Raw genomic sequence first — 57,671 nt, forward strand, 5'->3', positions numbered from 1 at the left:
ATGAGCGACGAACAGCAGTCTCACGCTGACAAGTCCTCCACCACCCGCCGGCGTGTGCGCCAGGCCGTGGCGGAGCTCAGCGCCGAGGAGAAGGCCGAGATCGAGCTCGGCGAGCAGGCGCGCATCGCCGCCGACGACTGGAGCGGCGCCGTCGCCCCGGGCAAGGCCGCGCACTTCTGGCCGTCCTTCCGGCGGCTGATCGGGCTGCTGCGCCCGAACGCGTGGGCGTTCGTGTTCGTGTCGATCCTCGGATCCCTCGGCGTCGTGCTCGCCGTGCTGTCGCCGAAGGTGCTCGGCGAGGCGACCAACATCCTGTTCGAGGGCGTGGTGTCTTCGATGGCGCCCGCGGGGATGACCAAGGAGCAGGTCGTCCAGGGACTCGAGGCGTCGGGTCAGCAGGACCTCGCGAACATCGTCTCGGCCATGGAGAACTTCGTGCCCGGGGCCGGCGTCGACTTCATGGCGCTCAGCCGCGTGCTGCTCATCGTGCTCGGGCTGTACTTCGCGTCGTCGCTGCTGATGTGGCTGCAGGGCTACGTCATCAACGTCATCATGGTGCGCGTCATGTGGCGCCTCCGCGAAGAGGTCGAGGCGAAGATCAACCGCCTGCCACTGCGCTACTTCGACCGTGTGCAGCGCGGAGAGCTGATCTCGCGGGTCACGAACGACATCGACAACATCACGCAGATGATGCAGCAGTCGCTGTCGCAGGCGCTTACGAGCGTGCTCACCGTGATCGGCGTGCTGATCATGATGCTCACGATCTCGTGGCAGCTGACGCTCGTGGTGCTGATCAGCTTCCCGCTGATGGCCGTCCTGTTCGGCGTCATCGGGCCGCGGTCGCAGAAGGCGTTCGGCATCCAGTGGCGCAAGGTGGGCCGCCTGAACGCGCGCGTCGAGGAGTCGTTCTCCGGCCACGCGCTGGTCAAGGTGTTCGGTCGCGAGCAGGCCTCGCGCGAGGCGTTCCGCGCCGAGAACGAGGAGCTGTATCAGGCCTCGTTCAAGGCCCAGTTCCTGTCCAACATCATGATGCCCGCGATGATGTTCATCGGGAACCTGACCTACGTCGGGATCGCGGTCTTCGGCGCACTGATGGTCGCCGGCGGCCAGCTGCGACTCGGCGACGTGCAGGCGTTCATCCAGTACTCGCAGCAGTTCACCCAGCCCCTGGCCGAGCTCGGCGGCATGGCGGCGGTCGTGCAGTCGGGCACCGCCTCGGCCGAGCGCGTGTTCGAGCTGCTCGACGAGCCCGAGCAGGAGCCCGACGCCGCCGATGCCCCGGCCCCCGTCGAGGGCGATGGCACGATCGAGTTCCAGGACGTCGCGTTCTCGTACTCGCCGGACCGGCCGCTCATCCACGACCTGTCGTTCCGCGTCGAACCCGGCCAGACGGTCGCGATCGTGGGCCCGACCGGCGCCGGCAAGACCACGCTCGTGAACCTGCTGATGCGCTTCTACGAGCTGGACGGCGGCCGCATCCTGCTCAACGGCCAGAACATCGCCGAGCTCACCCGCCGCGACATCCGAGCCGAGACCGGAATGGTGCTGCAGGATCCGTGGCTGTTCGCCGGCACGATCCGCGAGAACATCCGGTACGGCCGTGCCGACGCGACCGACGACGAGATCCTGGCCGCTGCGCGCGCCACGTACGTCGACCGGTTCGTGCACTCCCTGCCGGACGGCTATGACACGCTCCTCGACGAGGACGCGTCGAACATCTCCGCCGGCGAGAAGCAGCTCATCACGATCGCCCGCGCGTTCGTGGCGCAGCCGTCGGTGCTCATCCTCGACGAGGCGACCAGCTCGGTCGACACCCGCACCGAGCTGCTCCTGCAGCACGCCATGGCGGCGCTGCGCGAGGGTCGCACGTCGTTCGTGATCGCGCACCGGCTGTCGACCATCCGCGACGCCGACCTCATCCTCGTGATGGAGAACGGCGGCATCGTCGAGAAGGGCACGCACGATCACCTCATCGCGGCCAAGGGAGCGTACTTCCGCCTCTACAACTCGCAGTTCGAGCAGGCCGCGGCCGATCTCGACGAAGAGGCACGCGGCCTGGCAGAGGCGCAGCGCGGCCCGTCGCTCGAGCCGGACGACGCGATCGAGGACGAGACCGCGCCCGTGCGGTGACACGCAGCGGATGACGGATGCCGCGACCCGGCCGGCGCGGCCGGGTCGCGGCATCCGTCGTCGCACTGCGATCGGAGCGGGTCGCGGCATCCGTCCATCCGTTTCGCGATGCGACGAGCGCGGGCCGAGAGGTGCCCTCAGACGGGTAGCGTTTTCTCATGGTCAATTACCGGTACCTCGGAAACAGCGGTCTCAAGGTCAGTGAGATCACCTACGGCAACTGGGTCACGCACGGCTCGCAGGTCGACGACTCCGCCGCGATCGCGACGGTCCACGCGGCGCTCGACGCCGGCATCACCACGTTCGACACCGCCGACGTCTACGCGAACACCGCCGCCGAGACCGTGCTCGGCAAGGCGCTCGACGGCCAGCGCCGCGAGTCGCTCGAGATCTTCACGAAGGTCTACTGGCCCACCGGTCCCGGCGGCGCCAACGACACCGGCCTCAGCCGCAAGCACATCCTCGAGTCCATCAACGGTTCGCTCAAGCGCCTCGGCACCGACTACGTCGACCTCTACCAGGCGCACCGCTACGACTACGACACGCCCCTCGAGGAGACGTTCCAGGCTTTCGCCGACATCGTCCGACAGGGCAAGGCGCTCTACATCGGCGTCTCGGAGTGGACGGCCGAGCAGCTGCGTGAGGGCCACGCGCTCGCCAAGAGCTACGGCATCCAGCTCATCTCGAACCAGCCGCAGTACTCCGCGCTGTGGCGCGTCATCGAGGAGCGCGTCGTGCCGGCCTCGGAGGAGCTCGGCATCTCGCAGATCGTGTGGTCGCCGATGGCGCAGGGCGTGCTGTCGGGCAAGTACCTCCCCGGCCAGCCGCTGCCCGAGGGCTCGCGCGCGACCGACGAGAAGAGCGGCGCGCGCTTCATCCAGCGGTTCCTGCGCGACGAGGTGCTCGAGGCCGTGCAGCGCCTGAAGCCCGTCGCCGAGCAGGCGGGCATCTCACTGCCGCAGCTGGCGATCGCCTGGGTGCTGCAGAACAAGAACGTCGCGTCGGCACTGGTCGGGGCCTCGCGTCCGGAGCAGCTCGCCGAGACGGTCAAGGCCTCGGGCGTCGTGCTCGACGCCGACACGCTCGCGGCCATCGACGAGGCCCTCGGCGACGCGGTCTACCGCGACCCCGAGGACACCTACACGGTGTCGCCCAAGACCCGCGTGGCGTGACGCGGCTGACGGCCTGAGGCTGACATGCCGAAGACGACCAGCGCCGGCATCCTGCTCTACCGGCTCGAGCCCGCCCTCGAGGTGCTCATCGCGCACATGGGCGGTCCGTTCTGGGCGAGCAAGGATGCCGGCGCCTGGTCGGTCCCCAAGGGCGAGTTCGCCGAGGGGGAGGAGGGCGCGCTGGATGCCGCCCGCCGCGAGTTCCGCGAGGAGCTCGGCATCGACCCGCCCGAGCCGCCCTACGCCGAGCTCGGCACGTTCGCGTACTCGTCGGGCAAGCGCGTGACGGTGTTCGTCGCCGACGGCACCGGGTTCTCCCTCGAGGGGGTCGAGTTCGGCGAGTTCGAGCTGGAGTGGCCGCCGCGCTCGGGGAAGACCGCGCGGTTCCCCGAGGTCGACCGCCTGGAATGGACGACGACGGATGCCGCGCGCGAGCGCCTCGTGAAGGGCCAGCGTCCCGCGATCGACGCGCTCGAGAAGCACCTCGCCGAGGCCGCGGAGGCCTGACCCCCGGCTCGACCCCGCGCCGCGGCGCCCGCGCCGCGCGACCCCGCGCCGCGGCGCCCGGGCCCGGCCCGGCCCGGGTGCCGGGTGCCGGCCGCGAGAGTACAGCTGGTCGCCGAGCGAGTGGTTGGTTCCCACCTCTCGTCCACCAGCTGTACTCTCGCGGGCTCTTGTGGGGCGGCGGTGGGCGGCGGAGACTGACGGAGGCCGATCAGACGAGAGGAACCGCCATGGCTCACGGCGACATCACGCACATCGACATCCCGGTCAGCGACTTCGAGAGGGCGACCGCGTTCTACTCCGGCCTCTTCGGCTGGCAGATCGCCGAGGTGCCCGGCTTCGAGGGCTATCCCATGTGGCAGGCGCCCAACAAGATCTCGGGCGGCGGTCTCGCTCCGCGCAGCGACGGCTTCAGCCAGCCGCGGTCCTACGTCGAGGTCGACTCCATCGACGAGACCGTCGCCGCGGCGAAGGACGCCGGCGCCACCGTCGTGATGGAGAAGAGCGAGATCAGCCCCACCAGCTGGTGGGCGGTCATCACCGACCCGGACGGCAACAGCATCGGGCTCTACGAGGGCACGACCGAGGGCTGAGTCCGGTCCGCCTGACGGCGACCGCTGCACTTTCCTGCGACCGTGCCGCGAATCGACGCAGCGCTCGCAGGTTCAGGCAGCGGTCGTGGTCGCGCCGCCGGTTCGCCGAGGTGTGGTCAGCGGCCGTTCTTCGGCCGGCTGGACACGTCGATGCGATCCTGCGCGCCGAGCGACGACCACGCGCTCGCCGTGCCCTTCGCCGCGTGCTCCGAGGCGCGCACGGCGCGCTCGTCGGCCCACGCGTTGAGCACGTGGCCGGAGTGGCCGCGCACGTGCTCGAGCACCACGTCGGGAAGCCCCGCCGCGCGCCGCGCGTCGCGGGCGACGATGAGCTGCTCGAGGATGTCGACGTTCTTGGTCGGCGCGCCGGTCGACGTCTTCCAGCCGCGGCGGCGGTGGCCGTCCATCCACTTCGTGTAGGTGTCGATGGCGTACTTCGAGTCGGCCTGCACCACGAGGTGCGCGACGTCGGCGTGGTCCTCGATCGCCTTGAGCAGACCCGTGAGCTCGCCGACGTTGTTCGTGCCGGAAGGGATCGAGCCGGCCGCCCAGTGGCCGTCCTCGCCGACCCATGCCCAGCCCGTCGGTCCGGGGTTGCCCTTGCAGGCTCCGTCGGTGGCAACGATGTAGCGGGGCGCGTCTGTCACTCGGGCAAGGCTACCCGGCCGATGGCTCTTCTCCGCCCGCGGCTCCGCCTTCGGCTCCGCCTTCGGCCCCGCCGCGCTGAGCGCGCCACTCGACCGTGAGCTGCGGCATCCGCTCCGCCAGGTAGCGCAGGAAGTCCGCGATCTCGTGTGCGCGCGCCGCCGACACGGGGGCGTCGGCGTTGTCGTCCGCGATGCGGTCGAGGTAGGCGGCGAGGCTGTCGTACAGCGGTGCGTTCGACGAGATCATGCCCGACCACGCGTCGTCGGCGAGGTCGTACCGGTCGCGCCGGTCACCGGGCCGTGAGAGCCGGTGGATCAGCCGCATCGAGACGAGGTAGCGGACGGCGCCCGACACGGCGGCGGCCGAGACGCCGAGCCGCTCGCCCAGCTCGGCGGCCGTGTACCCGTCGTCGGGCGAGCCGGCGAGCGCCATCATCACCCGCGCCGGCATGCGCGGCATGCCGACAGCGGTCAGCATGGCGGCCGCCTGCTCGGCGGCCTCGGCTCCCGGATGCTCGCTCGGCACGACCCGGCCTATCCCGCGGCCGCCAGTTCGCGCCGTCGCATGAGCGAGAGCGATGCGGCGGCTCCGACACCGGTCGCGAGCACGAGCCACCACAGTCCGCGCAGATCGACGTCGTCGCCGTCGACGAACGGCGTCACCGCGATCGGCGAGAGGTGAACGAGCCAATCGGGAAACTGGAACAGCGGCCCGAAGAGCCCGAGCATCATGCCGAGCAGCACCAGCGACCACCCGAGGGGAATGGTCGCGCGCGGCACCAGCACGAAGGCGAGCGCCGTCACGACCAGGAAGACGGATGCCGCGGCCACCTGTCCGGCGCCGGTCACGAACACCGTCCGCATGAGGTCCCACTCGCCGTCCTGGCTCGCCAGCCCCAGAGCCGCGCCGCCGATGGCCGCAGCCACGACGAGGACGATGCCGGCCAGCGCGACGACGAGGTAGTCCGCCAGCCATCGGACGCGTCCGACCGGCGCCGCCAGCAGCGGCTCGGCGGTGCCGTGGGCCTCCTCCTGGCGCGCACGGCACACGATCTGCACCGCGCAGCACGCCGCGAGCACGCCGAGCATGGTGAAGAACGTCGTGATCGTGCCCTGCTCGACGCTGCCCTCGCCCGAGATCTGCCGCAGGATCTCTTCGACCGCGGGGTTGGACGCGCCGACCTCCTTCACGATCGAGGCGAGCGACGTCGACAGCATCCCGGTGAGAAGACCGCCGACCGCCCAGCCGAGCACCGCGCCGCGCGTGAGGCGCCAGACGAGGCCGGCCGGGGTGGAGAGCGCGGGCGAGGCGGAGGCCCGCCCGAGGCGCTCGGCGACGAAGCTGCCGCCGAGGTCGCGGGCCGAGACGAGCGCAGCCGACACCGCGGTGAGCAGCACGCCGACGCCGACGCACAGCAGCGCCGGCCACCACAGGTTCTCGTCGAACGCGCGCGTGTTCTCGCCCCAGCCGAACGGGGAGAGCCACGTGAGCCACGAGCTCTCCATGCGCGTGAGGTCGTCGCTCGGGGTGCCGATCGCGTTGCCCAGGCCCGAGATCACGAAGGTCGCGACGAGCGTCCAAACGGCGAGCGAGTTGGCTCCGCGCGAGGTGCGCATCAGCTGAGCGGCGAAGAGTCCCACCCCGAGGAAGGTCAGCCCGACGGCGCCCACCGCCGTCCCCGCGAGCAGTGAGCCCTCGACGTCGAGCCCGACGGCCAGGAACGCGGCGGCGGTGAGCGCCGCCAGCAGCGCGTTCGCCAGCAATCCGTGCAGCGCGGTCGCGAAGAACGGCAGCGTGCGGGCTGCCGGCGTCGCCGCGACCAGCTCGGCACGACCGGCCTCCTCGTCGCCGCGGGTGTGGCGCACCGCGAGGAACGTGCTCATGAAGGCGGCGAGCATCGCCAGCCACGGGAAGATGAGGAACACCATGAACGCGCCCTCGCCGGTGCCCGATGGCAGGCCGCGGAACAACAGGATCACGGGGTTGGCGAGCGCCGCCCCGAGCAGCGAAGTGCGGTCCTGCTCGGTGCCGTAGGCGTCGCTCACGCCGACGAACGACGCGTACGCGAGCAGGGCGGTGCCCACCGCCCACAGCAGCACCTGCAGCCAGTCGCGCCGTGCGCGCTGGCCCATCAGGGCGAGGAGGCGGCTCATCGTCCGCGACCGTTGCCCTCGAGCGCGGCGAGGTCGTCGCCGTAGTGCCGCAGGAACAGCTCCTCCAGCGACGGCGGCGCGACCCGCAGTCCCGCGACGTTCCGAGCTGCCAGCTCGGGCAGCATCCCGGCGACCGCATCGCTGTCGACCGTGAAGCGCACCCGCCCGTCATCGGCCACGACGTCATGCGCTGCGGCGATGCCGGCGGCGGCCGCGGCATCCGTCCCCTCGAACGAGATCTCGGTCCGTGTGAGGTGCCGGAGATCCGCGAGGGTGCCGGACTCGACGACCTTGCCCGCGCGGATGATCGAGACGCGGTCGCACAGCTGCTCGACCTCGGAGAGGATGTGACTCGACAGCAGCACGGTCGCACCGGCGGCGCGCACGCGCGCGATCTCGGACCGGAACATGACCTCCATGAGCGGGTCGAGACCGCTGGTGGGCTCATCGAGGATGTACAGGTCGGCGGGCACGGCGAACGCGGCGATGAGCGCGACCTTCTGCCGGTTGCCCTTCGAGTAGGCACGGCCCTTCTTGCGCGGGTCGAACTGGAACGCCTCGGCGAGGCGCTCCTTCTCGGCGGCGTACGCACGGTCGTGTCGGGATGCGCCGCGCAGGCGTGACATCAGGTCGATCGCCTCGCCGCCCGACAGGTTCGGCCAGACGCTGACGTCGCCCGGCACGTACGCGATGCGCCGGTGGAGCGCGACGGCGTCGCGCCACGGATCCTTGTCGAAGACGGATGCCTCGCCCCCGGTCTTGCGCGCGAGGCCCAGCAGAACGCGGATCGTGGTGGACTTGCCGGCGCCGTTCGGCCCGAGGAATCCGTGGATCTGCCCCTCCTCGACGGCGAGGTCGAGCCCGTCGAGGGCGTGGACGCGGCCGTAGTGCTTGGTGAGGCCGCTGGTGCGGATGACGCTGGACATGGCGCTGACGGTACGCCTGTTTCACAAATCCGTGAATACTCTCCTCACGCTTTCCTCACGGTCCGGCGGCGCCCGCTTTCCTCCCGGCGGGGCGGCGCGATACCGTCACGCCATGGCCGCCGGCATCCTCACGACCGACTCGACCCCATTCCGGGAGACGCTCGAGGGGCGCTCCGACGAGGTGCGCGAGATCGCCCTCGGCGCCCGGCGGCTGATCTTCGAACTGCTGCCGCAGACGGTCGAGGTGGTGTGGCCCGCGCAGCGCAGCTCGGGCTACGGCACCGGACCGAAGAAGACCACCGAGCAGTTCGCGTGGATCCTCGCGCACGCCGCTCACGTGACCCTCGCGTTCCCCTACGGCGCCGAGCTCGACGACCCTGCCGGGCTTCTCGGCGGCACGGGGGCGAAGGTGCGGAACGTGCGGCTGGGGTCTGTGGGTGATGTCAGCCGGCCAGAGCTGCGCGTCCTGCTCGAACAGGCGATGCGGCACCGCGTTCCCGCGCCGCCGGAGACGGTGACCGTGCGGTCCTGACGGCCGCCGCTGCGCGCCGCTCACCCGCGGGTGCGTCAGCCTCCCGGGCAGTCGCCCGTCGTCCCGTAGCACACCGGGAAGTCGCGCCCGTCGTCGACGGGCGCGGGCTGAGGTCCGAACCTGCCCTGGGGAACCTGGAAGACCAGTGCGGCGAGGAGTGCGAGCGCGAAGGCGATCGCCGTCAGCCACAGCAGCGCGCGCCGACGCGCCCAGATCGCAGCCACGACGGCGACCAGCAGGCTGCCGAGGGCGATGACCGCGATGATCACGTAGTGGTCGCCCTGCTCCGCTGTGGCGACGACAGGATCGCTCCAGATGCGGAGGTAGACGCCGGCCCAGTGCGCGGGCAGGGCGAAGGCTGCCACGCCGCCCACCACGAGGAGCACGATCGCCGCGCCGCTCGCGATCGCACGGGCGGAGTGCTGCTCGGTGGACCGCAGTCGGAGCGCGAGCCCGGCCACGACGCCCACGACCGCAGCGCCGAAGAGTCCCGCGGCCTGCCACACGAAGGGGATGAGGAATATCGGCGAGACCAAGGCCTGAGGCTGGTCGAGGGTGCGAGGGTAAGCGATCATGATGCCCGCGAACGTCGCCGCGGGAGCGAGCGCGAGCGCCCACACGACGACCGCGCGGGGACTGAGGCGACGCCCGATCAGGCCCACGACCGCCACCGCGGGCGTCCAGAGCAGCAGCTGCGGGCTCGTGATGAGGGCCACCAGCTCCTCGGCACCGAGGATTCCGGGGCCGCCGACGAGCGCGAAATAGAGGAACGAGCCGACCAGGAACGTCGCAGCGCCCGTCGCGGCGGTGAGGAGCGCCTGACTCGGGGCGCCTCTGCCTCGGCGGGATGCGCCGGGCGGGATGTCGGGAAGTGCGTCCACGTCGGAGGCGAGCGCATCGGGGGAGGCGGGAGGCGTCGGCAGGGGCTCGGAGTCCGGCATCGGTCCGATGCTAGGCGAGACCATCCGTCTGCGACAGCCGCACGCCCGCAGGAGCGCTCTGTGTATACGAAAGTCCGCTTCACTGGGCCGGAGATGCACTCCAAACGGATTTATGTATACACTGGCGAGGGTGTCGGACGAGGAGGTGGGGCGGATGCGAGCGAGTGACCGCGCGTACGCGACCCTCCTCGACGAGATCCAGTCCGGCGTGCTGCGCCCGGGCGCCGTTCTCGGCGAGGTCGAGCAGGCGGCTCGTCTCGGCGTCAGCCGCACCCCGCTCCGCGAGGCATTGGGCCGGCTGGGAGCCGACGGTCTGGTCGCGCAGCAATCGCCCCGGGTCACCGTCGTCACCGCCATCGAGGCCGACGACATCCGCGAGATCTTCGAGGTGCGCCGCGCGCTGGAGGAATCAGCCGCGCGGCTGGCCGCCGAGCGGGGCGACGCCGGCTCCTTCGCCGATCTGGCCCGGGACTTCGCCCGAGTCGACCTCGCCGGCGGCGACAGCGGCGACGCCGATGCGCGTGACGAGTACTACGCCCTCATCGCCCGCTTCGACGAGGCGCTCGACTCCGCCGTCGCCAACGACTACCTCACCGCCGCACTGCGGACCGTGCGCACGCACCTCGTGCGGGTGCGTCGACTCGCACGCGACAATCCGGGCCGGCTCGCGGCATCCGTCGCCGAGCACCGGCTGATCGCCGCCGCGATCGCCGCACGCGACGCCGACCTCGCCGCGCACGCGACGCACGTGCACCTGCACAACGCCCTCACGAACATCCTCGAGTCCCTCGACGCCTCGACGGGCCCAGCGACCGGTGCGGTTCCCGCCGCGCATCCGGTCGCCTGAGCCGTCGACGGGCGCAACACCGAAAGGCCGACATGACCGTCATCCACCACCTCCGTGTCCACCGCAGCGACGAGAACCTCGTGCGCGAGGGGCAGCTCGCGTGGCACATCGCCGAGGTCGCCGCAGACCCGGTGGAGGTCGACGCCGACGTCGTCGACATGATCATCAACCGCGTGATCGACAACGCGGCCGTGGCCGCGGCATCCCTCACCCGCGCTCCGGTGAGCGCCGCCCGCCAGCAGGCGCTCGACCACGCCGTGTCGGTCGGCGGCTCGGGGGCCACCGTGTTCGGCTGCGCGCTCGACCGTCGCACCTCGCCCGAGTGGGCGGCGTGGGCGAACGGCGTGGCGGTGCGCGAGCTCGACTACCACGACACGTTCCTCGCCGCGGACTACTCGCACCCGGGCGACAACATCCCGCCGATCCTCGCCGTCGCGCAGCACGTCGGCGCCGACGGCGCCGCGCTCGTGCGGGGCCTCGCGACCGGGTACGAGATCCAGATCGACCTGGTGCGCGCCATCTGCCTGCACAAGCACAAGATCGACCACGTCGCCCACCTCGGCCCGTCGGCGGCCGCGGGCATCGGCACGCTCCTCGGCCTCGACGTCGAGACGATCTACCAGGCCGTCGGCCAGGCGCTCCACACGACCACCGCCACGCGCCAGTCGCGCAAGGGCGAGATCTCGACCTGGAAGGCGCACGCCCCCGCGTTCGCGGGCAAGATGGCGGTCGAGGCCGTCGACCGCGCGATGCGCGGCGAGACGTCGCCGAGCCCCATCTACGAGGGCGAGGACGGCGTGATCGCGTGGATGCTGGACGGACCGGATGCCTCATACGAGGTGCCGCTGCCGGGTGAGGGCGAGCCGAAGCGCGGCATCCTCGATTCGTACACCAAGGAGCACTCGGCCGAGTATCAGGCGCAGGCCTGGATCGACCTCGCGCGCAAGCTGCACGGAGAGCACCCGGAGCTTCTCGACCCCGCGAACGTCGAGTCGATCGTTCTGCACACGTCGCACCACACGCACTACGTCATCGGGTCCGGCGCGAACGACCCCCAGAAGTACGACCCGAAGGCCTCGCGCGAGACGCTCGACCACTCGATCCCGTACATCTTCGCCGTCGCGCTGCAGGACGGCGGCTGGCACCACGTGGATTCCTACACCCCCGAGCGTGCGGGTCGTGAAGACACCGTCGCGCTGTGGAACAAGATCACCACCGCCGAGGACGAGGAGTGGACGCGCCGCTACCACTCCGAGAACCCCGACGAGAAGGCGTTCGGCGGCCGCGTGGAGATCCGCCTGACGAACGGCGAGACCATCGTCGACGAGATCGCCGTCGCTGACGCTCACCCGCTGGGTGCGCGTCCGTTCGCCCGCGAGGACTACGTGCGCAAGTTCCGCCTGCTGGCCGAACCCGTGCTCGCGGCCGACGAGATCGAGCGCTTCCTCGACCTCGCCGAGCGCCTGCCGGAGCTGACCCCCGAAGAGGTGCAGCAGCTCACGATCGTCGCGGACTTCGGCGTGCTGGCGGCCGCTCCTGCGCCGAAGGGGCTGTTCTGATGCGCGTTTCGTCTCGCTCCGCTCGCTCAACGACCGAGCAACACCGGTCGTTGAGCGGGGGAGCGCCAGCGACCGACCAATACCGGTCGTTGAGCGGGGGAGCGCCAGCGACCGAGACGAAACGCCCCGACCATGCGAGGACCATCTGATGCTGCGCTTCGTCTCGCTTCGCTCGCTCAACGACCGTGAGGAGCTTCGCCAGTGCTGTACTCGATAGTGCCCGCGCACGAGAAGCGGCGGCTGTTCCGCGAGCGGCTCGCATCCGGCGAGCTGCTGCGGTTCCCGGGTGCGTTCAACCCGCTGTCGGCCCGGCTCATCGAGCGCAAGGGGTTCGAGGGCGTCTACATCTCGGGGGCGGTGCTGAGCGCCGACCTCGGCCTGCCCGACATCGGACTGACCACGCTCACCGAGGTCGCCGCGCGGGGGCAGCAGATCGCCCGCATGACCGACCTCCCGGCGATCATCGACGCCGACACCGGCTTCGGTGAGCCGATGAACGTCGCCCGCACGATCCAGACCCTCGAGGACGCCGGCATCGCCGGCACGCACATCGAGGACCAGATCAACCCCAAGCGGTGCGGCCACCTCGACGGCAAGGCCGTCGTCGACGAAGACACTGCGGTCAAGCGCATCCGCGCGGCGGCCGACGCCCGTCGCGACCCGAACTTCCTGATCATGGCACGCACCGACATCCGCGCGGTGGAGGGGCTGGATGCCGCGACCGACCGCGCGAAGGCGCTCGTCGACGCGGGGGCCGATGCGATCTTCCCCGAGGCGATGCGGTCGCTCGACGAGTTCGCCGCGATGCGCGCCGCCGTGGACGTGCCGATCCTCGCCAACATGACCGAGTTCGGCAAGTCCGAGCTCTTCACCGTCGACCAGCTGCAGGGCGTCGGCGTCAACATCGTGATCTGGCCGGTCTCACTGCTGCGGATCGCGATGGGCGCGGCATCCCGCGCACTCGATACGCTCATCGACGACGGGCATCTGACCTCGAAGCTCGGCGAGATGCAGCACCGCGCCGACCTCTACGACCTCATCGACTACGAGCAGTACAACCACTTCGACCAGGACGTCTTCAACTTCCAGGTCCAGCGCTGACCATGTCCCCATTTCCGCTCTGCATGTCCCAGAAACCCTCGCTCCGGCGCCTCGGAACGACCGAAAGTGGGACATGCATCACCTCGAAGGAGAGCCGCAGCCATGAGTGAACCCGACATCAAGAAGGGGCTCGCCGGCGTCGTCGTGGACTACACGGCGGTCTCGAAGGTCAACCCCGAGACGAACTCGCTGCTGTATCGCGGCTACCCGGTGCAGGAGCTCGCGGCGACGCAGCCGTTCGAGTCCGTCGCGTACCTGCTGTGGCACGGCGAGCTGCCGACCGACGTGCAGCTCGCGCAGCTGCGCGCCACCGAGCGCCAGTACCGTCACCTGCCCGCCGACGTGCGCGCGGCGATCGACCTCGTTCCCGTCGACGCGCACCCGATGGACGAGGTGCGCACGGCGGTGAGCCTCATCGGCGCCCGCGACCTCGCCGGGACCGGCTCGGTGCTCGACGCGAGCGGCAGCGCCGACGAGAACCTCGCGCGCAGCATCCGTCTCTTCGCCGTCCTTCCCGCGATCGTCGCCTACGGCCAGCGCCGCCGGCGCGGCCAGCAGCCCGTCGCGCCCCGCGACGACCTGGACTACGCCGCGAACTTCCTCTGGATGACCTTCGGCGAGGAGTCGGACGACGTCGTCGTCGACGCGTTCAACCGCTCGATGATCCTCTACGCGGAGCACTCGTTCAACGCGTCGACCTTCACGGGCCGCGTGATCGCGTCGACGCTGAGCGACCTCTACTCGGCGGTCGTCGGCGCCATCGGCGCCCTCAAGGGACCGCTGCACGGCGGCGCGAACGAGGCCGTGCTGCACATCTTCGACGAGATCGGCACGGCCGAGAACGTCGGGCCGTGGCTGGACGAGGCGCTCGCCGAGAAGCGCAAGATCATGGGCTTCGGCCACCGCGTGTACAAGCGCGGCGACTCACGCGTGCCCACCATGAAGGCGGCGCTCGACACGCTCGTCGAGCACTACGACCGCCCCGAGGTGGCCGCGCTCTACGACACGCTCGAGTCGGAGTTCGTCAGCCGCAAGGGCATCTACCCCAACCTCGACTACCCGTCGGGGCCCGCGTACAACCTCATGGGCTTCGACACGCTCACCTTCACGCCGCTGTTCGTCGCCGCGCGGGTCACGGGCTGGACCGCCCACATCATGGAGCAGCTCGCCTCGAATGCGCTCATCCGCCCGCTGTCGGAGTACAACGGCCCTGACGAGCGCCATATCGAGGGCTACGTGGCGGATGCCGCCAGCCTCGCCGCCGCCGAACGCGAAGAGGAAGCCGCGGGGTGAAGCCGTGAGCCTCTGGTTCGGCGACGTCGCCGGCATCGATCTGACGGCGATGGCCCCGGGGACGCTCATCGAGAACCTCGGGATCGAGATCGTCGAGATCCGCGACGACGCGCTGGTGGGACGGATGCCGGTGGACCGGCGCACCGTGCAGCCCGCCGGCGTGCTCCACGGTGGGGCCTCCGTAGCGCTCGCCGAGACGCTCGCGTCGTGGGCCGGCTACCTCGCGGTCGACCGCGAGCGCTTCCACGTCGTCGGCCAGGAGATCAACGCCAACCACATTCGTCCGATCGCGTCGGGCTGGGTCACGGCGACCGTCACGCCGGCGAACCTCGGCCGCCGCGCGCACGTGTGGGAGATCCGCATCGTCGACGAGGCGGGCCGCCTCGTCTGCATCTCGCGCTGCACGCTCGCGGTGATCGAGCAGCGCAGCACCTACGCGACGCCCGACGCGCGCGGTTGATTCCGGATGCCTCGCCCCGGCGTCGCGCGCCGGGGCGAGGCATCCGTCATCCCGCGTGCGTTGCCTCGTTCGCTTCGTTCGTCGCGACACGCGGGTTCGCCGCCGCGCGGGGACGGGGTCGGGTCAGCGACGGCCCGGGATCCGGCGGACGACGGGCGCGAGCCCGGCGCGCAGCAGGCCCACGAGGCCGTAGGGCAGGAAGAACGCGAACACGATCAGCACCGCGCCGTAGACCGCGCCCGTCGCGGCCGGGCTCATCGTCGACGTGAATGTCGGGACGTACTGCACGAACAGCGCGCCGAGCACCGCACCGGGCACGGTGGCGAGGCCGCCGACGACGATCAGCGTCACGAACGAGATCGAGAGCGTCAGGCCGAAGTTCTCGGGCCCGATGAACTCCAGCAGCAGCGCGTACAGCCCGCCGGCGACGCCCGCGTAGATCGCGGAGGCGGCGAACAGGCGGGTCTTCGTCTGCCAGACGTCGACGCCGAGTGTCTCGGCGACCAGCTCGGCGTCGCGCACCGCGACGAACGAGCGGCCGAGGCGTCCGCGGGCGAGGCGGCGCGTCACCAGGTACGCGAGCCCGGCCACGACGAGAGCCAGGTAGTACACCCACTGGTCGTGCGCGAGCGGGATCCAGGCGGGCGGATCGCCGTCGATCGCGATGCCGCGGCTGCCGTGGGTCCACGGCTCCAGCGCGCGGATGACCGCCGGTGTCGCCATCGCCATGGCGAGCGTCACGAGGCCCAGCTGCAGCCCGCGCAGACGCAGCGCGGGCAGGCCGATGAGGTAGCCGACCACGAACGGCAGCGCGCCGGCGACGATGAGGGTGAGCGGATGCGGAAGCCCGGCCTCACCGGCGACGGCCACGGTGTACGCGCCGATGGCGAAGAAGGCCGAGTGGCCGAGCGAGACCTGCCCGCCGAATCCGACGAGGAGATTCAACCCGAGGCCGACGATCGCCCAGATCATCACGAGCGTGACGGTCAGGTTGATGTAGCTGGGGTTGACGAGGGGGACGGCGATCAGCCCCGCGGCCGCGGCGATCCCGAGGACCATCGTCAGCCAGCGCGGTGGCGCCAGCGGCGGCCGGGGGCGGCGCAGCCACTCGGCGGCGGAGGTCGCGGGACGCCGCGAGGCCAGCAGAGTGCGGACGGGGGAGGTCGTGGTCATGGTCATGCGCGCACCAGCTCTCGGCGTCCGAAGATCCCCTGGGGTCGCAGCAGCAGCACCGCGACGATGATCAGCAGCGCGACGACCTGCTTGAGTTCGGAACCCACGGCGGGGAGATAGCTGCCGGCGAGGTTCTCGATCACCCCGACCGCCACCCCGCCGACGAGTGCGCCGACCGGCGATTCCAGTCCGCCGAGAGTCGCGGCGGCGAAGGCGTAGATCAGGACGGGACCCATCATGCCCGGGTGGAGGAACAGCTCCGGCGCGATCATGGTGCCGGCGAGCGCGCCGACGGCGCCGGCGATCGCCCAGCCGATCGACATCGTGCGGCCCGTCGAGATTCCCGACAGCTCCGCCGACTCGGGGGCGGACACCGCTGCGCGCATGCGCAGTCCGACGCGCGTGAAGCCGAACAGCGCCGCCAGGCCCGCCGCGACCACGAGCACCGAGAAGACGATGCCGACGTCCTGGCGTGAGACCGACACCCCGCCGATGACGAATGACCCGGCGCCGAAGAGGGCGGGCATCTCCTTGGTCTGGTAGGTCCAGACCCAGCCGATGAGTGCGTTGAGGGCGATCATCAGGCCGAGGCTCACGATGATCAGCGGCAGGTGCTGATGGCGGCGCACGAGCGGCCGCACCAGCACCCGCTCGATGCCCGCCGACAGCAGCGCGAGCACCGCCATCGACACGACGAGAGCGCCCCAGATCGGCAGCCCCCAGGCGGTGAGCTGCCACGACACATAGGCGCCCAGCAGGGCGAGTTCACCCTGCGCGAAGTTCAGCGTGCGCGACGCACGGTAGACGAGCACGATGGCGAGCGCCAGCGCGCCGTACACCGCGCCCGTCGCGATGCCGTCGACGACCTGCTGCAGGAACATGGGTGTCTCCTCACATCCCGAGGTACGCGCGGCGCACCTCGTCCTGGTCGCGCAGCTCGGCGGCGGGCCCGCGCACGGTGAGGGAGCCGCTCTCGATGACGATGGCCTCCTCGGCGATGCCGAGCGCGAGCTCGGCATTCTGCTCGACGAGCAGCATCGCGGTGCCGGTCTCACGCCCGATCTCGTCGAGAGTCGCGAAGAGCTCCTGGGTGATCTTGGGCGCGAGTCCGAGCGAGGGTTCGTCGAGGAGCACCAGTCGAGGCGCGGCCATGTACGCGCGGGCGATCGCGAGCAGCTGCTGCTCGCCGCCGCTGAGCCCCGACGCCGGCCGGCCGCTGCGCTCACCGAGCCGCGGGAAGCGGTCGAGCCAGCGCGCCGCGTCGCGCGCGGCCTCGCGCCCGGGGCGACTCGAGCCGCCCACGAGGAGGTTCTCGCGCACGGTGAGGTCGCCGAACGTTCCGCGGCCCTGGGGCACGTGCGCGATGCCGGTCGCGGCGACCCGGTGCGGCGGCATCCCGCCGATCTCCGTTCCTCCGAAGCGGATGAACCCCTCGACACGGCACATGCCCGAGATGCTGCGGAGCGTCGTCGTCTTGCCGGCGCCGTTGGCGCCCAGCACGACGAGCCTGCCGCCCTCGGGGATGTCGAACACGATGTCGCGCAGCACGGTCACCGCGCCGTAGCCGGCGGCGGCGATCTCGACCGACAGCAGCGTCATGCGGCGGCGCTCCCGAGGTAGGCGGCGACGACCTGCGGATCCCGGGCGACCTCGGCCGGCGTGCCGGTCGCGATGACCCGCCCGAAGTTGAGGACGACGACCCGGTCGCAGACGGCGCCGACGAGTCCCATGTGGTGCTCGACCAGGAGGATCGCCGTGCCGCGGTCGGCGGCGAGGCGCCGCAGCGTCGTGCCGAGCTCGAGCACCTCGCCGTGGATGAGCCCGTTCGCCGGCTCGTCGACCAGCAGCAGCCGGGGCTCGGCGATGAGGGCGCGCGCCAGCTCGACGCGCTTGAGCGTGCCGAACGGCAGGGTGCCGACGACTCGCGGTGCAGCCTCGGCGAGTCCGAGGTCGTCGAGCAGCGCGACCGCCCGGTCGCGCATCGCCTCCTCGGTGCGGGCGAGCTCGGGCAGCGCGAGCGCGCTCGCCCAGTAGCCGCCGCGCGTGGCGTGATACGCGCCGGCCAGCACGTTCTCGAGCACGGTCTGCGAGGGGAGCAGGCCGAGGTTCTGGAACGTGCGGCCGACGCCCAGCGCGGCGATCCGGTGCCGGGGGAGCCGAGTGACCTCGGCACCCCCGACCCGGATGCTGCCCTGCTGCGGGCGGTAGAGCCCGCTGACGCAGTTGAACAGGCTCGTCTTCCCGGCGCCGTTGGGGCCGATCAGCCCGACGACCTCGCCGTCCCCGACGGTCAGGCTCGGCCCGTCGAGGGCCTGCAGTCCACCGAAAGACAACTGGACGTCCGAGATCTCGAGCAGAGCGGCCATGGTGTCAGTCGCCGACGGTGTAAGTGCCCTCGGCGAGGTCCCAGTTCTCGCCGTTGAAGACCTGCACCTTGATCTCGCGGAACACGTACGGGTAGTCCGGCGTGGTCGTGACGGTGACCGGTGCCAGATCGAGCTCGAGCTCGTCGAACGACGTCGCGGCCTTCAGGAGCGCCGCGCGGGAGCATCCGTCCATCTGGGTCAGCGCCGCCTCGAGCAGCTGGGCCGTCTGGTAGCCGGCAGCCGCAGGGGCCGAGAGCGCGTTCACCTCGTCCGGGTGCGCCGCGGCGAACTCGGTCCACGCGTCGAAGCCCGGGTCGCCCGCCTGCGACGGGTCGGTGATGTCCTTGGTGTACGCGATCGACACGACGCCGTCGGCCGCGCCCGGCCCCGCGGGCTTGAGGAAGAAGGTCGCGTCCGCGGCGGGCGCGTTGATCACCGTGGTGGCGTCCCACCCGAGCTCGAGCTTCTTCTTGAGCGACTGCGTGGCGAATGCCCCGACGGCCCAGTTGAGGAAGACGTCCGCGCCCGACGACGCGAGCGTGGTCACCTGGCTGTCGACGGACGCCGAGGCGACCTCGTACGACTCCGCGGCGACGAGCTCGACGCCGGTGCCCTCGAACGCCTCCTCGAAGCCCGCGCGGATGCTCTCGCCGAAGTCGTCGTTCTGGTACAGGATCGCCGCCTTCGCGTCGGGGTGGTTCTCGACGATGTACTCGCTGAGCGCCTGCACCTCGAAGCTGTACTGCGGCATGAACGCCGTCGTCCAGGGGTCGGTCTCGTGGAGATCGAGGATCGCGTCGCTGCCGGTCCCGGTGAAGAGGTTCGGCACGCCCGCCTCCTCCACGTAGGGGGCGACGCTGATGGCGGCGCCGGTGCCCAGCACGCCGGCGAGGGCGAAGACCTCCTCCTGCTCGACGAGCGTGCGCACGTTCGCGGCGGTCTTGGCGGGGTCGTAGCCGTCGTCGAGCACCGAGACCGTGACCTCGCGGCTCACGCCGTCGGCGAACTCGAGGCCGCCATCGGCGTTGATGTCGTCGAAGTAGGCCTTGAGCGTCTGGCCGATGGCGCCGTATGCGGCGGCGGGACCCGACAGGGCGATGCTGTTGCCGATCCGCACTTCGGTGTCGGTAAAGCCGGGATCGCACTGCGCCGCCTCCTCCGGCCCGGCGGCCTCGGGTTCGGCCTCGCGGCCGGCGCAGCCGGCGAGGACGAGGGCAGTGGCGGTGGCGCCGGCCGCGAAGAGCGGCAGCAGGCGGCGGGAGGGGCGGGTGGTGCGAAGGGTCGACATCATTCCTCCTCGAATGCGTCAGGTGCTGTGTGCTGTGGGAAGGGTGTCGCCGGTGGCGACGGGGCGGTCCTCGACTCGCTCGAGGACGAAGTGGAAGGGGCGGCCGCGGTCGTCGGTGCCGGGGCCCGTCATGACGCCGAGCACGGCATCGGGGCCCAGCCGCACGAAGTGGTCGATGATCGGCTGCCCGTCGTAGACCATCGACCCGGTCACGACGCCGTCGTGCTCGATCTGGCGCAGCGTCGCGCCGCCGCGGGCGAGTCGCGCATCGGCGACGAGCCCGCCGTCGTCGGTGGTGCACACGATGGGCGCCACGTCGTCGTCGGCGCGGAAGAGTTTGCCGTACCACCGGCTGCGCTCGAGCATGCGGCCGGCGCGGTGCCCGCGCGTGGCGGCCCAGCCGTGCCACAGACCGCGCAGGTCGGCCGTCGCGATGGGCGGCAGCGAGCGCCACAGGGCGCGCAGGTCGCCGTCGTCGAGGCCCGCCCGCAGGCGGTCGACGAGCGGGAGAGCGGATGCCGCAACCGGCGTCGCTGGATCAACAGCCTCCGCCCGGGCCGGCGTGGCGCCGGACGCGCCGCCCTGTGCCGTGGCCGGCGCGGCGCCGGACGCGCCGCCCTGCGCCGCGGCCGGCGCGGCGATCGCGGCGGCGTGGGGCGCGGCATCCGTCTCGTCCATCACCAGCACCGGCTTCACCACGCGGCCCGCGCGCACGTCGGCGATGGCCCTCGCGGCGTCGGCGAAGGGGTAGGTGGCGACGAGGCACTCGACGGGGAGCCGCCCCGCGCGCCACAGCGCCGCGAGCAGGGGCACGTCGCGGGTGACGTCGGAGTCGCCCTCGATCACGCCGCTCAGCGTGCGGCCCCACAGCACGCGAGTCTGCGACACGGTCACCGGATTGGCGCCGGGCTTCAGGGCCACGGTGGCGGCGACGCCGCGCGGCGCGAGAGCCGCGATCGCCGTGTCGATGGACGCCTGCGAGCCGACCGTGTCGACGACATGGGTGAACACGGCGGACCGGCCGAGGTCCTCGGGAGCAAGCGCCTGCGATGCGCCCAGCTCGAGCCCGAGCGACCGGCGGGCGGCGACGGGGTCGGTGACCACGATGCGCCCGACCCCGCGGTGAGCCGCGGCCATGACCGCGGCGAGTCCCGTCGTCCCCGCGCCGATCACCAGGAGGGCGTCGGCGGGGGCCGGGCGCAGCACGTTCAGCACGGTTCCGGCACCGGTCAGGATGCCGCAGCCCAGCGTCGCCGCGACCTCCCAGGGCACGTCGGCGCCGACGGGGATCGCGGCCGACTCGTGCACGACGACGCGGGTCGCCCACGACGACTGCGACATCCAGCCGGTCGTCACCCGCTCGCCGTCCGCGGTGGCCGCGTCGGAGCGGGGTGCGTAATTGAGCTCGGCGAACCGGTCGCAGTAGGCGGGGTGGCCGTCGGCACACGCCGGGCACGCGCCGCACGAGCCGAAGCCGAGCACGACGCGGTCGCCGGGCCGGGCCCGGGTCACGCCGGTGCCGACCGCCTCGACGATGCCGGCGCCCTCGTGGCCGAACACTGCCGGGTAGCGGTCGCCGGCACCGCCGTCGATGCCGAACAGGTCGGTGGGGCACACGCCCGACGCCATGACGCGCACGACGAGCTCCAGCTCGCCGGGCTCGCGCAGGGCGACGTCGGTGAGCGCGACGGATCCGCCGCGCTCTCGGACGAGCGCGGCCACAGCATCTGTCATCGGTTAGGCCGGCGTCAGTTCGCGATCGGCCGCGCGCAGCGCGACCTTGTTGACCTTGCCCGCGGCGTTGCGAGGAAGTGCCGGCACGACGACGAGCGCCTTCGGCTGCTTGAAGCGGGCGAGCTTGTCGGCGAGCCACCCCTGCAGCTCCTCGATCGAGAGCTCCTCACCCGGCGCGAGTGCCACCGCCGCGACCGGCACCTCGCCCCAGCGCTCGTCGGCGCGACCGTAGATGGCGGCCTCGACGATCTTGGGGTGGGCGAAGAGCACGTTCTCGACCTCGGCGCAGTAGATGTTCTCGCCGCCCGAGATGATCATGTCCTTCTTGCGGTCGACCACCCACACGAAGCCCTCCTCGTCCTGGCGGACGAGGTCGCCGGAGTGGAACCACCCGCCCTCGAACGCCTCGGCGGTCTCGGCCGGCTTGCGCCAGTAGCCCTTCATCAGGGTGGGTCCGCGGTAGACGATCTCGCCGACGTCGCCGGGTGCGACATCCTTCATCTCGTCATCCACGACGCGGTACTGGATCGTCGGGATCGGCTTGCCGACCGAGCCGAGCTTGCGCAGCGAGTCCTCGCCGCGCAGCACGCACGTGATCGGCGAGAGCTCGGTCTGACCGAACACGGCGACGTTGGTCGCGTGGGGGAAGGTGTCGGCCATCGCGTGCAGCAGGGTGTCGGACGCGGGAGCGGCGCCCCAGCTGATGATGCGCAGGTGCAGGTCCCGCTCCGGGATCGAGGGGTCGGCGCAGATCACCTGCCACTGCTGCGGCACGTTGAAGACGATCGTCGCCTTCTCGCGCTCCCACGCGTCGAGGAGCTCGGTGGCGTTGAACGCGCCGAGCGGGTGGATCACCGTCGGGATGCCGATGATGAAGTTCGGCGCGATCGACCCGAGTCCGGCGATGTGGAAGAGCGGCGCCGTCATGAACGAGATGTCGCTCTCGTCGACCACGTTGTTCGCACGGATGCAGGTGATGGACTGCGCGTACAGGTTGACGTGGTCGAGCATCGCGCCCTTCGGGCGTCCGGTCGTTCCCGACGTGTACATGATGAGCGCGGTGGTGTCTTCGGGCACGTCGGGTGCTTCGAAGTTCCCGGCGTCCTCCGCGACGAGGTCGGTCCACGACTCGTGGCCCTCGGCGCTCCCGGTCGCTGAGCCCGTCGAAGCGTCGCCGATCACGATGACGCGCTTCACGCGATCGGTGAGCTGCGCCACGGCGCCGACGAGCGGCGCGAGCGGCGCTTCGACGATGAGCACCTCGGCGTCGGCGTCGTCGACGATGTAGGCGATCTCGGGCGGGGTGAGGCGCACGTTGATCGGCACCGCGATCGCCCCGATCCGGTTGATGCCGAAGACCGAGATGACGACCTCGGGCCGGTTGAGGGTGAGCAGCAGCACCCGGTCGCCGGCGGCGACGCCGCGCCGCGCGAGCGCGGCGGCGAACGCGTCCATCTGGTCGCGCGTCTGGGCCCACGTGGTCGTGGCTCCGAGGAAGCGGAAGGCCGCGGCATCCGGCTTCATCACCGCATGCGTGGCGACCTGGTTCATCCAGTGGTTGCGCCGCGCGGCGGCGGGGATCGCAGTGGGGGCGGAGTCGGTCATCGGGTTGCCTCTCGTCAACGTCTTCGTCGCGATGCCGCGTCCCTGCGGCATCGGTGGCTGGTGTCGAGTATGGCAGGAGACGAGCCGGATGTCACGAGTTTTGTTAATCGCAATTCACATCCGCCGTCCGGTCGCAAGTGAACCGGTGGTCGCGTCGCGGGCCGCCGACGGCTGAGCGCGAGTAGGCTGTCGCGCATGCCCGTCGCCGTGCCGTCCGCCGCCGCCCGCACGCGGCCGCGGGATCGCAAGCGGCACATCGAGGAGGCCGCCGCGCTCGCCTTCGCACAGCACGGCTACCACGCCGTCGGCATGCAGGACATCGCCGCCGCGGTGGGCATCTCGGCGCCCGCCCTCTACCGGCACTTCCCGAACAAGTACGCCCTGTTCGTGCAGACGGCGTTCGGGATCGCGCACCGCCTCATCGAGGACACGGACGAGGCGGCGGCCCTGCCCCTCGGGACCGTGGCGGAAGCCAGGCACGCACTCGATGCGCTCGTCGACGCCGTGATCGCGACGACCGTCGAACTGCGGGCGACCGGAGGGATCTACCGCTGGGAGGGCCGGTATCTCGAACCCGCCGACCGCGAGCTGCTGACGGCCGAGTTCCGGACCCTGCGCGGGCGGTTCGAGACCGCCCACGCCGTGTACCGGCCCGACGTCGACGACACCGACCGCCGCCTGCTGGTGCTCGGTGCGCTGAGCGTCGTCGCGAGCATCACTGCGCACCGTACGGTCGTCGGCGCCAAGGCGCTGCGCACGCTGCTCGCCGACGCCGCATGGCGCGCGCTCGACGGCACGCTTCCTGCCGCCACCGAGACGATCCAGGCGGATGCCGCACCCGCCGTCGTCGCCGACGACGAGCCGGCGTCCGATCGGGGCCGCCGGGCCCGGCTGATCGACGCCGCGATCCGGCAGTTCGCCGCGCGCGGCTACAACGAGGTGACGATCGAGGACATCGCGGCCGAGGTGGACCTGACGCCCTCCGGCGTCTACCGCCACTTCGACGGCAAGTCGGCGCTGCTGCTGGCGGCATGCGATCGGGCTGCCGTCGAACTCGAGCGTGCGGCGCTGCACGCCCGCGAGTCGGCCGATTCGCCGGAGGATGCGCTCCGGCGCCTCGGCCGCGCCTACGTCGACCACACGTTCTCGCACCTGGCGCTGATGCGCATCTACTTCTCGGAGATCGGCAACCTCGCGTCCGAAGAGCAGCGGCGCCTCCGTGCCGTGCAGCGTGCACACATCGCGGACTGGACCGCACTGCTGCAGGCCGTGCGTCCCGAGCTCAGCGGGCGCGAGGCCGCGGTGCTGGTGCACGCGGGGCTCGGCGTCGTCGCCGACCAGACGCCGCTGCTGCCGGTGCGCGACACCGCTGCGGCCGAGCGGCTCGCACGGCTCGTCGAGATCGTGCTCGGCCTCGCGGACTGACCCTCGCGTCGCTCGCGTTCGGGCTCGGGCTCGGGCCGGGGCGTGCGGAGCCCAGTTTCTTGGTGAGAGAACAGGTGGTCGCCGAGATGCGGGGTGGTTCCCTACCTCTCGGCGACCAGGTGTACTCTCGCGGATCGGCGGTCGGCTCGGGCGAGCGGACCGGCGCCGCCAGTGGAGCTACTTGGCCTTGCCGTGGAGCATCGGGATCATGCGCTCCACCATGTGCATGTCGCGCGCGGAGCGCTCGAGCGTCAGCAGGTTGAGCGCGGCCTTGCGGGTCTGACGCGCGATGGACTTCGGAACGCTGAACTCGCGAAGTCCGTCGGCGCCGTGGATCCGGCCGAAGCCCGAACCCTTCACGCCGCCGAAGGGCAGCGCACCGATGGCGGCGAAGCCCAGCACGGAGTTGATCGTGACCACTCCGGCTCGCAGCTGCGCGGCGATGCGCTCGCCCTTCTTCGAGTCCTTGGTGAACACGGCCGCGCCGAGACCGTAGTCGGTGGCGTTGGCGCGGGCGACCGCCTCGTCGAGATCGGCGACCGCGTTGATCACCACGGTCGGGCCGAACGTCTCGCGCTGCACAGCCTCGGAATCCTCCGGCACATCCACCAGCACGATGGGCGACACGGTCCGGTCGGCGATCGACTCCGGTCCGCCGAAGACGGCCTTGCCGCCGCGAGCGAGGGCGTCGTCGACATGGGCCGCGACGACGTCGGTCTGGGTCGCGAGCGTCATAGGGCCGTAGGTCGGCTTGTCGCCGGTCACGACGATGCGCTTGGCGCGGTCCACCACTTTGTCGACGAGCGCATCGCGCACGCGCCGCTCGACGTAGACGCGCTCGACGCCGACGCATGTCTGACCGGCATTGCCGAGAGCGCCGAAAGCGATGAAGTCGGCGGCCGCCTCGAGGTCGGCATCCGCCGCGACGATCAGCGCGTCCTTGCCGCCGCACTCCGCCACGAGCGGTGTGAGCGTCTCGGCGCAGGCCGCCATGACCTTCTTCGCGCTCGCCGTCGAGCCGGTGAAGGCGATCTTGTCCACCCCGGCGCGCACGAGGTCGGCACCGGTGCCGCGGTCGCCCGTGATGACCTGCAGCACCGGGCGGTCGCAGGCCTCGCGCCATTTCTCGGCGACCCACACCGCGGTGCCGGGCGTGAGTTCGCTCGGCTTGAAGACGATGGCGTTGCCGGCCGCCAGGGCGTACGAGATCGAGCCCATCGGCGTGTAGAACGGGTAGTTCCACGGCCCGATGACGCCGACCACGCCGTACGGCACGTACCCGAGCGTCGCGTGCTGGTTGTAGTTCACGAGCCCGGCCTTGACCTTGCGACGCTTGAGCACGTGCTCGGCGTTCTTCGCGGCCCAGTCCAGGTGGCCGACCGTGAGCATCACCTCGAGCAGGGCGTCGCCCTCGGGCTTGCCGGTCTCGCGGGCGATGGTCGTGGCGAGCGCCTTCGCGTCGCGCGCGATGGCCGCCTTGAAGGCCGTCAGCACCCGACGCCGGCCGGCGAAGCCGATGCCCGCCCACCATTCGGCCGCCTCGCGGGCGACCTCGACGGTGCGCCGCACCTCGTCGGACGAGGCGACCGGGTAGGAGGCGATGGTCGAGCCGTCGCGCGGGTCGGTGGTGGTCAGGACGGACGTGCTGCTGTCGTCTTGGCGCAGGGTCATGGCAGGCCTTTTCCATCTCGTCGCCGAGATCTCGTCGTTGAGGGGCCGAAGTGAATGGTGATTCACAGTAACCCGGCGTGCGGGCGCTGACAAGAGTTCGGGCGGATATTTTCGAATCCCAGTTAGAATGTGAGGAATCGAAAGGGGCACGGGTGTCGCAGAGCGGCGAGGACGGCGCGACGCTGAAGTCGCAGCGCACGCGGCAGCGCATCCTCGATGCCGCCGCGCAGGTGCTCAGCCGCAAAGGCTACGCCGGCACACGCCTGACGGACGTCGCCGACGTCGCCGGCGTGCAGGCCCCGGCGATCTACTACTACTTCGGCTCGCGCGACGACCTCGTCGAGGAGGTGATGTGGGCGGGCGCCCACCGCGTGCGCGTGCACGTCGAGGAGGTGATCGCCGCGATGCCCGACCAGGCGTCCGCGCTCGACCGCATCCTCGCCGCAGTCGACGCGCACCTGCGCTACGAGCTGCAGATCTCCGACTACACGACGGCCTCGGTGCGCAACGCGGGCCAGGTGCCCGAGCATCTGCGCGTCCGCCCGGCGGCGGAAGAGGCGGCGTACAGCCGCATCTGGCGCGACCTCTTCCACGCGGCGCAGGACGCCGGCCAGCTGCGCGCCGATCTCGACATCAACATCTTCCGGCTGCTGCTGCTGGGCTCGATGAACTGGGCGGTGGAGTGGTGGAACCCCCGCACCCGCAGCCTCGACGAGCTCGTCCGCCAGACCCAGGACCTCGTCCGCCACGGCGCCGGCGCCTGACCCGCGCCCGCGGCATCCGCTCGCCTGCCGACGTCAGCCCGCCGGAATCGGAGATCCGGCGAGAATCGGCCGGTTCAGAGACAAGTCTCCGATTTTCGCCGGATGTCCGTTTCTCACCGCGCCCGATGGAGCCCCTGCGCGACCGCCCGCATGATCAGGTCCTGCACCTCGTGCCAGCGTTGCGTGATCTGGCCGTTGCCGACCCGGATCACGTGGTAGCCCAGAAGGGTGAGCTCGGCGTCGTGTCGGATGTCCTCCTCGCGCTGCGGGCCGACGTGCGTGCCGCCGTCCACCTGCAAGACGAGGCGGTCGCCGATGAGGAAATCCACGCGGTGGCGGGCGATCCAGATCTGCTGCCGGATCGGCAGCCGCAACCAGCGCAACCGCGGGATGACGGGCGATTCGAGCCCGGAATCCGACCAGACGCTCGCTTCGGCACAGAGCCTCCTGGCCGCAGGTGGCAGCTTCAGTCTCTCTAAGGCCTCCTTCCTCACCGCTTCGCGCCGCAGCGCCGATTCCCAGATCGCAAGGGCGGCGTCATGCGACTGGCACTGTGCGACGAGCACGAGGACGTTCTCGATCGGGTCCACAAGGGAATCCGGATGCCGCGGCACGGCGGGCGTCGCCCAGTGCAGGTGTGCCCGTTCGATGCGCCGCCTGCCGTTCGTGGCCAGCGCAAGATGCGGGACCGATTCGGCGACCTGCCACAACCCGAGCCGCCGGGCCTGCGTGATGCAGGTCAGGACCGCGCTCGCAGCGGCCGCCGCGCGCAACTCCGGGTCGGTTCCCGGCAGCGAGATCCAATTGCGTCCGACCCGCTCGAACACCCCCTCTGACACCAGCCGGGACCGAGCGTGCTCTCTGATGCCGAACGACTCCAGCGTGCGCGTGCGCGCGATGCCGCCCAAGGAGCGCAGGACCGCGGCTGCACCGTTCACGATGCGAGTCTGCGGGTCGACGGGTCGCAGACTCGCGGCGTCCGCCGCATCTGTGGATCCTGCTCGTGATCCCCGGGCTGTGGAGGAGACGGCGAGGGCTTCCCAAGGGGTGAAACGCGGAGATCCGGCGGGAATCGGCCGATTGCGCGGCATCCTCCCGATCCCCGCCCGATCTCCGATTCTCGCCGACCACCCGGCACCCGGCGCCCGCCGGACGCGCGGCGCCCGCGCGCGGAGCGCCCGCCGCGACCGGCGCGGGGGGTCGCGGGTCGCGGCGGGCAGTGGGAGGAGGTGGCGGATGCCGGGGGGCGAGGCATCCGCCACCGGAAACGCGTCAGGCGAAGAGCGACAGGCGCTCCGACAGAACCTCGTGCGCCTGCGCCACGGTGCGACGCACGACCTCCCCGGCGGGCGGGATGTCGCGGATGAGCCCCTGCACCTGGCCGACGGTCCAGATGCCGGCCTCGAGGTCGCCGTTCTCGAACACCTTGCGGCCGCGAGCGCCGGCGACGAGCTCGCGCACGTCGGGGAACTGGCCGCCGTCGGCGAGGATGCGCACGACCTCGTCCGAGACGGAGTTCTTCGCCACGCGCGCGGTGTTGCGCAGCGACCGGAAGATGAGGTTCGTGTCGAGCTCGGTCGCCTCGACGATGCGCTCCTTGACCGCCTGCGACACCGGCGACTCGACCGTGCACATGAATCGCGAGCCCATGTTCACGCCGTCCGCGCCCAGCACCAGCGCCGCCGCGAGGCCGCGGCCGTCGGCGAAGCCGCCGGAGGCGATGAACGGGATGCCGAGGGCATCGGCCGCCGCCGGGATCAGCACGAGTCCCGGCACATCGTCCTCGCCGGGGTGCCCGGCGCACTCGAAGCCGTCGATCGACACCGCGGTCACGCCGACCTTCTCGGCCTTGAGCGCGTGACGGACCGAGGTGCACTTGTGGATCACCCGCACCCCGTGGTCGCGGAACATATCCATGTGCGGCTCGGGGTTCGCGCCCGCGGTCTCGACGATCGTCACGCCGGAGTCGATGATCGCGCGCCGGTACTCGTCGTACGGGGGCGGGCTGATCGACGGCAGGATCGTGAGGTTCACCCCGAACGGCTTGTCGGTGAGCGTCCGGGCGCGCTCGATCTCCTTCACGAGGTCGGCGGGTGTCGGCTGGGTGAGGGCCGTGATCATGCCGAGGCCGCCCGCCTCCGACACTGCGGCGGCGAGCTCGGCGCGGCCGACCCACATCATGCCGCCCTGCACCACCGGGTGCTCGATGCCGAGCGCCTCGGTGAACCGCGTGCGCAGGCGCGTGCGTTTCGTCTCGTCGCTGCGCTCCTCGCTCAACGACCGGGTGGCCGTGTCACTCATAGGTCTCACCCGCCTCCGCCTTCGCCAGGAGCGACGCCGGCGGCAGGAATCGATCTCCATAGCGCTCCGCCAGCTGTCGAGAACGCGCGATGAAGCCCGGCAGGCCGCCGTCGTACTGGTTCACGTACTGCAGCACGCCGCCGGTCCAGGCCGGGAAGCCGATGCCGTAGATCGAGCCGATGTTCGCGTCGGGCACCGAGGTCAGCACCCCGGCGTCGAGGCACGCGATGGTGTCGAGAGCCTCGGCGAACAGCATCCGCTCCTGCAGGTCTTCGAAGGGGAGCACGGTGCGCCCCGAGCCGTACTTCTCCCGAAGCCCCGGCCAGATGCCGACGCGCTTGCCCGCCTCGTCGTAGTCGTAGAAGCCCGCCCGCTCGCGGCGGCCGATGCGCTGCGCGTCGTCGACCATCCAGTCCACGACGGCCTCGGACGGGTGCTCGACCCATGCTTCTCCGGAGGCTTCGGAGGCGGCGCGCGTCTCGAGCCGGATCCTCTGCGTGAGCGAGATCGTCAGCTCGTCCAGCAGCTGCAGTGCGCCGGCCGGGTAGCCGGCCTGCAGCGCCGCCTGCTCGACCGAGGCCGGCTCGACGCCCTCGCCCACGGCCGCGACCGCCTCGGCGATGAACGTGCCGATGACGCGCGAGGTGAAGAAGCCGCGCGCGTCGTTGACGACGATCGGCGTCTTGCGGATCTGCTGCACGTAGTCGAACGTCTTGGCGAGCACCTCGTCGCTCGTGCGCTCACCCCGCACGATCTCGACGAGCGGCATCTTGTCGACGGGGGAGAAGAAGTGGATGCCGATGAAGTCGTCGGTGCGCTCCACCCCTTCGGCCAGCAGCGTGATCGGCAGCGTCGAGGTGTTCGACCCGAGCACGGCGTCGGGCTCGACGACATCCTGGATCTCTTGGAACACCCCCTGCTTCACCGGCACCGACTCGAAGACCGCCTCGATCACGAAGTCGACGCCCGCGAAGTCGGCGGGATCGGCGGTCGGCGTGATCCGCGCCAGCAGCTCCGCCGACTTCAGGGCCGTCGTGCGGCCGCGCGCGAGCGCCTTGTCTTCGAGGGCCCGCGCGTAGTCCTTGCCCTTCTCGGCCGCCTCGATGGTGACGTCCTTGAGCACCACCTCGATGCCCGCCTTCGCCGACACGTAGGCGATCGCCGCGCCCATCATGCCGGCCCCGATCACGCCGACCTTCTTCGACCGGTACTTCGGGAAGCCCGCGGGCCGCGATCCGCCGGCGTTGATGTGCCCGAGATCGAAGAAGAACGCCTTGATCATGTTCTTCGCGACCTGGCCGTGCGTGAGTTCGACGAGATACCTGGTCTCGATCTTCGAGGCTGTCTCGAAGTCGACGTACGCGCCCTCGACGGCCGCGGCCATCGCGGCGCGGGGCGCGGGCAGCGGGGCGCCCTTGAGCTGCTTTCGCAGGGTCGCGGGGAACGCGGGCAGCGCGCCGGCCAGCGACGGCGAGTTCGGCGCACCGCCCGGGATGCGGAAGCCCTTCTCGTCCCAGGGCTTGACGGGCGCCGCGTGGGCGGCGATCCACGCCTTCGCGGCATCCACCAGCTCATCCGGCGACGCGACCAGCTCGTCGACGATGCCGACGGCCAGCGCGTCCTCGGGCGAGAACTTCGTGGCCGGCAGGATGACGTCGGTCAGCGCCTTCTGCAGCCCGAGCATGCGCACCAGGCGGGTGATGCCGCCGCCGCCCGGCAGCAGGCCGAGCGACACCTCGGGCACGCCGAACTGCGCGCCGCGCACGTCGGCCGCGATGCGGTGGTGCGCCGCCAGCGCCACCTCCAGGCCGCCCCCGAGCGCGGTGCCGTTCATGGCCGCGACGACGGGCTTGCCGAGCAGCTCGAGGCGACGCATGTCGGCCTTCACGGCGTCGATGTGGGCGGTCTCCTCCGCCGCCTTCGCCGGGTCGGCGGCGCGCAGCAGGTTCAGGTCGCCGCCGGCGAACCAGCTCTTCTTCGCCGAGACCAGGATGACGCCGCGGATGCTGTCGCGCTCCGCCTCCAGCCGGTCGGCCGTCGCCGTGAGGGCGGCGACGAAGTGCGGGTTCATGGTGTTGACGGTGCTGTCGGGATCATCGAGCGTGATGACGACGTCGCCGTCGGCATCCTGCTCCCACGCGTAGCCCTGGTACACGGTCGTGTCGTCGATCGTGGTGCTCATAGGTGTTCTCTTCTCGGAATCGGTGGAGACGGATACTTCGACTCGTGCCTCGCTCGGCACGAGTGCGGGGTCTCAGACCCGCTCGATGACGGTGGCGATGCCCATCCCGGCGCCGACGCACAGCGTGGCGAGGCCCCGCTTCTGGTCGCGGCGCTCGAGCTCGTCGAGCAGCGTGCCGAGGATCATCGCGCCGGTCGCGCCGAGCGGGTGGCCGAGGGCGATGGCGCCGCCGTTGACGTTGACCTTGTCGTGCGGGATGTCGAGGTCCTTCATCCACTTCATGACGACGGCGGCGAAGGCCTCGTTCAGCTCGAACAGGTCGATGTCGGATGCCGCGAGCCCGGCCTTCGCGAGCGCCTTCTGCGTCGCGGGTGTCGGGCCCGTCAGCATGATGGTCGGCTCGGAGCCCGTGACGGCCGTCGAGACGATGCGGGCGCGCGGCGTGAGGCCGAGGCGCTCGCCCACCTCCTTGCTGCCGATGAGCATGAGCGCGGCGCCGTCGACGATGCCCGACGAGTTGCCCGCGGTGTGGACGTGGTCGATGCGCTCGACCGCGTGGTACTTCTGCGTCGCGACGGCGTCGAAGCCCGCGTTCTCGCCGAGCGCGGCGAAGGCCGCGGGCAGGCCGCCGAGGCCCGAGGTGTCGGGCCGGCGGTGCTCGTCGGTGTCGAGGAGCGTCACGCCGTTCTGGTCGCGCACCGGAACGACCGACCCGGCGAACCGGCCCTCGCTCCACGCAGTGTCGGCGCGGCGCTGCGACTCGGCGGCGTACGCGTCGACGTCGTCGCGCGAGAAGCCCTCGATCGTCGCGATGAGGTCGGCGCCGATGCCCTGCGGCACGAAGTAGAGGTCGTAATTCGTCGTGGGGTCCTGCGCGTAGGCGCCGCCGTCCGAGCCGATCGGCACGCGCGACATCGACTCGACGCCTCCCGCGAGCACGAGGTCCTCGAAGCCCGAGGCCACCTTCTGGGCCGCCGTGTTGACGGCTTCGAGGCCCGACGCGCAGAACCGGTTCAGCTGCACGCCGGCGACCGTCTCGGGCAGGCCCGCGACGAGGGCGGCGGTGCGGGCGATGTCGCCGCCCTGCTCGCCGATCGGCGAGACGACGCCGAGCACGATGTCGTCGATGAGCGCGGGGTCGACGCCCGGGTTGCGCTCGAGGATCGCGCCGATGAGCCCGACCACGAGGTCGACCGGCTTGGTGCCGTGCAGCGCACCGCCGCGGTTCTTGCCGCGCGGCGTCCGCACGGCGTCGTAGATGTATGCGTCAGCCATGTGGCCTCTCCTCACAGTCCGAGGCTGCGACCGACGATCTCTTTCATGATCTCGGTCGTGCCGCCGTAGATGGTCGTGATGCGCGCGTCCTCGTAGTCGCGCGCGATGCGGTACTCGCGCATGTAGCCGTAGCCGCCGTGCAGCTGCAGGCAGCGGTTCACGATCTGCACGTACTGCTCGGTGGTCCAGAACTTGGCGGCCGCGGCGTCCTCGGCCGACAGTTCGCCGGCCGAGTGGATCCCGATGCACCGGTCGATGTAGGCGCGGCTGACATCGGTGGCGGTCACCATGTCGGCCAGCTCGAACCGGGTGTTCTGGAACGACCCGATCGGCTTCCCGAACGCCTTGCGGTCCTTCACGTACGTGAGCGTGCGCTCGAGGACGCCCTCGCTCGCGGCGACGGCCGCCGCGGCGATCGAGAGGCGCTCCTGCGGAAGGTTGCGCATGAGCCCGAAGAAGCCGTCGCCCTCCGCGCCGAGCAGGTTGGCCGCCGGCACCCGCACGTCTTGGAAGACCAGCTCGCTGGTGTCCTGCGCGTGCAGGCCGATCTTCTCCAGGTTGCGGCCCCGCGAGAAGCCCGGGGCGTCGGTCTCGACCACGAGCAGGCTGAGGCCTCGATGGGGGTCTTCGCTCGTGCGCACGGCGGTGACGACGAGGTCGGCGTTCTGCCCGTTGGAGATGAAGATCTTGGTGCCGTTGACGATGTAGTCGTCGCCGTCGCGCACGGCCGACGAGCGGATGCCCGAGAGGTCGCTGCCGGTGCCCGGCTCGGTCATGGCGATCGCCACGATGAGCTCGCCGGCCGCGATGCCCGGGAGCCACCGCTGCTTCTGCTCGTCGTTCGTCAGGTCGGTGAAGTACGGGATGACGATGTCGTTCGACAGCGCGATGCAGGCCATGCCGTCCGACACCGGGTTGCGCGCGAGCTCCTCGCCCATGATCGCGTGGAAGCGGAAGTCGTCCGCGCCGCCGCCCCCGTACTCCTCCGGGATCGCGAAGCCGAGGATGCCGGCCTCCGCGGCCTTCGTGAAGAGCCAGCGGTCGACCTTGCCCTCCGCACTCCAGCGGTCGGCGTTCGGCCGCGCGTGCTGCTCCACGAACGCCTGCACGACCTCGCGGAACTGCTCGTGGTCTTCGTCGTAGATGTCTCTCTTCAGCGCCATCGCCGATACCTCCGGGTCGGATGCGGCGTCCTCGCCGCAAAGCATGTTTTTATTATGCATTAGAAACTGGATGCCGCAACCCGGCCCATCCCGCCGGATCGAGCCTTGTGCGGGCCGGCTTTCTTACGCACGATTAAACGCGGGGGCTGCCGCCGCACGGCGCCGCCGCCCTGGGAGAGTGAGGACGAAGATGACCACACCGCTGCACGGACGCACGGCGATCGTGACGGGCGCGAGCCGGGGGATCGGCCTCGCCATCGCCGCGCGACTGGCCGCCGAGGGGGCGCGGGTGTGCCTCACGGCGCGTCACGCCGACGAGCTCGACGAGGCGGTGGCCTCATTGCCGGAGGGGTCCGCGATCGGTGTGGCCGGCGCCGCCGACGATGCCGAGCACCGCAATGCCGTGCTCGACCGCGTCGTGTCGGAGTTCGGCGGCCTCGACATCCTCGTCAACAATGCGGGCATCAACCCGGTGTACGGCCCGGTCGCCGAGCTCGACCTCGGCGCCGCCCGCAAGATCCTCGAGGTGAACGTCGTGTCCACCCTGGCGTGGACCCAGGAGGCGCTGCGCCGAGGGCTGGGCGAGGGCGGCCACGGCGGCAGCGTCGTCAACCTGTCGTCGGTGACGGGTGCGATCCCCTCACCCGGCATCGGGTGGTACGGCGTCACCAAGGCCGCCGTCGCCCACCTCACCACGACGCTCGCGGTCGAGCTCGCCCCGCGGGTGCGGGTGAACGCCGTCGCACCGGCCGTGGTCAAGACGCGCTTCGCGCGGGCGCTGTACGAGGGGCGCGAGGAGGAGGTCGCGGGCGGTTATCCGATGGGGCGCCTCGGGGTTCCCGACGACGTCGCCGGGGCGGTCGCCTTCCTCGTCGGGGACGATGCATCGTGGATCACCGGCCAGGTGCTCACCCTGGACGGCGGACTGCTCGGGGCGGGGGGCGCGGCATGAGCGCGGCATCCGTCTCCGAAGACCCCGGAGCCCGGGGCATCCCCGACGTCCGCGAGCTCCGCGACCGCACGCGCGCGTTCATCCGCGAGGTGGTGCTGCCGGCAGAGCCCGCCCCCGGCGCCCCGCTCACCGATGAGGTGCGCGACGAGCTGCGAGCGCAGGCCCGCGATGCCGGGCTGTTCGCTCCGCATGCGCCGGTGGCGTACGGCGGCCTCGGCCTGCCGCTCGACGCGTGGTCGCCGGTGTTCCAGGAGGCCGGCTACTCGCCGATCGGCCCCGCGGTGCTGAACATCATGGCTCCCGACGAGGGCAACATGCACCTGCTCCACGTGGTCGGCACGCCCGCGCAGCGCGAGCGCTACCTGGCGCCGCTCGTGCGCGGCGACGTGCGGTCGAGCTTCGCGATGACCGAGCCGCACCCAGGGGCCGGCTCCGATCCCCGGGCGCTGTCGACGACCGCCGAGCGGGTGGACGGTGGCTGGCGCCTCACCGGTCGCAAGCGGTTCATCAGCGGCGCGAACGGCGCCGCCTTCGCGATCGTGATGGCCCGCACGCCCGCCGCCGACGACGCGCCCGAGGGCGCGACGATGCTCCTCGTGCCGCTCGACGCGGCCGGTGTGACGATCGGTCCCGACGTGCAGACGATCGAGGGCGCGATCGCGGGCGGGCATCCTTACGTGAACTTCGACGGATGCTTCGTCCCCGACGACGACGTGCTCGGAGAAGCCGGCCTGGGGTTCCGGTACGCCCAGGTGCGGCTCGGCCCGGCCCGGCTGACCCACTGCATGCGGTGGCTGGGGCTCGCGCGGCGCGCGCACGACACCGCTCTGGACCGCGCGAACGCGCGCGAGCTCTTCGGCGCGCGCCTGCGCGATCTCGGTGTCGCGCAGGCGCTGCTGGCCGACAGCGTCATCGACCTCGAGACGTCCGACGCCATCATCGACAAGACCGCCCGCGTGCTCGTCGCAGACCCGCGTGCGGGCGAGGCGCTGTCGTCGGTGGCCAAGGTGCACTGCTCCGAGGCGGTCTTCCGCGTGATCGACCGCGCGGTGCAGCTGTGTGGAGGCGACGGCGTCACCGACGCGCTGCCGCTCATCCAGTACCTCAATGAGGTGCGCCCGTTCCGGATCTACGACGGGTCGAGCGAGACCCATCGCTGGGCGATCGCGCGGCGCGCGGCATCCACCCGCTCCCGCGAGGTCGAGGCGGGCGCCGCTCGGCTCGACGAGGTAGCCCCGTGATCACGGCACCGGATGGCACCGAGGTCGTCGCGACCTGGGCCGATGCCGCGGATCTCGACCGCCCGCCGCTCCTCGTCGTCGACGCCGTCGAGGAGTACCTGCGGCACGCCGGGTTCGGTCAGGGGGCCCTCGCGTGGGAGCGTATCGGCGAGGGGCATTCGAACGTCACCTACGCCATCGGGTACGGCGGGCACGACCTCGTGCTGCGGCGCGGTCCCCGTCCACCCCACCCGCCGTCGACCCACGACATGAGTCGCGAGGCGCGCGTGCAGCGCGTGCTCGCGGCGGCGGGCGTGCCGGTGCCGCCGATCGTCGCCGAGTGCGACGATCCCGCGGTGCTCGGCGTGCCGTTCTACGTCATGGCGCGCATCGACGGAGATGTCGTGACGGATGCCGTGCCCCCGGCCCTCGACGACCCCACCGGTCGGCGCGGCATCGCCTTCGCCGCCGTCGACGCCCTCGCCGCACTTCACGCGGTGCCGGTCGACACGGGCGAGGTCGCGACCCTCGGTCGCCCGGACGGCTACCTGTCACGGCAGGTCGGACGCTTCGCCGCGCTGTGGGAGGTGAACTCGCGGCGCACGTTCCCCGCTGTCGACGAGCTCGCCGCGTGGCTCGCCGAGCGGATGCCCGCCACCCAGCGGGCATCGGTCGTTCACGGCGACTTCCGCATCGGCAACCTGATGTACGCGCCGGGCGCCCCGGCGCGCGTCGCCGCGATCCTCGATTGGGAGATGGCGACGCTCGGCGATCCGCTCGCCGACCTGGGTTACTTCACCGCGACCTACGCGCGCCCGGGTGTGCGGCCGACGCCGCTCGAACTGACGACCGTCACGCGACTCGACGGGTTTCCCGAGACGTCGGAGCTGGTCGACCGCTATGCGGCGCGGCATCCGCTCGATCTCTCGTCGCTGCCCTGGTACGAAGCGCTGGCGTTCTTCAAGGCGGCCGTGTTCTGCGAGGCGTTGTACACCCGATGGCTCGACGGGCAGCGGCCCGGCGACACCTTCGGCCCGACGCTCGAGGAGGGCGTGCCCCGGCTGCTCGAGGCCGCGCAGGAGAGGGCGGCGGCGCTGCGGGCCTGACCCGCCGCGCGGGAGAGGGACGGATGCCGGGGGCCGCGGCATCCGTCACCGCCGTAGGCTTTTGAGCAGGAGGTCTCCCATGCCCCAGGCCGTCATCGTCGATGTGGTCCGCACTCCGTCCGGGCGCGGCAAGCACGGAGGAGCGCTGAGCGCGGTGCACCCGGTCGACCTCGCCGCGGGGGTGCTCACGGCGCTGCTGGGACGCAGCGGACTCGAGTCGCGGCAGATCGACGACGTGCTCATGGGGTGCGTCAGCCAGGTCGGCGACCAGTCTCTCAACATCGCGCGCCAGTCGGTGCTCGCCGCGGGCTTCGACGAGTCGGTCCCCGCCGTCACGATCGACCGGCAGTGCGGGTCGAGCCAGCAGGCCGCGCACTTCGCCGCGCAGGGCGTGATCGCCGGCGCGTACGACATCGTGATCGCGGCCGGAGTCGAGTCGATGAGCCGCGTGCCGCTGGGATCGGCCGCCCACGGCGGCGCGGTGTCGCAGGGGGTTTCGCGCCGCTACCCCGAGGGCCTCGTGAACCAGGGCGTGTCTGCCGAGCTCATCGCCCAGCGCTGGGGGTTCACCCGCGAAGAACTCGACGAGTACTCGGCCGAGTCGCACCGGCGGGCGACGGATGCCTGGGCCCGCGGCGCGTTCGACGCGCAGGTCGTGCCGGTCCTGGCCGGCGGCCCCGAGGCGGTCGCGTTCGACGAGACGGTGCGGGGCGGCACGACGGCGGAGTCCCTCGCGGGGCTGAAGCCGGCGTTCCGCACCGACGAGCTCGCCGCCCGCTTTCCCGACCTGGATTGGCGCATCACGGCGGGGAACTCGTCGCCGCTCACGGACGCGGCATCCGCTGCGCTCATCATGAGCGAGGAGAAGGCGGTCGAGCTGGGGCTGACGCCGCGGGCGCGGTTCCACTCGTTCTCCGTGGTCGGCGACGACCCGATGCTCATGCTGACCGGACCCATCCCCGCGACCCGTCGGATCCTGGACCGCAGCGGCCTGTCGATCGACGACCTCGACGTGTACGAGGTGAACGAGGCGTTCGCGTCGGTGCCGCTCGCATGGCAGCGCGAGCTCGGTGCCGACCCGGCGAAGCTCAATCCGTGGGGCGGCGCGATCGCGCTCGGCCACGCCGTCGGCGCGTCGGGCACGCGCCTGCTCGGCACGCTCGTGTCGGCGCTCGAGGCGACCGGCGGCCGCTTCGGCCTGCAGACGATGTGCGAGGGCGGCGGCATGGCCAACGCCACGATCATCGAGCGGCTCTGACGCGGGCAGCGGCTGGCGCGAGTGGCGCCGGTCGGGCGCTTGATGTGGTTCGGTGGGCTGCCGGCTCGCGAATCCACGCCGGTTGGTGGGCCTCAACGTTGGTTCGTGAGCTTGACGTCGGCCGAGAGGCAGCTGTGAGACGGCTTAGCGCGTCTATACGCGCATCATAGGGAGCGGTTAGAGTCTTCCACGAAGACGCCGTCCGCAAAACGGGTCGGCGAAGCCGCATTCCTCGCCATCTTGGGGCTGGCAAGGCAGCGGCGCGTCGACGTCTTCAAGCCGTCCGGGTGGGGGAGTGCAGTGCATAAGGGCCCGGATCACAGCACTGAGATGTGCGGCTCGTCCCTGGACGATGGGGTACCAGGGACGAGCCGGGCTTTCGGCCGCAGGCGGCTGAACCTGGCGGGCGTGACGGCTGGGGCCCGGGCGCGGGCGGCTACGCGGTGGCCTGATCGGCGACCGGATCTGCGCTGTCGTCGAAGCGGCGGATGCGCGCGATGAGGTCGGTGACCTGCGCGTCGCTGAAGATCTCGTCTGGGCCCTCGGGCGCGACGCCGTCGAAGGGGTCCTCGTACAGCCGCCGCGGGTCGAGGTACCCCGCGATCGTCAGCTGCTGCACGACGAGGTCGACGAACGCGTGCTGACGGTGGGTGAAGCCGGGTGCTGCGACGAAATCGGCGAGGGCCTCTTCGATCGCCGAGCGCTCCATGCCGACGATCGAGCGCAGGAGTCGTCCGAGTCCTCCCGCACCGGCGGCCTCGTCGTGCAGCTGCGCCGCGTCGACCCCGCCGGCCGATGTGAGCACTTCGTGCAGCTGGTCGAGGTCGACCTGCGTGAGCGGTCGACCGGTCCGCAGCTTATGCAGGGCGACATCGGAGCGGCCATCGAGGAAGCCGAAGAGCTTGTCGCGGAATGCCCGCCGGTCGAGCCCGGGCACGACGCGCGTGAGCGCGACCTCGCGCACTCCGTCGAGGGTGTCCTCGAAGTCGGAGTAGACGATCGCCTGGCCTTCGCGCCCGATCAGCCGGACGAGGGCGCGCAGCTTCACGCGCACTCGCTCCAGTGACACGACGTCGACGTCCTCCCACCACGCCGGATCGGCGATCGCGTCGAGCAGCGCGGCCTGTGCGGCGACCGCCGGGATGCTCCGCTGATCGGCGAGTGCCCGGGCGATGCCGATGATGCGGGTGGCTATGCCGGTGGGCGCCGGCTCTCCGCTCGCGATGGCGACCTGGGCGTCGAGCACAAGGGCGTCGAACCTCTTGGCGGCTTCGTCGGAGTCCTGCTCGGCGGCGGAGGGAAGCCCGGCGAGCTCGGCGGCCTCGTCGACGTCGTCGGCCCCGAAGCCTTCCCACGCCGCCGCATCGGCGAACCGCTCGACGGCGCGCAGGCGCGTGCGAACGAGGAAGTTGTCGCGATTCATGCCGGCGACGGCGGCGTGCAGGCGCCCGGCGAGCGCCGCGCGCAGGGTCGCGGCATCCGTCGCGTCCGAACCTTGCAGCGCCGCGAGAAGCCGCGTCCGCAGCCGGAAGGTGCGCTCCGAGAGCGAGAGCGAACGGGCGGGAGATGGCTCGGGCAGCTCTTCGTTGAAGAAGTCGATGTTGCCGCACACGTCGAAGATGACGAAGTCGCGCTTGTCGTCGCCCGGTCCGTAGAGGTCGGGGCGCAGCCGGGTGCCGCGGCCGACCATCTGCCAGAACTTGGTGTGAGAGTTGACCGGCTTGAAGAAGACGAGGTTCACCACGTCGGGCACGTCGATGCCGGTGTCGAGCATGTCGACCGAGATTGCGACCTGAGGGCTCTTACCCGGGGTGGAGAACGCGTCGATCAGCGTCTGCGCGTACGGTCCGGACGCGTACGTGATCACGCGTGCGAGGGCGCCGCGCTGCTCGGGGTAGTTGGCGTCGAACCGCGACTCGATGAACTCGGCGTGCCGCTGGTTCTTGGCGAACACGATCGTCTTGCCGAGCACGTCGCCGCCGCCCACGCGGCGGCCCTCGGCCATCAGCACCTCGAGCACCTTGTCGACGGTGTCTTTGTTGAACAGCCACCGGTTCATCGCGGCGGCGTCGACCTGGTCGGGGATCTCGCCGTCCTGCCACTCGAGCTCGTCCCACTGCTCGCGCTCGGCTTCGGACAGGTCGGCATAGCGGATGCCGCTCGTCATGAATCCGAGATCGATCGGGCGCGCGGCGGGCGGCACGAGATAGTGGCCGGCGATCGCGTCATCGAGCTCGAAGGCGTCGGTCGGCACGCCGTCGTCGAGTTCGAAGAGGCGGTACGTGTTGTGGTCGACGTCGGCGCGCGGCGTCGCAGTGAGGCCGACCACGAGCGCGTCGAAGTACGAGAAGATCTCGCCGTAGCGGTTGTAGATCGAGCGGTGCGCCTCGTCGACGACGATGAGGTCGAAGTACCCCGGGCCGAAGCGGCGCAGGGAGTCCTCGCCGGAGTCGATCAGCCCCATGACCGTCTGATAGGTCGAGACGAAGACCCGTCCCTCGCTGTCGCGATCGGTGACGAGGTTGACGGGGGCACTGTCGGGCAGGTGGGTCTTGAACGCACCGACGGCCTGGTTGACGAGCGCCGTGCGGTCGGCGAGGAACAGCACGCGCTTGACCCAGTTGGCCTTCTGCAGCACGTCGACGAGGGCGATGACGGTGCGGGTCTTGCCCGTGCCTGTCGCCATGACGAGCAGCGCACGACGGCGTTGCTGCTCGAACGTCTCGGTGACGGCGCGAATGGCGCGCAGCTGGTACGGGCGCTCGACGATGGTGCGATCGATCGTGGCCGTCGCGAGCGGGCGGAGGGTGGTGCGGCGCTGGATGGCGAGGGCCAGCTGATCCTTGGTCATGTACCCGGCGACGGCGCGCGGCGGGTAGCGGCGGTCGTCCCAGAGCCAGGTCTCGAAGCCGTTGGTGTAGTAGATCAACGGACGCTGACCGAAGTCGCGCTCGAGGGCGTCGGCGTAGATCTCCGCCTGAAGCCGCCCTTCCTTCGCACTCTTGGTGGTGCGCTTGGCCTCGACGACGGCGAGGGGCTTGCCGTCATCGCCCCACAGCACGTAATCCACCTTCCCGGCGCCGGAAGGACTAGGGATGCCGCTCACAGCCCACTCGCGATCGCGCGCGTCGGCGAGGTTCCAGCCCGCTTCGCGCAGGTGCAGGTCGATGAGGTCGCGTCGCGTCTCGGCCTCGGTGGCGAGCGTCGGATCGGGGATGCCGTGTTCCGCGTGGGCCGCCGCGTTCGCCGTCTTGGCGGCGGCTGCTTCGGCGCGGAGGGTCTCGAGTTCCTTCTTGAGGGCGGAGTTCGCTTCCCGCTCCTCGGCGAGGGCACGACGGGCGTCGTCGAACTCGGCCTGGGTGCGCTCGAGCTCGGCGCGAGCCCGCTGGACCACCGCGGCCGGAGCCGGCGGAACGAGGGCGAAGTCGAAGGGCGCCGGCTCGGCGGCGTCCGGATCTCCATAGCAGTGGTCGAGCCAGCGGCAGATCGTGTGCAGCTGCTCGAGTGAGCCGCGCGCCCGCCCGAGCGGCATGTCTTCTTCCTTGTGCACGGCGTCATTGCCCACCCGGCGCACGATTCGCAGGCCGCCGTCGACGTTCGCGCCCACGGCGCGACGGAACGGGGCCTGCGCGGTCAGGTTCGCGAACGAATCGTCGTAGGGGCGCGGAAGGCCCTCAGCCACGTAGATCCACTCGGTGAACATCTCACCGGCGCGCCGCGAGTAGGTCGCGGATGCGCGGGGGTCGCTGCGCAGGTACGACTCGGCGCGGGACGCGGCCTCCCACACTTTCGGCCAGCGGTCCCGGACGAAGTCGAAGTTCCCCACGAACGCTCCCGGCGGCAGGCTCGGCCCCTGCCCTCGCGCCATGCTAGCGAAGGGCGGGGACGTGCCGCGGAAGGCCGGCCTGTCGGCGGCGGTAGGTGTGGTTGCCGGCGTCGGTGCGCCTGCCTGCCGGGCTTCGCGATCGCCCCTGTTGCGGGCCCCGTCAATGCCGCCCGGACCTTGCGGCCAGTTCGACCTCGAGGGCTGCCGAGACACGTTCCATCAGAAGCATCAGCGCGTCGAAGCGCCGCTGCCCGTCCGTGCGTTTGTTGCGAGTCCCGCCGGGAAGGAAGCTGCGCATGTCCTCCGCGGCGAGCTCGGCCGTGACTCTGCCGAGCGCGTGGATGAGGGCGGCGCCCGCGTCGCCGCCGATCTGGCCGTCGAAGTGCAGCATCCCGTCGTGCTCGTCGCTGTTCGCCACGATCGTCTCGAATGCTTCGAAGATGAGGAGGGCCGGTTCGCCTTCGACCAGAGGTCCGTTGTTGTCTGTCATGGGGGCACCGTAGGGCGGGCGACGGACATCGACTCCGCCTCCTCCACAACGGGGGGGAAGAGGCATGGGACGAGAGTTGTCCACAGACACAAAAGTTACGTTGACCGGGGCATTTCGATGTCGGAACCCCTCGCCAGAATGGATGCATGACGAACCTTGGGGCCGCCCTCGCCGACCTTGGCGACGCGCTCGCGGGGGTGGTGGCTGCGGCGTTGGACGACGGGCTGCGCGCGTGCGACGACGCCGACGTGCTGTCGGCGCTCGCGGTCGCAAGCCACATCCAGCGGGGGGCGGAGGCGATCATGGTCGAGGCCGTGGCACAGCTGCGCGACCGCGATGATCTCCGGGTGCACCCCGACCGGGCGACGACCCGATACGGATGCCGCAACCTCGGTGAACTCGTCCAGCGGGCCACCCGCGTTTCGGGCCGTAGCGCGGCCGACCTCATCACCGCCGCCGTGGCGGTGCAGCGCAGCACCGCGCCGTCGACGGGCGAGGTGCTGCCGCCGTCGTTCCCCGGCATGCGCGGCGCCCTCGCGGCGGGGCAGGTGGGCGTGGACGCGGTCGTGGCGGTGGCTTCGGCGTTCCGTCGGGGCGGCGTCGGACGGGCCGACCTGCTTGCCGCCGACGAAGAACTGGCGGCCGCGGCGTGCGGCGACGGTCCCGACGCCGCAGGGCCGGTAACGGCGGACGAGCTGCGAGCGCTCGCGCAGGTATGGGCGGCGTACCTGGATCCGGACGGTGCCGAGCCGGTCGAGGCACGGGCGTTGCGCAAGCGCGGACTGTCCGTCGGCCGTCGCGACGGCGACGGGCTCGTTCCGGTGCGCGGTCACCTCCTGCCCGAGGTCGCCGCGCAGCTGCAACTCGGATTCGACAGCGTGCTCAACCCGCGGGGCGACGGTGCGCCGGTGATCGGCCCGTGCTTCACCGAGGTGAGGGCCGGCGCCACCATCGATGGGTCCGCCGGCGAAGCCGGAGCTGGCGCCGACGCTGACCCGAGCGCGCCCTCCGAGGCTTCAGCCGATTCGCGCACCCGCACGCAGAAGCAGCACGATGCCCTGGCCGTTCTGCTGACGGCGGCTGCGGCGTCCGGTGAGCTGCCGACCCTCGGCGGCGCCGCGCCGACACTCGTGGTCTCGGTGCGGGAGGAGGATCTGGCGACGGGTCGCGGATACGCGCACCTCCCGGGTGACGACGAGCCCATCTCGATCACCGCGGCTCGCCACGTCGCGTGCGCGGGTGCCGTTCAGCGGGTGGTGCTGGGCGATGACGGCCGGATCGTTTCGCTGGTCACGCTGGATCGGGTCTTCAACCACCATCAGCGCCGCGCGATCACGGTTCGCGATGGCGGATGCCTCATTCCCGGGTGCCAGGTACCGCCGCAGTGGTGCGAAATCCATCACGTCGAGGAGTACTCGCGAGGCGGGCCGACGCACACCGACAACGGCGTCTTGCTGTGCTGGTTCCACCATCGCACCATCGACACCGGCGGCTGGCAAGTGGCGATGATCGGCGGGGTGCCGTACGTGAAGGGCCCGTACTGGTGGGACGCCGAGGTGAAGTGGCGACCGGCCACGAAATCTCCCACCCGACTGAGTGACAGACTCCGGGCGCGAAGTCCCGGTCGTTGAGCGAGCGCAGCGAGACGAAACGCGTGCCTCGACAGCCCGATGTCGGAGGTCTGGTGTGTCCTGTTCTACTGGCCGTCGGCCGGTGGCGCATACCTGGGGGTCTGCGCCTCGAACGACCAGAAGGTTCGTCATGTCCGAAAACCTCAATGCAGACAACGCGGCTCAGTCGCAGCTTCCGCCTCGCGGCTGGTATCCCGACCCCGGCGACGTCGCCGTTCGGCGCTACTGGGACGGCGCCGGGTGGACCGAGCACACCGCCGTGCCCACCGGCGGGGCGGCATCCGAAGAAGGGCAGGTGCGGGTGGGGGCCGCACCCGCGGGCGATGGTGGGGCTGCGGTGGCGACCTCACCTGCCGGCGCGGGCGCCGTGGCGACCGGCAAGCGCGGTCTGCCCTCGCTGAAGTGGTGGCAGTGGACGCTCATCGCGTTCGGCGTGCTGCTCCTGCTGAGCATGATCATCGCCGCGGTGAACGGTGGGCGTGCCTCTGGCGATAACGCGTCCGCCGAGAAGCCGGCCGCCGTCGAGGAGGCCGAAGAAGTCGCCCCGGCGGCCGAGCCGGAGCCGGTGGACGATCGCGAGGAGGTCCCCGGACTGGTCGGCGCGACCGTGGCCGAGGCTCGTGCCGCGGTGGAGGGGGCCGGCTTCGTGCTCGCGGTGCCGGCCGGCACCGGCGACGACTGGCTGGTGGTGACGCAGACGCTGAGCGAGGGTCGCAAGGCGGATGCCGGAACAGAGGTCTTCGTGACCGCAGAGGCGCCGAAGCCGGTCTACACGCTGGCGCAGCAGAACGCGATCGATCAGGCGCAGTCGTACCTGCGGTTCGCCGGGTTCTCACGCACCGGGCTCATCGAGCAGCTGGAGTACGAGGGCTACTCGACCGAGGACGCCACCTTCGGCGCCGACAACGCCGGTGCCGACTGGAATGCGGAAGCCGCCGAGAAGGCCGCCAGCTACCTCGAGTTCTCGTCGTTCTCGCGCGACGGCCTGTATGACCAGCTCGCGTACGAGGGCTTCACGGACGCCGAGATCCAGTTCGGTCTGGCGGCCGTGGGCTACTGAGAGTGGTGCGGGCGGCCGTCGGTGTGGCGGCCGCCCGTGTCACAGCTCGCCGCGGAACGCGCGGTGCTGGAGAGAGGCGAAGAGCGCATCCGAGCGTCGCTGCGACGCTGAGCGGTGGGCCGCGGCCGAGTCCACGAGGGAGACAGCAGTGACGAACTCGTCGCGAACTTCTCGAGGAGGGACCGGCACCTGGACGGCCTCGAAGCGAGACTTCGACACCAGCCCCTGCATGCCGCCGTTCGAAGCTTCGCGCACTCGATCTGGGTCGGCCCGGAAGATGGCGAGCGCGAACCTAGGCTCTAGCTCGCGAGGAACGAACGCGTTGATCTGCTGATTGAACGCGACCTCACGGTCCAATAGGGAAGCGGTGCCAATGGACTGCAAACTTCCAGCGATGCATGTCACCAACACCGCCCCGGGCGGCGCGAGTCGAGCACGTCGAGCACCCTGCGCGGACAACGATTCTGTGGCCGTCTTGACATAGAGTCCATCGGATCGGAGATTGTCGGACTTTACCCATTCCAACGGGCCGCCGTAATTTTCACGGTTGGAGCGTGGCGGCGTGTTGCCCGTGATGACTGTGCCGAGGGCGCCGATCGGTGCGTGCGGCCATCGTTCCCGGGCAATCGTGCGAGTGCCGATCATCTCGAGAAAACAGGCGTGTGCAAGATCGTTCGTGGCGCGTGCTGCCACCCGAGTCGCAGATCGGAGCTTGTCAGCCTCGCCCAGGATCGCGCTGATGCGGCGTTGCTCCGGGACTGACGGTAGTGGAACCCGCTGAGCGAGGAGTAGCCGCTCATCGATTCGCTGACGATTGGTGGCCCCGAAGCTCATGGCCTGGAAGCGAGCCCAGAAGGACGGCGCGCGCACTAGGTGTGTCAGGTACGCCGCATCTACACGACTCAGATCCAGTCCGAAGGTTGGAAAGTCTTTCGATACGACGGCCCCATCGAGATCGGCCGGAATGATCGCGAACGCTCCGTTGCGGGCGTCGATGCGCGAGTAGATGAGATCACCGCCGCGGACTCGTGATCCACGAAACGGGCGCGGGGTCTTTCCTTCGCCAATGGACCGCTGAATAGCACCAGCGCCACGCAGCTTGACCGTCACAAAGCGCTCGTTCTCTGGCTTTGCAATCCATTCGGTCTCTGTTCGAGGTATGAGAACGGTGCTAAGCGTCTCCCACCTCACGCGAGCATCTCCCGCAGCCGCTTCAGGCCGTCCTGGATCTCGACCTCGAGCGCGTCGAGCTCGTCGAGAATCTCGGCCGGGGACCGGTGCTCGACCTCCTCGAGCTCGATCTCCTTGTACCGGTTGAGGCTGAGGTCGTAGCCGTTGTCGACGATCTCCTGCCTCGGAACGAGGAAGGACTGGGCCGTGCGGGGGCGGGAGTGCTCGCCGTCTGCGCCGGGTGCAGGCGTTTCGTCTCGCTCGTTCCACGCTCGCGCAACCGCCGAGTCCGAGGCGGGCGTTTCGTCTGGCTCGTTCCTCGCTCGCTCAACGGCCGAGCCTGGGTCGCGCAGGGAGCGCCAGCGGGCGAGGACGTCGGGAGGTCGTTCGCCTCGATCGGGGTGCGCTTATCGTCGAGAGTCATGCCGTCGGCGCGCACGTCATAGAACCAGACGTGGTCGGTGCCGCCCGACGACGTCTTCGTGAACAGAAGAATCGCGGTCGACACTCCGGTGTACGGCTTGAACGTCCCGGACGGGAGCTTGATGACGGCGTCGAGCTTGTGATCGTCGACGAGCATCTTGCGCACGGCTTTGTGGGCGTTCGACGACCCGAACAGCACGCCCTCGGGAACGATGACCGCCGCACGGCCGCCGTTGCGCAGCATCCGGATCATCAGCACGAGGAAGAGCAGCTCGGTCTTGCGGGTCTTCACGACCTTCTGCAGATCCTTCGACACCGTCTCGTCGTCGAGCGACCCGGCGAACGGAGGGTTCGCGAGCACGAGCGTGTACTGGTCGAGACCGGGGTGGCCCTCCGACAGCGAATCCGCCCGCTCGATCGTCGGGTTCTCGACGCCGTGCAGCAGCATGTTCATGCTCGCGATGCGAGCCATCGCGGCGTCCGAGTCGTAGCCGGTGAACATGGGGCCGTTGAAGTGGGCGCGGGTAGCGGCATCCGTCCAGATCTCGGGATGCTGCTCGCGCAGGTGCTCCTCGGCGGCGACCAGGAACCCCGCGGTGCCGACCGCCGGATCGATGATGAGGTCGTCAGGGCGCGGCTGCTGCAGCTCGACCATGAGCTTGATGATGTGTCGCGCGGTGCGGAACTGACCGTTCGTGCCGCTCGTCGACAGCTTCATCAGCATGTACTCGTAGATGTCGCCCTTGGTGTCGCGGTCCTCCATCGGAATCTCCGCGAGCAGGTCGACCACCTTCGTCAGCAGCGCCGGCGTCGGGATGGTGAAACGCGCATCCTTCATGTTGCGCGCGTAGCTCGATCCTTCGGCGCCCAGCCGTCGCAGCCAGGGGAAGACGTGGTCCGACACCACCTCGAACATCTCGGAGGGGGAGTAGTTGGTGAAGACGCTCCAGCGCAGGTCGCTGTAGGGCCGGCGACCGGCAAGGTCGGAGTCGAAGCCCTCGGGAAAGACCGGATCCTCGATCGGGTCGCCGAAGCGCGCCGCCTTGAGTTCCTTTTTGGTGTGCAGCTCGTCGAGGCGCTTGATGAAGAGCAGATAGGTGATCTGCTCGATGACCTCGACGGGGTTCGCAATTCCCCCCGACCAGAAGGCATCCCAGACCCTGTCGACCTGCCCTTTCAGCGGACCCGTGACCACACCGTCTCCCCTCGCGCGTGCAACGTTCCCACGCTAGTCCAGCGGGCTCGCCACGGATCCCGCGACGTGAGCCCCCTGGCGGCGTTTCGTCTCGCTGCGCTCGCTCAACGACCGGCGAGGAGGACTGCAAGCGGTTGCGACACACCGTCGCGCGCGCTTGCCGCGGGCACCGGCATCCGCTCTGTGAGAGCCCTCTCATGATGTAAGCGCTTGCAGTTTTCGACGACCCGCTGATAGCGTCGGTCGCACACTGCACCACGGGCACGTCGGCGTGCCCATGCCCCACCCCAGGAGCTTCTGTGTCGAAGTCGACCCCAGCACGTGCCCGCATCGCGGCCGCCAGCCTCACGGCCGCCGCCCTCATCCTGACCGGAGGAGTGGCCGCGATCGCGCCGGCCGCCGCGGCCGAGCGCACGTTCGCGCTCGTCGGCAGCCTGCAGTCAGAGCTCGGCTGCGCCGACGACTGGAAGCCCGACTGCGCGGCGACCGAGCTCGCCGCGACCGAGACCGCCGGCGTCTACGCCGCCGACTTCGACGTGCCCGCCGGATCCTACGAGTACAAGGTCGCTGTCAACGACGCATGGGACGAGTCGTACGGTCTCAACGGAGGCGGTGACAACATCCCGCTCACGATCGACGGCCCAGCGACGCTGCGCTTCGTCTTCGACGACAACGCCCACCGCGTCGGCGTCGAGGTGAAGAGCCTGCGCGCCGGCTACACCGCCGACGACGACGCACTCGTCGCGGCACCCGTGCGCCAGGCGGGCAGCCAGGAGCAGTTCTACTTCGTCATGACCGACCGGTTCGCCAATGGCGACCCCGCCAACGACGCCGGGGGTCTCGAGGGCGACCGCCTCACCACCGGCCTCGACCCGACGGACAAGGGCTTCTACCACGGCGGCGACATCGCCGGCCTGCGCGAGAACCTCGACTACATCGCCGGCCTGGGCACGAGCGCCATCTGGCTCACCCCGAGCTTCAAGAACAACCCGCTGCAGGGCGAGGGTGCGAACGCGAGCGCCGGCTACCACGGGTACTGGATCACCGACTTCACGCAGATCGACCCGCACCTCGGCACCAACGCCGAGCTCGAGGCGCTGATCGACGAGGCGCACGCCGAAGACATCAAGGTCTACTTCGACATCATCACGAACCACACCGCCGACCTGATCTCGAACACGCAGGGCCAGTACAGCTACATCGACCAGGCGACGAGCCCGTACAAGGATGCCTCGGGCACCACGTTCGACCCCGCCGACTACGCGGGCACCGACACCTTCCCTGCCCTCGACGCCGCGACGTCGTTCCCGTACACGCCGGTGGTGAACGACGCGACCGCGAAGGTGCCCGATTGGCTCAACGACCCCACGCTGTACCACAACCGCGGTGACTCGACCTGGTCGGGCGAGTCGGTCACCTACGGCGATTTCTCGGGTCTCGACGACCTGATGACCGAGCACCCCACCGTCGTGAACGGCTTCGTCGACGTCTACCAGGACTGGGTCGACCTCGGCATCGACGGCTTCCGCATCGACACCGCCAAGCACGTCAACTTCGAGTTCTGGGAGCAGTGGACCACCGAGGTGCTCGACTACGCGCACTCGCTCGGCAAGGACGACTTCTTCATGTTCGGCGAGGTCTACGACGCCGACCCGGTCAAGCTCTCGCCGTACGTGCGCGACACCGACATGAACTCGGTGCTCGACTTCACCTTCCAGTCCTCGGCGGTGAGCTTCGCCGCCGGCAACAGCGCGAAGGGACTGCAGGCCCTGTACGCGGGCGATGACTGGTACACGACGACCGACACGTCGGCGACGGCGCTGCCGACTTTCCTCGGCAACCACGACATGGGCCGCGTCGGATACATGCTGCAGTCCACGCCCAACGCCCTCGAGCGCGACCTGCTCGCGCACGACCTGATGTTCCTCGGCCGCGGCCAGCCCGTCGTCTACTACGGCGACGAGCAGGGCTTCGCGGGCACCGGCGGCGACAAAGATGCGCGCCAGACGCTCTTCGCGACCCAGGTCGCGGAGTACCAGAACCAGAAGCTGATCGACGGGACGACGGCCGGCTCGGTCGACCGCTTCAGCACGACGGCGCCGGTCTACGAGCGCATCGCCGACCTCGCCGCGCTGCGAGAGGCCCACCCCGCCCTGGTCACCGGCGCGCAGATCGAGCGCTACGCCGACAACGGCGCGGGCGTCTACGCGTTCTCGCGCGTCGACCGCGACGACAAGGTCGAGTACCTGGTCGCCCTCAACAACACGACGGCGGCCAAGACGGTCGACCTCACGACGCTCACCGCGAACGCCTCGTTCGCGCCGGTCTACGGCACCGACACCGCGGTGTCGACGGATGCCTCGGCCGCGGCATCCGTCACCGTCCCGGCTCTCTCGGCGGTCGTCTACCGCGCCGGGACCACCGTGACAGCTCCGGAGTCGCCGCTCGCCATCACCGTGAGCGCCCCCGCCGCCGGCGCGGGCCTCGCCGGCTCGGTCGCCGTCGGCGCCGACGTGGACGACGCGACGTGGCAGGAGACGAGCTTCTCGTGGCGCGTCGTCGGCTCCGACGAGTGGCACGCGCTCGGCACCGCCGAAGACACCGACCCGCGCGTGTTCCACACGATCGAGGGTCTGGCGGGCGGCACGCTCGTCGAGTACCGCGCCGTCACCACCGACGCAGCCGGGCGCCACGCGGCCGCTTCCACCTACGCCTCGGTGGGCAACGCCGTGTCGCTCGTCGTCGAGGAGGAGCCCGAGTCGCCGATCGACATGGTGACCGTGCCCGGAAGCCTGAACTCCGAGATGGGCTGCGCCGGCGACTGGACGCCCGGCTGCGAGGCCGCGAAGCTCACGCTCCGCGCCGACGGCATCTGGGCCGGCACGTTCGACCTGCCGGCGGGGACCTACGAGTACAAGGCCGCGATCAACGGCACGTGGGACGTCAACTACGGCGCGAACGGCGCACCCGGCGGCGGCAACATCGCCATCACGCACGGCGGCGGAAAGATCACGTTCTACTTCGACCCGCGCTCGAACATCGTGCAGTCGACCGCCGAGGGCCCAATCGTGACGCTGCCGGGTTCGGCGCAGAGCGAGCTGGGCTGTGCCGGCGACTGGGCACCCGACTGCCTCGCCACCCTCATGGCCGACGGCGACAAGGACGGCGTCTACGAGTTCTCGACCGACGAGATCCCCGCGGGCGCGTACGAGACCAAGGTCGCGCACGGCCTCAGCTGGAACGAGAACTACGGCGTGGGAGGAGCCCCGGGCGGCGCGAACTACTCGTTCAGCGCCAGCGACGGCAAGCTGATCGACTTCCGCTACACCCTCGCCACGCACGTGCTCGAGATCGTGGTCGCCGACCCGCCGCTCGCCGGCACCGGTGAGCAGCGCGCGCACTGGCTCGACGCCGACACGATCGCGTGGCCGGCCGACCTCGGCGCCGTGCCCGCAGACGCCTCGTGGCAGCTGCACGCGTCGGCCGAGGCATCCCTGGCCCTCGTCGACGGCGAGGTGACCGGCGGCGACGCGATCGACCTCACGGTCGTCGACGGCGGCATCACCGCCGAGCAGAAGGCCGAGTTCCCGGCTCTCGCTGGCTTCGTCGCACTCCGCGTGCCGGCGGGGACGGATGCCGCGGCCCTCGTCCGCCGGCAGCTCATGGTGTCGCAGCGCGACGCCGACGGCGAGCTGTCGGCCTTCACCGGCGTCCAGATCCCGGGCGTGCTCGACGACCTGTACGCCGGCGCCGTGGCCGATGCCGAGCTGGGGGTCACGTTCCAGGGCAAGAAGCCGACGTTCCGCCTGTGGGCGCCGACCGCGCAGTCGGCGACACTGCTCACGTGGGAGGCCGGGGCCGACGGCGACCCCGTGCGGCACGAGGCCACGTGGGATGCGGCATCCGGAATCTGGACCGTCGAGGGTGACAAGTCGCTGAAGGGCGACGAGTACCTGTGGGAGGTCGTGGTCTACGCTCCGACGACCGGCGGGATCGAGACGAACCAGGTCACGGACCCGTACTCGGTCGCACTCACGACGAACTCCGAGCGCTCGGTCGCGGTCGATCTCGCCGACAAGCAGTGGCGGCCGAAGGGCTGGGAGAAGACGAAGGCTCCCGTGATCGACCGCCCGGTCGACCGCGCGATCTACGAGCTGCACGTGCGGGACTTCTCGATCACCGACGAGTCGGTGCCCGAGGAGGAGCGCGGCACCTATCGTGCCTTCACGCGCGACAGCGCGGGGACGGCGCAGCTGCGCCAGCTCGCCGACGCCGGCATCAACACCGTGCACCTGCTGCCGACCTTCGACATCGCCACGATCGAAGAGGACCGCTCGCAGCAGGCGGTGCCGGACTGCGACCTCGCGTCGTACGCGGCCGACAGCACCGCGCAGCAGGCCTGCATCGAGCCGATCGCCGACGCGGACGGCTTCAACTGGGGCTACGACCCGTACCACTACACGACGCCCGAGGGCTCGTACGCGGTCGACCCCGAGGGCGGCGCGCGCGTGGGCGAGTTTCGTGAGATGGTCGGCGCGCTGCACGGCATGGGGCTGCAGGTCGTCCTCGACCAGGTGTTCAACCACACCTCCGCCTCGGGTCAGGCGCCGACCTCGGTGCTCGACCAGGTGGTGCCCGGCTACTACCAGCGCCTCAATCCGGCGGGCGGCGTCGAGACCTCGACGTGCTGCCAGAACGTCGCGACCGAGCACGAGGTCGCGCAGAAGCTGATGGTCGACTCGGTCGTGACCTGGGCGCGCGAGTACAAGGTCGACGGCTTCCGCTTCGACCTGATGGGACACCACTCGAAGGAGAACATGCTGGCCGTCCGCGCCGCGCTCGACGAGCTCACGCTCAAGGCCGACGGCGTCGACGGAAAGGCCATCTACCTCTACGGCGAGGGCTGGAACTTCGGCGAGGTCGCGAACAACGCCCTCTTCGAGCAGGCCACCCAGGGGCAGCTCGGCGGCACCGGCATCGGCACGTTCAGCGACCGACTGCGCGACGCCGTGCACGGCGGCAGCCCGGTCGCCGGCGAGACGATCCAGCAGCAGGGCTTCGGCACCGGCCTCGGCACCGACCCGAACGGCGCGCCGATCAACGGCACGACCGAGCAGGCTCTCGCCGACCTGGCGCACCAGACCGACCTCGTGAAGCTGGGACTCGCGGGCAACCTGCGCGACTACACGCTGACCGATCACACCGGTGCGGTGAAGGCGGGCGACGAGCTCGACTACCGCGGGGCGCCGGCCGGCTACGCCGACCAGCCCGACGAGATCATCACGTACGTCGACGCGCACGACAACGAGACGCTGTACGACCTGTCGGTGCTGAAGCTCCCGGCCGACACGACGATGGCCGATCGCGTCCGCATGAACACGCTGTCGCTGGCGACCACGGCGTTCGCGCAGACCCCGTCGTTCTGGCACGCCGGCACCGAGCTGCTGCGCTCGAAGTCGCTCGACCGCAACAGCTACAACTCGGGCGACTGGTTCAACCGCATCGACTGGACGGGCCAGGAGTCGACCTTCGGCTCGGGCCTGCCGCGCGCAGCCGACAACGAGGAGTCGTGGGCGATCAAGCAGCCGCTGCTGGCCAACCCGGCGAACAAGCCGGGCGCAGCCGACATCGCCACGGCCGAGGCATCCGCTCTCGATCTGCTCCGCGTGCGCGAGGAGGTCGGCCTGTTGCGACTCGGGTCTGCCGAACTCATCGGCGAGAAGGTCACCTTCCCGAACAGCGGAACGGATGCCGCACCCGGCGTACTCGTGATGCTCATCGACGACCTCGTCGGCGAGGACGTCGACCCTGAGCTCGACGGGGCGCTGGTCGTGTTCAACGCCGGCACCGAAGCGACGACCCAGACAGTCCCGTCGCTGGCGGACCGCTCGTTCACACTGACGCCGGCGCTCGCGAACGGCGCGGACCCCGTGGTGAAGACCACGACCTGGGATGCGGCGACCGGCACGGTCACCGTCCCGGCCCGGTCGGCGGTGGTGCTCGTCGACCGTGAGCCGGTCGCGACGAAGACGCTGGTGTCGCCGACGAAGGTGGTGGCCAAGTCCGGCACCACCGTGCCGGTGGCGGGCGTCGTGACGGCCGCGGACCGCTCTGCTCCCGTCGGCACGGTGACGATCACCGACAACGGCACGGTGGTCGCCACCGTCGAGCTCGTCGCCGCCGACAAGGGGCGCGTGAGCGTGGGAGTGAAGCTCGCCGGCCGGGGTGTCCACCTCATCCGCGCCACGTTCACGGGTGCGGGCGACCACGCGGATTCGCGGGCGCCCATCCCGGTTCCGGTGCTGGTGTACTGACGGGTGCACAGCCGGGCGGGCGGATTCCGCCCGGCTGCGCCGCCCGTGGCCCGATTCGACTGCGCCGTCGCGTGGTCCGTCCCCGCCCCTCCGCCGGCGCCGGAGCGGACTCGTGGGATCAGGGGACTGCGCTGCCGATGCGCAGCAGGTTGCCGCTGCGGTCGACGACGGCGAACTCCCGCATGCCGTAGTCGGTGTCGACCGGCTTCTCGATCCGGCTTCCGGTGGCGCGGTCGGGCTTGATGAGCTCTGCCCACTCCTCATAGACGCGAAGCGCGTCGTCGACGAAGAGGTAGCACATCGACGCGGTCCGGAGCGGGTCGACGGATGGATCCGCGGTGAAGTGCAGCTCGAGGTCGCCGCGCCCGAGGATCAGGTAGTCCCACTCTTCGGGCGGAGCGCCCCGGTTCTCGAAGCCCAGACGCTCGAAGAACCGGAGCGTCTCGGCGAGGTCACGGCTGGGGAGGATGGGCACGGCGCGCTCGGTCACACGCGCAGGCTAACCGTTCGAGGTGCCGGGGGACAGTGGTCAGAGCGCCTCGAGGATGCCGGCCCCGAACACCGCGACCGCCGCAACGGCGACCCCCGCCATCGCGAGCGCGGCGATGCCGACCACGAGGATGTTGCCGCCGATGGTCAACAGCAGTGCCGCCGCCGGCGACAGCTCGCGGTGACGGCGGACGGGGATCGGAGACGTGGTGGTGACCATGCCTTCGACGCTACGGAGCGGCAGCGTCCTCGCGCGTCCACCGACAGGCCCATTCGTGTCAGCCGCAAGGATGATCCGGCAGTGCCCGGCGGCACCCCTGGTCGAGCCTTCGCGGAAAGAACTCTCCGCCGAAAGATCACTGCAGAGAATGTCTCCCCGAAGTGTCGACCTGGGCGATCGCCGCGCGACGACCGGGGTGAGGCTGGCACGCGCCCGCCCGCAACGGAAGGATCAGACCATGAAGTACATGATGTTCGTCGTCACGTCGCTCGAGCCCGACACGGAGCCCGACGAGTCGGATGTCGACCTCTGGGTCGACCCGCTCGACGCGAGCGGCAAGCGCGTCATCGGCGAAGTGCTGGCACCGGTGTCGGAGTCCACCGTCGTCAAGGTGCGCGGAGGCAAGGTGCTGACCTCGCGCGGGCCGTTCGCCGAGACCGCCGAAGTCATCGCCGGGTTCGACATCCTCGAGGTCGAGAACCTCGAAGAGGCGATCGAGATCGCGTCGCGGCATCCGATGGCCCGAAACGGCCAGCTCGAGCTCCGCCCGTTCATGGTGTGGCCGGACGGCGACGGCGGCACCGGCGCCTGAGGGCACGGCATCCGTCACTCTCCCGGCGTTCGCACAACGAGAGGGCCCCCGGATGCCGTGCATCCGGGTGCCCTCCGTCAGCCGGTCGCGCGGGGCGTCACCGGGCGACGGCGACCGCGACGGCGACGGCGCGCCCCAACGACGCCGGCGCCACCGGCGAGTTCGCCTCGAAGTAGCCGACCGTCGCGGCGAGGTCGATCTGACCGGTGTCGACCCTGTTCTGGACGTCGGCGAAGGTGAAGAAGTTGTCTCCACCGGACGCGAGGAACGAGTTGGTCACGACCGTGAACTCGTCGGTCGGCAGGATCTCGACGCCGTTGTACGACATCGACAGGATGTGCGAGCCCGCGGCTGCCGCCGGGTCGTACTCGTAGGCGAAGCCCTCCGACACGCCCAAGTGCAGCTTCGGCCGAGACGCTGTCGCCGGCTGCCACTGCTCCTCGAGCACCGACTTCAGCTGCGCTCCCGTCAGCGTCATCGAGACCAGCGTGTTCGCGAACGGCTGCACGTTGGCGACATCGCGGTAGGTCATGACGCCGTCCGTCCCGTACAGCAGGTCGGTGCGCAGGCCACCGGGGTTCATCAGCCCGATCTGGGCCGGCGTGCCGGCGTAGTCCTCGTTCGACGTCGCCCACAGGTAGACATCGGCGACGAGGTTGCCGAGCGTGGACTCCACGCCGCGGTCGGATCCTGCCGGCGTGCCGCCGCGGAGGACGTCGGCCGTGATCGAACCGACCTCCACCGAACCCGCGACCTCCGCCTCGGCGACCGCGTCGGCGACGATCTGCGCCACTGCCGGGTCGGCGGGGAACAGCGCCCGAGCGGGCGTCGTGCCGACCGCGGGCGCGACGAGCGGCACCAGTCCGCCGCTGATCGACAGCAGCTGCTTGCTCGTGGACTCGACACGGATGTCGAGCTTTCCGAGCGTGGTGCCGTACTGGTGCGCCTGGATCACCGGGCGCTCCTCGCCGGTCGCGTCGACCGGCACCAGGCACGAGTAGCTCTGATGCGTGTGACCCGAGACGATCGCGTCGATCTGGGCCGATGCGCCGCGGATGAGCTCGCCGTACGACGTCGGGTCGGCGACGACGTTCGCGCAGTCCCCCGTCTCGGAGCCCTCGTGGGTGAGCAGCACGACGATGTCGGCGAGGTCCTCCGACGTGAGCTGCGCCGCGACGCGGTTGGCGGCCTCGAGCTGATCGCCGAACTCGATGTCGGTGATCCCCGCCGGGCTGACCAGCGAGCCGGTCTGCTCGGTGACCGTGCCGATAAATCCGACCCGCACGCCGTCGACCTCCTCGATCACGTACTCCGGCAGCGCCGGCGTGTCCGTGCCCGCGAAGTACACGTTCACGCCCAGCCCGAAGGTCGTGTCGCCGTACCGCGGCAGCACCCGATCGGTGAGGTCGTCCCAGCCCTGATCGAACTCGTGGTTGCCCACGGCTCCCAGGTCGAGGCCGGCGGCCACGAGTGCATCGATCGCGGGATCGTCGTTCTGGATGAACGAGGTGAACGTCGAGGCGCCGATGTTGTCACCGGCCGACACGAACAGCGTGTTCGGGTTCTGAGCCTCGAACGCGTCGACCGCGCCGGCGATGACGGCGGCGCCGGCCTCGCCGCTCGAGAGGTTCTGCTCGATGCGACCGTGGAAGTCGTTGACCGTCAGCACCGAGACGTCGGTCGTCGCGAAGTCCGAGATCTGGAACAGGGTGGTGGTGCCCGACACCTCGTTCCCCACCGCGAGCAGCGGCGTGCCCGTGGTCGACTGCGCGGCCGGGATGAACTCGATGCCCTCGGGTCCGAGGTCACCGGCCGCCGACAGGTCGCCGCCGTCCTCCACCGACACCGAGAAGTCGCGGTTGTTGACATACGTCACGTACGACACTGCGGCCGGCTCGGTGATGTCGAACACCGCGATC

45 protein-coding genes and 1 pseudogene (2 of these 46 running past the window's edge) are annotated in these 57,671 nt (G+C 70.7%); 21 read left to right on the plus strand and 25 right to left on the minus strand.

What is annotated here, in order from left to right:
- Positions 1-4 carry the final stretch of an ABC transporter ATP-binding protein gene (locus IM770_RS13110; protein WP_203581585.1) on the plus strand. The gene continues 1,730 nt to the left of window position 1, outside the view, so only the last 4 of its 1,734 coding nucleotides appear in the window; its start codon lies beyond the left edge, outside the window; it ends in the stop codon at positions 2-4.
- Positions 1-2,130, plus strand: a complete 2,130-nt coding sequence (locus IM770_RS13115; protein ID WP_239066169.1) for an ABC transporter ATP-binding protein — start codon at positions 1-3, stop codon at positions 2,128-2,130. Before IM770_RS13110 ends, IM770_RS13115 begins: the two co-directional genes overlap by 4 nt.
- A gap of 158 nt (positions 2,131-2,288) precedes the next feature.
- On the plus strand, positions 2,289-3,302 hold the full coding sequence (locus IM770_RS13120; RefSeq protein WP_203581586.1) for an aldo/keto reductase family protein: 1,014 nt from the start codon (positions 2,289-2,291) through the stop codon (positions 3,300-3,302).
- 24 nt (positions 3,303-3,326) lie between these two features.
- Positions 3,327-3,809, plus strand: coding sequence for an NUDIX hydrolase (locus IM770_RS13125; protein ID WP_203581587.1), 483 nt, complete (start codon positions 3,327-3,329; stop codon positions 3,807-3,809).
- Positions 3,810-4,036: 227 nt separating this feature from the next.
- Positions 4,037-4,399, plus strand: coding sequence for a VOC family protein (locus tag IM770_RS13130; protein ID WP_203581588.1), 363 nt, complete (start codon positions 4,037-4,039; stop codon positions 4,397-4,399).
- 116 nt (positions 4,400-4,515) lie between these two features.
- On the opposite strand, the gene IM770_RS13135 is transcribed toward IM770_RS13130, so the two are convergent.
- Genes IM770_RS13135 through IM770_RS13150 form a run of 4 tightly spaced genes read right to left on the minus strand, consistent with a single transcriptional unit; the run spans position 4,516 to position 8,126 of the window.
- Complete coding sequence (locus IM770_RS13135) at positions 4,516-5,046, minus strand: ribonuclease H family protein (protein WP_203581589.1); 531 nt, start codon at positions 5,044-5,046, stop codon at positions 4,516-4,518.
- A 10-nt stretch (positions 5,047-5,056) separates the two neighbouring features.
- Positions 5,057-5,572, minus strand: coding sequence for a GbsR/MarR family transcriptional regulator (locus tag IM770_RS13140; RefSeq protein WP_307785459.1), 516 nt, complete (start codon positions 5,570-5,572; stop codon positions 5,057-5,059).
- Between the two features lie 8 nt (positions 5,573-5,580).
- Positions 5,581-7,200 carry an ABC transporter permease gene (locus IM770_RS13145; protein ID WP_203581590.1) on the minus strand — a complete coding sequence of 540 codons (1,620 nt, stop codon included), beginning with the start codon at positions 7,198-7,200 and terminating at the stop codon, positions 5,581-5,583.
- Entirely contained in the window at positions 7,197-8,126 is a 930-nt protein-coding gene (locus tag IM770_RS13150; RefSeq protein ID WP_203581591.1) for an ABC transporter ATP-binding protein, read from the minus strand. The genes IM770_RS13145 and IM770_RS13150 overlap by 4 nt, the downstream gene beginning before the upstream one ends.
- Positions 8,127-8,238: 112 nt before the next feature.
- On the opposite strand from IM770_RS13150, the gene IM770_RS13155 reads away from it, so the two are divergent.
- Positions 8,239-8,658 carry a DUF1801 domain-containing protein gene (locus tag IM770_RS13155; RefSeq protein WP_203581592.1) on the plus strand — a complete coding sequence of 140 codons (420 nt, stop codon included), beginning with the start codon at positions 8,239-8,241 and terminating at the stop codon, positions 8,656-8,658.
- 35 nt (positions 8,659-8,693) lie between these two features.
- Here IM770_RS13155 and IM770_RS13160 read toward each other — a convergent pair whose 3' ends face one another.
- Entirely contained in the window at positions 8,694-9,599 is a 906-nt protein-coding gene (locus IM770_RS13160; RefSeq protein WP_203581593.1) for a hypothetical protein, read from the minus strand.
- 154 nt (positions 9,600-9,753) lie between these two features.
- Here IM770_RS13160 and IM770_RS13165 point away from each other — a divergent pair, with 154 nt between their 5' ends.
- The 5 genes from IM770_RS13165 (at position 9,754) to IM770_RS13185 (ending at position 14,859) form a co-directional block, all read left to right on the plus strand.
- Positions 9,754-10,446: a GntR family transcriptional regulator gene (locus IM770_RS13165; protein WP_203581594.1), complete on the plus strand. Its 693-nt coding sequence runs from the start codon at positions 9,754-9,756 to the stop codon at positions 10,444-10,446.
- A 32-nt stretch (positions 10,447-10,478) separates the two neighbouring features.
- Positions 10,479-12,005, plus strand: coding sequence for an MmgE/PrpD family protein (locus IM770_RS13170; protein WP_203581595.1), 1,527 nt, complete (start codon positions 10,479-10,481; stop codon positions 12,003-12,005).
- 201 nt (positions 12,006-12,206) lie between these two features.
- Positions 12,207-13,106, plus strand: coding sequence for a methylisocitrate lyase (prpB, locus tag IM770_RS13175; protein WP_203581596.1), 900 nt, complete (start codon positions 12,207-12,209; stop codon positions 13,104-13,106).
- A gap of 102 nt (positions 13,107-13,208) precedes the next feature.
- Entirely contained in the window at positions 13,209-14,399 is a 1,191-nt protein-coding gene (locus IM770_RS13180) for a bifunctional 2-methylcitrate synthase/citrate synthase (protein ID WP_203581597.1), read from the plus strand.
- A gap of 4 nt (positions 14,400-14,403) precedes the next feature.
- Positions 14,404-14,859, plus strand: a complete 456-nt coding sequence (locus IM770_RS13185; RefSeq protein ID WP_203581598.1) for a hotdog fold thioesterase — start codon at positions 14,404-14,406, stop codon at positions 14,857-14,859.
- Positions 14,860-14,982: 123 nt separating this feature from the next.
- Here IM770_RS13185 and IM770_RS13190 read toward each other — a convergent pair whose 3' ends face one another.
- From IM770_RS13190 to fadD5, 7 genes are read right to left on the minus strand one after another with little or no spacing between them, the layout of a single operon-like run.
- Positions 14,983-16,038, minus strand: coding sequence for a branched-chain amino acid ABC transporter permease (locus IM770_RS13190; RefSeq protein WP_203581599.1), 1,056 nt, complete (start codon positions 16,036-16,038; stop codon positions 14,983-14,985).
- Positions 16,035-16,913: a branched-chain amino acid ABC transporter permease gene (locus tag IM770_RS13195; RefSeq protein WP_203581600.1), complete on the minus strand. Its 879-nt coding sequence runs from the start codon at positions 16,911-16,913 to the stop codon at positions 16,035-16,037. Before IM770_RS13195 ends, IM770_RS13190 begins: the two co-directional genes overlap by 4 nt.
- A 10-nt stretch (positions 16,914-16,923) precedes the next feature.
- Positions 16,924-17,631, minus strand: coding sequence for an ABC transporter ATP-binding protein (locus IM770_RS13200; RefSeq protein ID WP_203581601.1), 708 nt, complete (start codon positions 17,629-17,631; stop codon positions 16,924-16,926).
- Positions 17,628-18,398 carry an ABC transporter ATP-binding protein gene (locus tag IM770_RS13205; RefSeq protein WP_203581602.1) on the minus strand — a complete coding sequence of 257 codons (771 nt, stop codon included), beginning with the start codon at positions 18,396-18,398 and terminating at the stop codon, positions 17,628-17,630. The genes IM770_RS13200 and IM770_RS13205 overlap by 4 nt, the downstream gene beginning before the upstream one ends.
- A 4-nt stretch (positions 18,399-18,402) precedes the next feature.
- Positions 18,403-19,686 carry an ABC transporter substrate-binding protein gene (locus IM770_RS13210; RefSeq protein ID WP_203581603.1) on the minus strand — a complete coding sequence of 428 codons (1,284 nt, stop codon included), beginning with the start codon at positions 19,684-19,686 and terminating at the stop codon, positions 18,403-18,405.
- Between the two features lie 18 nt (positions 19,687-19,704).
- Entirely contained in the window at positions 19,705-21,420 is a 1,716-nt protein-coding gene (locus IM770_RS13215; RefSeq protein ID WP_203581604.1) for an alcohol dehydrogenase catalytic domain-containing protein, read from the minus strand.
- A 3-nt stretch (positions 21,421-21,423) separates the two neighbouring features.
- Positions 21,424-23,025, minus strand: coding sequence for a fatty-acid--CoA ligase FadD5 (gene fadD5 / locus IM770_RS13220; RefSeq protein ID WP_203581605.1), 1,602 nt, complete (start codon positions 23,023-23,025; stop codon positions 21,424-21,426).
- 195 nt (positions 23,026-23,220) lie between these two features.
- Here fadD5 and IM770_RS13225 point away from each other — a divergent pair, with 195 nt between their 5' ends.
- Positions 23,221-24,450 carry a TetR/AcrR family transcriptional regulator gene (locus IM770_RS13225; protein WP_203581606.1) on the plus strand — a complete coding sequence of 410 codons (1,230 nt, stop codon included), beginning with the start codon at positions 23,221-23,223 and terminating at the stop codon, positions 24,448-24,450.
- A gap of 177 nt (positions 24,451-24,627) precedes the next feature.
- Here the strand turns inward: IM770_RS13225 and IM770_RS13230 are convergent, their stop codons facing one another.
- Positions 24,628-26,121 carry an aldehyde dehydrogenase family protein gene (locus IM770_RS13230; protein WP_203581607.1) on the minus strand — a complete coding sequence of 498 codons (1,494 nt, stop codon included), beginning with the start codon at positions 26,119-26,121 and terminating at the stop codon, positions 24,628-24,630.
- 152 nt (positions 26,122-26,273) lie between these two features.
- On the opposite strand from IM770_RS13230, the gene IM770_RS13235 reads away from it, so the two are divergent.
- Entirely contained in the window at positions 26,274-26,885 is a 612-nt protein-coding gene (locus tag IM770_RS13235; RefSeq protein WP_203581608.1) for a TetR/AcrR family transcriptional regulator, read from the plus strand.
- A 113-nt stretch (positions 26,886-26,998) separates the two neighbouring features.
- Here IM770_RS13235 and IM770_RS13240 read toward each other — a convergent pair whose 3' ends face one another.
- From IM770_RS13240 to IM770_RS13260, 5 genes are all read right to left on the minus strand, one after another.
- Positions 26,999-27,823 (minus strand): endonuclease domain-containing protein, encoded by an 825-nt coding sequence (locus IM770_RS13240; RefSeq protein WP_307785460.1) that lies wholly within the window; start codon positions 27,821-27,823, stop codon positions 26,999-27,001.
- 334 nt (positions 27,824-28,157) lie between these two features.
- Positions 28,158-29,186, minus strand: a complete 1,029-nt coding sequence (locus tag IM770_RS13245) for an NAD(P)H-dependent flavin oxidoreductase (protein ID WP_203581610.1) — start codon at positions 29,184-29,186, stop codon at positions 28,158-28,160.
- Complete coding sequence (locus IM770_RS13250) at positions 29,179-31,368, minus strand: 3-hydroxyacyl-CoA dehydrogenase NAD-binding domain-containing protein (protein ID WP_203581611.1); 2,190 nt, start codon at positions 31,366-31,368, stop codon at positions 29,179-29,181. The genes IM770_RS13245 and IM770_RS13250 overlap by 8 nt, the downstream gene beginning before the upstream one ends.
- Positions 31,369-31,440: 72 nt before the next feature.
- Complete coding sequence (locus IM770_RS13255; RefSeq protein WP_203581612.1) at positions 31,441-32,643, minus strand: acetyl-CoA C-acetyltransferase; 1,203 nt, start codon at positions 32,641-32,643, stop codon at positions 31,441-31,443.
- A gap of 11 nt (positions 32,644-32,654) precedes the next feature.
- Positions 32,655-33,806: an acyl-CoA dehydrogenase family protein gene (locus tag IM770_RS13260; protein ID WP_239066170.1), complete on the minus strand. Its 1,152-nt coding sequence runs from the start codon at positions 33,804-33,806 to the stop codon at positions 32,655-32,657.
- Positions 33,807-33,996: 190 nt separating this feature from the next.
- On the opposite strand from IM770_RS13260, the gene IM770_RS13265 reads away from it, so the two are divergent.
- From IM770_RS13265 to IM770_RS13280, 4 genes are all read left to right on the plus strand, one after another.
- Entirely contained in the window at positions 33,997-34,758 is a 762-nt protein-coding gene (locus IM770_RS13265) for an SDR family oxidoreductase (RefSeq protein WP_203581614.1), read from the plus strand.
- Positions 34,755-35,999: an acyl-CoA dehydrogenase family protein gene (locus IM770_RS13270; RefSeq protein ID WP_203581615.1), complete on the plus strand. Its 1,245-nt coding sequence runs from the start codon at positions 34,755-34,757 to the stop codon at positions 35,997-35,999. Before IM770_RS13265 ends, IM770_RS13270 begins: the two co-directional genes overlap by 4 nt.
- Positions 35,996-37,084: a phosphotransferase family protein gene (locus IM770_RS13275; protein ID WP_307785461.1), complete on the plus strand. Its 1,089-nt coding sequence runs from the start codon at positions 35,996-35,998 to the stop codon at positions 37,082-37,084. The genes IM770_RS13270 and IM770_RS13275 overlap by 4 nt, the downstream gene beginning before the upstream one ends.
- Before the next feature lie 79 nt (positions 37,085-37,163).
- Complete coding sequence (locus IM770_RS13280) at positions 37,164-38,342, plus strand: thiolase family protein (protein WP_203581616.1); 1,179 nt, start codon at positions 37,164-37,166, stop codon at positions 38,340-38,342.
- A gap of 436 nt (positions 38,343-38,778) precedes the next feature.
- Here the strand turns inward: IM770_RS13280 and IM770_RS13285 are convergent, their stop codons facing one another.
- Entirely contained in the window at positions 38,779-42,168 is a 3,390-nt protein-coding gene (locus IM770_RS13285; protein WP_203581617.1) for a DEAD/DEAH box helicase family protein, read from the minus strand.
- A 160-nt stretch (positions 42,169-42,328) separates the two neighbouring features.
- Entirely contained in the window at positions 42,329-42,658 is a 330-nt protein-coding gene (locus IM770_RS13290; protein ID WP_203581618.1) for a DUF222 domain-containing protein, read from the minus strand.
- Positions 42,659-42,804: 146 nt separating this feature from the next.
- Here IM770_RS13290 and IM770_RS13295 point away from each other — a divergent pair, with 146 nt between their 5' ends.
- Both IM770_RS13295 and IM770_RS13300 read left to right on the plus strand, forming a co-directional pair.
- Entirely contained in the window at positions 42,805-44,289 is a 1,485-nt protein-coding gene (locus IM770_RS13295; protein WP_203581619.1) for an HNH endonuclease signature motif containing protein, read from the plus strand.
- Positions 44,290-44,419: 130 nt separating this feature from the next.
- A complete protein-coding gene (locus tag IM770_RS13300) occupies positions 44,420-45,349 on the plus strand; it encodes an Ltp family lipoprotein (protein ID WP_203581620.1) in 930 nt (309 codons plus the stop codon).
- 39 nt (positions 45,350-45,388) lie between these two features.
- Here the strand turns inward: IM770_RS13300 and IM770_RS18195 are convergent, their stop codons facing one another.
- Positions 45,389-46,459 carry a restriction endonuclease subunit S gene (locus IM770_RS18195; RefSeq protein ID WP_203581621.1) on the minus strand — a complete coding sequence of 357 codons (1,071 nt, stop codon included), beginning with the start codon at positions 46,457-46,459 and terminating at the stop codon, positions 45,389-45,391.
- A gap of 77 nt (positions 46,460-46,536) precedes the next feature.
- Positions 46,537-48,137, minus strand: a pseudogene (locus IM770_RS13310) (type I restriction-modification system subunit M).
- Between the two features lie 299 nt (positions 48,138-48,436).
- Between IM770_RS13310 and pulA the strand changes: the two are divergent.
- The gene (gene pulA / locus IM770_RS13315) at positions 48,437-54,451 is read left to right on the plus strand and encodes a pullulanase-type alpha-1,6-glucosidase (protein ID WP_203581622.1); all 6,015 of its coding nucleotides are present in this window, start codon (positions 48,437-48,439) and stop codon (positions 54,449-54,451) included.
- Between the two features lie 118 nt (positions 54,452-54,569).
- Here pulA and IM770_RS13320 read toward each other — a convergent pair whose 3' ends face one another.
- Positions 54,570-54,941 carry a bleomycin resistance protein gene (locus tag IM770_RS13320; RefSeq protein WP_203581623.1) on the minus strand — a complete coding sequence of 124 codons (372 nt, stop codon included), beginning with the start codon at positions 54,939-54,941 and terminating at the stop codon, positions 54,570-54,572.
- A 39-nt stretch (positions 54,942-54,980) separates the two neighbouring features.
- Positions 54,981-55,160, minus strand: coding sequence for a hypothetical protein (locus tag IM770_RS13325; RefSeq protein ID WP_203581624.1), 180 nt, complete (start codon positions 55,158-55,160; stop codon positions 54,981-54,983).
- 238 nt (positions 55,161-55,398) lie between these two features.
- Between IM770_RS13325 and IM770_RS13330 the strand changes: the two genes are divergently transcribed.
- Positions 55,399-55,752: a YciI family protein gene (locus IM770_RS13330; protein WP_203581625.1), complete on the plus strand. Its 354-nt coding sequence runs from the start codon at positions 55,399-55,401 to the stop codon at positions 55,750-55,752.
- Positions 55,753-55,849: 97 nt separating this feature from the next.
- Here IM770_RS13330 and IM770_RS13335 read toward each other — a convergent pair whose 3' ends face one another.
- Positions 55,850-57,671, minus strand: partial view of a choice-of-anchor I family protein gene (locus IM770_RS13335; RefSeq protein WP_203581626.1) — the 3' portion only. Its footprint extends 1,595 nt past the window's final position; the window shows 1,822 of its 3,417 coding nt (coding positions 1,596-3,417); the start codon falls outside the window, past its right edge; the stop codon is at positions 55,850-55,852.

The sequence above is a fragment of the Microbacterium hibisci genome (genome assembly GCF_015278255.1).
Taxonomy (GTDB): Bacteria; Actinomycetota; Actinomycetes; order Actinomycetales; family Microbacteriaceae; genus Microbacterium; species Microbacterium hibisci.

Bases quoted from the DNA above. Each gene is read 5' to 3' on its own strand.
- IM770_RS13195 (WP_203581600.1), bottom strand. From the start codon at position 16,913: ATGTTCCTGCAGCAGGTCGTCGACGGCATCGCGACGGGCGCGGTGTAC.
- IM770_RS13210 (WP_203581603.1), bottom strand. From the start codon at position 19,686: ATGTCGACCCTTCGCACCACCCGCCCCTCCCGCCGCCTGCTGCCGCTC.
- IM770_RS13180 (WP_203581597.1), top strand. From the start codon at position 13,209: ATGAGTGAACCCGACATCAAGAAGGGGCTCGCCGGCGTCGTCGTGGAC.
- IM770_RS13265 (WP_203581614.1), top strand. From the start codon at position 33,997: ATGACCACACCGCTGCACGGACGCACGGCGATCGTGACGGGCGCGAGC.
- IM770_RS13260 (WP_239066170.1), bottom strand. From the start codon at position 33,806: ATGGCGCTGAAGAGAGACATCTACGACGAAGACCACGAGCAGTTCCGC.
- IM770_RS13270 (WP_203581615.1), top strand. From the start codon at position 34,755: ATGAGCGCGGCATCCGTCTCCGAAGACCCCGGAGCCCGGGGCATCCCC.
- IM770_RS13300 (WP_203581620.1), top strand. From the start codon at position 44,420: ATGTCCGAAAACCTCAATGCAGACAACGCGGCTCAGTCGCAGCTTCCG.
- IM770_RS13170 (WP_203581595.1), top strand. From the start codon at position 10,479: ATGACCGTCATCCACCACCTCCGTGTCCACCGCAGCGACGAGAACCTC.
- IM770_RS13115 (WP_239066169.1), top strand. From the start codon at position 1: ATGAGCGACGAACAGCAGTCTCACGCTGACAAGTCCTCCACCACCCGC.
- IM770_RS13330 (WP_203581625.1), top strand. From the start codon at position 55,399: ATGAAGTACATGATGTTCGTCGTCACGTCGCTCGAGCCCGACACGGAG.
- IM770_RS13190 (WP_203581599.1), bottom strand. From the start codon at position 16,038: ATGACCATGACCACGACCTCCCCCGTCCGCACTCTGCTGGCCTCGCGG.
- IM770_RS13200 (WP_203581601.1), bottom strand. From the start codon at position 17,631: ATGACGCTGCTGTCGGTCGAGATCGCCGCCGCCGGCTACGGCGCGGTG.
- IM770_RS13155 (WP_203581592.1), top strand. From the start codon at position 8,239: ATGGCCGCCGGCATCCTCACGACCGACTCGACCCCATTCCGGGAGACG.
- IM770_RS13120 (WP_203581586.1), top strand. From the start codon at position 2,289: ATGGTCAATTACCGGTACCTCGGAAACAGCGGTCTCAAGGTCAGTGAG.
- IM770_RS13215 (WP_203581604.1), bottom strand. From the start codon at position 21,420: ATGACAGATGCTGTGGCCGCGCTCGTCCGAGAGCGCGGCGGATCCGTC.
- IM770_RS13145 (WP_203581590.1), bottom strand. From the start codon at position 7,200: ATGAGCCGCCTCCTCGCCCTGATGGGCCAGCGCGCACGGCGCGACTGG.
- IM770_RS13280 (WP_203581616.1), top strand. From the start codon at position 37,164: ATGCCCCAGGCCGTCATCGTCGATGTGGTCCGCACTCCGTCCGGGCGC.
- IM770_RS13125 (WP_203581587.1), top strand. From the start codon at position 3,327: ATGCCGAAGACGACCAGCGCCGGCATCCTGCTCTACCGGCTCGAGCCC.
- IM770_RS13325 (WP_203581624.1), bottom strand. From the start codon at position 55,160: ATGGTCACCACCACGTCTCCGATCCCCGTCCGCCGTCACCGCGAGCTG.
- IM770_RS13290 (WP_203581618.1), bottom strand. From the start codon at position 42,658: ATGACAGACAACAACGGACCTCTGGTCGAAGGCGAACCGGCCCTCCTC.
- fadD5 (WP_203581605.1), bottom strand. From the start codon at position 23,025: ATGACCGACTCCGCCCCCACTGCGATCCCCGCCGCCGCGCGGCGCAAC.
- IM770_RS13160 (WP_203581593.1), bottom strand. From the start codon at position 9,599: ATGCCGGACTCCGAGCCCCTGCCGACGCCTCCCGCCTCCCCCGATGCG.
- IM770_RS13165 (WP_203581594.1), top strand. From the start codon at position 9,754: ATGCGAGCGAGTGACCGCGCGTACGCGACCCTCCTCGACGAGATCCAG.
- IM770_RS13250 (WP_203581611.1), bottom strand. From the start codon at position 31,368: ATGAGCACCACGATCGACGACACGACCGTGTACCAGGGCTACGCGTGG.
- IM770_RS13295 (WP_203581619.1), top strand. From the start codon at position 42,805: ATGACGAACCTTGGGGCCGCCCTCGCCGACCTTGGCGACGCGCTCGCG.
- IM770_RS13245 (WP_203581610.1), bottom strand. From the start codon at position 29,186: ATGAGTGACACGGCCACCCGGTCGTTGAGCGAGGAGCGCAGCGACGAG.
- IM770_RS13130 (WP_203581588.1), top strand. From the start codon at position 4,037: ATGGCTCACGGCGACATCACGCACATCGACATCCCGGTCAGCGACTTC.
- IM770_RS13150 (WP_203581591.1), bottom strand. From the start codon at position 8,126: ATGTCCAGCGTCATCCGCACCAGCGGCCTCACCAAGCACTACGGCCGC.
- IM770_RS13225 (WP_203581606.1), top strand. From the start codon at position 23,221: ATGCCCGTCGCCGTGCCGTCCGCCGCCGCCCGCACGCGGCCGCGGGAT.
- IM770_RS13255 (WP_203581612.1), bottom strand. From the start codon at position 32,643: ATGGCTGACGCATACATCTACGACGCCGTGCGGACGCCGCGCGGCAAG.
- IM770_RS13230 (WP_203581607.1), bottom strand. From the start codon at position 26,121: ATGACCCTGCGCCAAGACGACAGCAGCACGTCCGTCCTGACCACCACC.
- IM770_RS13205 (WP_203581602.1), bottom strand. From the start codon at position 18,398: ATGGCCGCTCTGCTCGAGATCTCGGACGTCCAGTTGTCTTTCGGTGGA.